General features: G+C 70.5%; 42 protein-coding genes and 5 pseudogenes (2 of these 47 running past the window's edge). 12 read left to right on the top strand and 35 right to left on the bottom strand.

The window, feature by feature from the left end; genetic code table 11:
- On the top strand, positions 1 to 324 hold the final stretch of the coding sequence (locus GSY65_RS30645; RefSeq protein WP_159774689.1) for an MDR family MFS transporter. 1,173 nt of this gene lie to the left of the window's left edge; only the last 324 of its 1,497 coding nucleotides appear in the window; its start codon lies beyond the left edge, outside the window; the stop codon is at positions 322 to 324.
- 158 nt (positions 325 to 482) lie between these two features.
- Here GSY65_RS30645 and GSY65_RS30640 read toward each other — a convergent pair whose 3' ends face one another.
- The 8 genes from GSY65_RS30640 to GSY65_RS30605 form a co-directional block, all read right to left on the bottom strand.
- Positions 483 to 1,487 carry a sugar phosphate isomerase/epimerase family protein gene (locus GSY65_RS30640; protein WP_159774687.1) on the bottom strand — a complete coding sequence of 335 codons (1,005 nt, stop codon included), beginning with the start codon at positions 1,485 to 1,487 and terminating at the stop codon, positions 483 to 485.
- A gap of 101 nt (positions 1,488 to 1,588) precedes the next feature.
- Positions 1,589 to 2,674, bottom strand: a complete 1,086-nt coding sequence (locus tag GSY65_RS30635; RefSeq protein WP_159776558.1) for a Gfo/Idh/MocA family protein — start codon at positions 2,672 to 2,674, stop codon at positions 1,589 to 1,591.
- Between the two features lie 41 nt (positions 2,675 to 2,715).
- Complete coding sequence (locus GSY65_RS30630) at positions 2,716 to 3,471, bottom strand: sugar phosphate isomerase/epimerase family protein (protein WP_159774685.1); 756 nt, start codon at positions 3,469 to 3,471, stop codon at positions 2,716 to 2,718.
- Positions 3,472 to 3,528: 57 nt separating this feature from the next.
- Positions 3,529 to 4,422, bottom strand: coding sequence for a carbohydrate ABC transporter permease (locus GSY65_RS30625; protein ID WP_159774683.1), 894 nt, complete (start codon positions 4,420 to 4,422; stop codon positions 3,529 to 3,531).
- Positions 4,419 to 5,381, bottom strand: coding sequence for a carbohydrate ABC transporter permease (locus GSY65_RS30620; RefSeq protein ID WP_159774681.1), 963 nt, complete (start codon positions 5,379 to 5,381; stop codon positions 4,419 to 4,421). Before GSY65_RS30620 ends, GSY65_RS30625 begins: the two co-directional genes overlap by 4 nt.
- A gap of 14 nt (positions 5,382 to 5,395) precedes the next feature.
- A complete protein-coding gene (locus tag GSY65_RS30615; protein WP_159774679.1) occupies positions 5,396 to 6,697 on the bottom strand; it encodes an ABC transporter substrate-binding protein in 1,302 nt (433 codons plus the stop codon).
- A gap of 47 nt (positions 6,698 to 6,744) precedes the next feature.
- Positions 6,745 to 7,524 carry a hypothetical protein gene (locus tag GSY65_RS30610; RefSeq protein WP_159774677.1) on the bottom strand — a complete coding sequence of 260 codons (780 nt, stop codon included), beginning with the start codon at positions 7,522 to 7,524 and terminating at the stop codon, positions 6,745 to 6,747.
- Positions 7,521 to 8,573 (bottom strand): Gfo/Idh/MocA family protein, encoded by a 1,053-nt coding sequence (locus tag GSY65_RS30605; protein WP_201452722.1) that lies wholly within the window; start codon positions 8,571 to 8,573, stop codon positions 7,521 to 7,523. The genes GSY65_RS30610 and GSY65_RS30605 overlap by 4 nt, the downstream gene beginning before the upstream one ends.
- A 595-nt stretch (positions 8,574 to 9,168) precedes the next feature.
- Here GSY65_RS30605 and GSY65_RS30600 point away from each other — a divergent pair.
- Positions 9,169 to 9,831, top strand: coding sequence for a TetR/AcrR family transcriptional regulator (locus GSY65_RS30600; protein ID WP_159774673.1), 663 nt, complete (start codon positions 9,169 to 9,171; stop codon positions 9,829 to 9,831).
- Here GSY65_RS30600 and GSY65_RS34785 read toward each other — a convergent pair.
- Positions 9,815 to 10,911, bottom strand: a pseudogene (locus tag GSY65_RS34785) (IS110 family transposase). The gene GSY65_RS30600 and the pseudogene GSY65_RS34785 overlap by 17 nt on opposite strands.
- Before the next feature lie 423 nt (positions 10,912 to 11,334).
- Here GSY65_RS34785 and GSY65_RS30590 point away from each other — a divergent pair.
- The 3 genes and pseudogenes from GSY65_RS30590 to GSY65_RS30580 all read left to right on the top strand — a co-directional run bounded on the left by GSY65_RS30590 (position 11,335) and on the right by GSY65_RS30580 (position 14,291).
- Positions 11,335 to 12,098 (top strand): annotated as a pseudogene (locus GSY65_RS30590) (IS5 family transposase).
- A gap of 878 nt (positions 12,099 to 12,976) precedes the next feature.
- Positions 12,977 to 13,723 carry an RHS repeat-associated core domain-containing protein gene (locus GSY65_RS30585; RefSeq protein WP_236580128.1) on the top strand — a complete coding sequence of 249 codons (747 nt, stop codon included), beginning with the start codon at positions 12,977 to 12,979 and terminating at the stop codon, positions 13,721 to 13,723.
- Between the two features lie 316 nt (positions 13,724 to 14,039).
- Entirely contained in the window at positions 14,040 to 14,291 is a 252-nt protein-coding gene (locus GSY65_RS30580) for a hypothetical protein (RefSeq protein WP_159774671.1), read from the top strand.
- A gap of 873 nt (positions 14,292 to 15,164) precedes the next feature.
- On the opposite strand, the gene GSY65_RS30575 is transcribed toward GSY65_RS30580, so the two are convergent.
- Positions 15,165 to 16,262 carry an IS110 family transposase gene (locus GSY65_RS30575; RefSeq protein WP_236580127.1) on the bottom strand — a complete coding sequence of 366 codons (1,098 nt, stop codon included), beginning with the start codon at positions 16,260 to 16,262 and terminating at the stop codon, positions 15,165 to 15,167.
- Between the two features lie 658 nt (positions 16,263 to 16,920).
- On the opposite strand from GSY65_RS30575, the gene GSY65_RS30570 reads away from it, so the two are divergent.
- On the top strand, positions 16,921 to 17,562 hold the full coding sequence (locus tag GSY65_RS30570) for a carbonic anhydrase (RefSeq protein ID WP_159774669.1): 642 nt from the start codon (positions 16,921 to 16,923) through the stop codon (positions 17,560 to 17,562).
- 108 nt (positions 17,563 to 17,670) lie between these two features.
- Here GSY65_RS30570 and GSY65_RS30565 read toward each other — a convergent pair whose 3' ends face one another.
- The 4 genes and pseudogenes from GSY65_RS30565 to GSY65_RS30550 all read right to left on the bottom strand — a co-directional run bounded on the left by GSY65_RS30565 (position 17,671) and on the right by GSY65_RS30550 (position 22,820).
- A complete protein-coding gene (locus GSY65_RS30565) occupies positions 17,671 to 18,645 on the bottom strand; it encodes an L-threonylcarbamoyladenylate synthase (RefSeq protein WP_159774667.1) in 975 nt (324 codons plus the stop codon).
- A 309-nt stretch (positions 18,646 to 18,954) separates the two neighbouring features.
- Positions 18,955 to 19,128 (bottom strand): annotated as a pseudogene (locus GSY65_RS30560) (ATP-binding protein); the annotation flags it as partial.
- 303 nt (positions 19,129 to 19,431) lie between these two features.
- A complete protein-coding gene (gene pcaB, locus GSY65_RS30555) occupies positions 19,432 to 20,847 on the bottom strand; it encodes a 3-carboxy-cis,cis-muconate cycloisomerase (protein ID WP_236580126.1) in 1,416 nt (471 codons plus the stop codon).
- Positions 20,844 to 22,820 (bottom strand): FAD/NAD(P)-binding protein, encoded by a 1,977-nt coding sequence (locus tag GSY65_RS30550; RefSeq protein ID WP_159774665.1) that lies wholly within the window; start codon positions 22,818 to 22,820, stop codon positions 20,844 to 20,846. The genes pcaB and GSY65_RS30550 overlap by 4 nt, the downstream gene beginning before the upstream one ends.
- 278 nt (positions 22,821 to 23,098) lie before the next feature.
- Here GSY65_RS30550 and GSY65_RS34780 point away from each other — a divergent pair.
- Positions 23,099 to 23,217, top strand: a pseudogene (locus GSY65_RS34780) (IS5/IS1182 family transposase); the annotation flags it as partial.
- Between the two features lie 312 nt (positions 23,218 to 23,529).
- On the top strand, positions 23,530 to 24,924 hold the full coding sequence (locus GSY65_RS30545) for a serine hydrolase domain-containing protein (protein WP_159774663.1): 1,395 nt from the start codon (positions 23,530 to 23,532) through the stop codon (positions 24,922 to 24,924).
- A gap of 593 nt (positions 24,925 to 25,517) precedes the next feature.
- Here GSY65_RS30545 and GSY65_RS30540 read toward each other — a convergent pair.
- The 13 genes from GSY65_RS30540 to GSY65_RS30485 form a co-directional block, all read right to left on the bottom strand.
- Positions 25,518 to 26,186, bottom strand: coding sequence for a DUF2238 domain-containing protein (locus GSY65_RS30540; RefSeq protein WP_443043309.1), 669 nt, complete (start codon positions 26,184 to 26,186; stop codon positions 25,518 to 25,520).
- 216 nt (positions 26,187 to 26,402) lie between these two features.
- Positions 26,403 to 28,094 carry an NADase-type glycan-binding domain-containing protein gene (locus tag GSY65_RS30535; protein ID WP_159774659.1) on the bottom strand — a complete coding sequence of 564 codons (1,692 nt, stop codon included), beginning with the start codon at positions 28,092 to 28,094 and terminating at the stop codon, positions 26,403 to 26,405.
- Complete coding sequence (locus tag GSY65_RS30530; protein WP_159774657.1) at positions 28,091 to 28,654, bottom strand: phage tail protein; 564 nt, start codon at positions 28,652 to 28,654, stop codon at positions 28,091 to 28,093. Before GSY65_RS30530 ends, GSY65_RS30535 begins: the two co-directional genes overlap by 4 nt.
- Positions 28,651 to 30,609, bottom strand: coding sequence for a putative baseplate assembly protein (locus tag GSY65_RS30525; RefSeq protein WP_159774655.1), 1,959 nt, complete (start codon positions 30,607 to 30,609; stop codon positions 28,651 to 28,653). The genes GSY65_RS30530 and GSY65_RS30525 overlap by 4 nt, the downstream gene beginning before the upstream one ends.
- Positions 30,609 to 31,049, bottom strand: coding sequence for a GPW/gp25 family protein (locus GSY65_RS30520; protein WP_159774653.1), 441 nt, complete (start codon positions 31,047 to 31,049; stop codon positions 30,609 to 30,611). Before GSY65_RS30520 ends, GSY65_RS30525 begins: the two co-directional genes overlap by 1 nt.
- Positions 31,050 to 31,157: 108 nt before the next feature.
- Positions 31,158 to 33,062, bottom strand: a complete 1,905-nt coding sequence (locus tag GSY65_RS30515) for a VgrG-related protein (protein ID WP_159774651.1) — start codon at positions 33,060 to 33,062, stop codon at positions 31,158 to 31,160.
- Positions 33,062 to 33,793, bottom strand: a complete 732-nt coding sequence (locus GSY65_RS30510; protein ID WP_159774649.1) for a CIS tube protein — start codon at positions 33,791 to 33,793, stop codon at positions 33,062 to 33,064. Before GSY65_RS30510 ends, GSY65_RS30515 begins: the two co-directional genes overlap by 1 nt.
- A gap of 12 nt (positions 33,794 to 33,805) precedes the next feature.
- Positions 33,806 to 34,231, bottom strand: a complete 426-nt coding sequence (locus GSY65_RS30505) for a phage tail protein (RefSeq protein ID WP_067228593.1) — start codon at positions 34,229 to 34,231, stop codon at positions 33,806 to 33,808.
- Between the two features lie 61 nt (positions 34,232 to 34,292).
- On the bottom strand, positions 34,293 to 34,472 hold the full coding sequence (locus GSY65_RS34155; protein ID WP_040905746.1) for a hypothetical protein: 180 nt from the start codon (positions 34,470 to 34,472) through the stop codon (positions 34,293 to 34,295).
- Between the two features lie 3,508 nt (positions 34,473 to 37,980).
- Positions 37,981 to 38,139 (bottom strand): DUF6760 family protein, encoded by a 159-nt coding sequence (locus GSY65_RS33425; RefSeq protein ID WP_201452721.1) that lies wholly within the window; start codon positions 38,137 to 38,139, stop codon positions 37,981 to 37,983.
- A complete protein-coding gene (locus GSY65_RS30495; protein WP_159774645.1) occupies positions 38,136 to 38,663 on the bottom strand; it encodes a hypothetical protein in 528 nt (175 codons plus the stop codon). Before GSY65_RS30495 ends, GSY65_RS33425 begins: the two co-directional genes overlap by 4 nt.
- Entirely contained in the window at positions 38,663 to 39,106 is a 444-nt protein-coding gene (locus GSY65_RS30490; protein WP_067228587.1) for a phage tail protein, read from the bottom strand. Before GSY65_RS30490 ends, GSY65_RS30495 begins: the two co-directional genes overlap by 1 nt.
- Before the next feature lie 70 nt (positions 39,107 to 39,176).
- Complete coding sequence (locus tag GSY65_RS30485) at positions 39,177 to 40,757, bottom strand: phage tail sheath family protein (protein ID WP_159774643.1); 1,581 nt, start codon at positions 40,755 to 40,757, stop codon at positions 39,177 to 39,179.
- A gap of 256 nt (positions 40,758 to 41,013) precedes the next feature.
- On the opposite strand from GSY65_RS30485, the gene GSY65_RS30480 reads away from it, so the two are divergent.
- On the top strand, positions 41,014 to 42,501 hold the full coding sequence (locus tag GSY65_RS30480) for an RICIN domain-containing protein (RefSeq protein WP_159774640.1): 1,488 nt from the start codon (positions 41,014 to 41,016) through the stop codon (positions 42,499 to 42,501).
- 12 nt (positions 42,502 to 42,513) lie between these two features.
- On the opposite strand, the gene GSY65_RS30475 is transcribed toward GSY65_RS30480, so the two are convergent.
- The 3 genes from GSY65_RS30475 to GSY65_RS30465 form a co-directional block, all read right to left on the bottom strand.
- Positions 42,514 to 44,559 carry an ATP-binding protein gene (locus GSY65_RS30475; protein WP_159774638.1) on the bottom strand — a complete coding sequence of 682 codons (2,046 nt, stop codon included), beginning with the start codon at positions 44,557 to 44,559 and terminating at the stop codon, positions 42,514 to 42,516.
- Positions 44,556 to 45,281, bottom strand: coding sequence for a DUF4255 domain-containing protein (locus GSY65_RS30470; RefSeq protein WP_159774636.1), 726 nt, complete (start codon positions 45,279 to 45,281; stop codon positions 44,556 to 44,558). The genes GSY65_RS30475 and GSY65_RS30470 overlap by 4 nt, the downstream gene beginning before the upstream one ends.
- A gap of 169 nt (positions 45,282 to 45,450) precedes the next feature.
- Complete coding sequence (locus tag GSY65_RS30465) at positions 45,451 to 46,134, bottom strand: helix-turn-helix transcriptional regulator (RefSeq protein ID WP_201452858.1); 684 nt, start codon at positions 46,132 to 46,134, stop codon at positions 45,451 to 45,453.
- A 154-nt stretch (positions 46,135 to 46,288) separates the two neighbouring features.
- On the opposite strand from GSY65_RS30465, the gene GSY65_RS30460 reads away from it, so the two are divergent.
- Entirely contained in the window at positions 46,289 to 49,108 is a 2,820-nt protein-coding gene (locus tag GSY65_RS30460) for a helix-turn-helix transcriptional regulator (RefSeq protein ID WP_159774634.1), read from the top strand.
- A 31-nt stretch (positions 49,109 to 49,139) separates the two neighbouring features.
- On the opposite strand, the gene GSY65_RS30455 is transcribed toward GSY65_RS30460, so the two are convergent.
- Entirely contained in the window at positions 49,140 to 50,021 is an 882-nt protein-coding gene (locus GSY65_RS30455; RefSeq protein WP_236580125.1) for an SDR family NAD(P)-dependent oxidoreductase, read from the bottom strand.
- Positions 50,022 to 50,142: 121 nt separating this feature from the next.
- The gene (locus GSY65_RS30450; protein WP_159774632.1) at positions 50,143 to 50,715 is read right to left on the bottom strand and encodes a TetR/AcrR family transcriptional regulator; all 573 of its coding nucleotides are present in this window, start codon (positions 50,713 to 50,715) and stop codon (positions 50,143 to 50,145) included.
- 153 nt (positions 50,716 to 50,868) lie between these two features.
- On the opposite strand from GSY65_RS30450, the gene GSY65_RS34150 reads away from it, so the two are divergent.
- Positions 50,869 to 52,221: an eCIS core domain-containing protein gene (locus GSY65_RS34150; RefSeq protein ID WP_236580124.1), complete on the top strand. Its 1,353-nt coding sequence runs from the start codon at positions 50,869 to 50,871 to the stop codon at positions 52,219 to 52,221.
- 466 nt (positions 52,222 to 52,687) lie between these two features.
- Here the strand turns inward: GSY65_RS34150 and GSY65_RS30440 are convergent, their stop codons facing one another.
- Positions 52,688 to 53,836, bottom strand: a complete 1,149-nt coding sequence (locus GSY65_RS30440; RefSeq protein ID WP_159774630.1) for an eCIS core domain-containing protein — start codon at positions 53,834 to 53,836, stop codon at positions 52,688 to 52,690.
- 202 nt (positions 53,837 to 54,038) lie between these two features.
- Entirely contained in the window at positions 54,039 to 55,808 is a 1,770-nt protein-coding gene (locus GSY65_RS30435) for a hypothetical protein (protein ID WP_159774629.1), read from the bottom strand.
- Positions 55,809 to 56,229: 421 nt separating this feature from the next.
- Here GSY65_RS30435 and GSY65_RS30430 point away from each other — a divergent pair, with 421 nt between their 5' ends.
- Positions 56,230 to 57,366, top strand: coding sequence for a M23 family metallopeptidase (locus tag GSY65_RS30430; RefSeq protein WP_159774627.1), 1,137 nt, complete (start codon positions 56,230 to 56,232; stop codon positions 57,364 to 57,366).
- Positions 57,367 to 57,383: 17 nt separating this feature from the next.
- On the opposite strand, the pseudogene GSY65_RS30425 reads toward GSY65_RS30430, so the two are convergent.
- A pseudogene (locus GSY65_RS30425) lies at positions 57,384 to 57,671 on the bottom strand (sensor histidine kinase); its annotated part runs 82 nt beyond the window's last position; the annotation flags it as partial.

Raw genomic sequence — 57,671 nt, 5'->3', positions numbered from 1 at the left:
AGCACCATCGCCCAGAACGCCGTCGAACTACGCGACATCGGCTCCGCCTCCGCCGCCACCAACCTCTTCCGCAACCTCGGTGGCTCCATCGGCATCGCCATCTTCGCCTCCCTGTTCACCGGCACCGTCACCGCCCGCCCCACCCAGACAGCCCGCGGCCTCATCTACATCCACGACGTCGCCCACGCCATCCACCTGATTTTCCTCACCGGCGCCTGTATCGGAACTGCCGCACTGATCGCCTCCGTACTGATCGAGGAAGTACCCCTCCGCGGCAAGTCCGGGGCTACTGCGCCAGCCAAGCCCGATGCCCAGATCGCGTGACTCGCCCACCCGGCCCTGCCGACGCGTCAGGAACGAGTCGGCGAGGCCGCGGTCGAAGATGACCTCGGCGGCCTAGTCGGGAGTCGGAGCAATGCACCTGTCGGGGGGGGGTGGCTCCTTCCACCAGCCGCCGGCATCTGTTTCAGCCGCGCAGGAGGTCAGCCCTGCTTGCCGAAGGCGGCGTCGAAGGCGGCGCCGGCGGGGGCGAAGTCGTACCTCTTGAGCACGGTGAGGGCTTCGGGCGCGCCGTGGAGACGGTCCATGCCGGCGTCCTCCCATTCGATGCTGATCGGTCCCTGGTAGCCGATGGCGGTCAGGGCGCGGAAGGCGTCTTCCCAAGGGACGTCGCCGCGGCCGGCGGAGACGAAGTCCCAGCCGCGGCGGGGATCTCCCCAGGGCAGGTGGGAGGAGAGGATTCCCGCGCGGCCGTTGCCCATGCGGATGCGGGTGTCCTTGCAGTCGACGTGGTAGATCCGGTCGGCGAAGTCGGTGATGAAGGCGACGGGGTCGATGCCCTGCCACAGCATGTGGGAGGGGTCCCAGTTCAGGCCGAATGCCTCCCGGTGTCCTACGGCTTCCAGTGCGCGCTGGGTGGACCAGTAGTCGTAGGCGATCTCGGACGGGTGGACCTCGTGGGCGAACCGGATGCCGCATTCGTCGAAGACGTCCAGGATCGGGTTCCACCGCTCGGCGAAGTCCTGGTAGCCGGCCTCGATGGTTTCTGCCGGTACGGGCGGGAACATCGCCAGATAGTGCCAGATGCTCGAGCCGGTGAAACCGACCACGGTTTTCGCTCCGAGCGCGCGGGCGAGGCGGGCGGTGTTCTTCATCTCCTCCGCGGCGCGGGTCCGGACGCCCTCGGGGTCGCCGTCACCCCATACCCGGGAGCCGACGATGGTCCGGTGGCGGAAGTCGATCGGGTCGTCGCACACCGCCTGGCCCTTGAGGTGGTTGGAGATCGCCCAGAGTTCGAGGCCGTGGCGTTCGAGGATGTCCAGGCGTTCGGCGATGTAGGTGTCGTCGTCCCATCGCCAGGCGTCCAGGTGCTCGCCGGAGACGGCGATCTCGAGACCGTCGTAGCCCCAGTCGGAGGCGTACCGGGCCACCTCCTCGAGTGTCAGGTCGGTCCATTGGCCGGTGAAGAGGGTGAAGGGGCGGGGCATGGGTGCTCTCCGGGGGTTCGTCGGCTCGCGTGGTCGGTCTTCGCCGAAAGCGGGACTGCGGGGGGAGGCAGCGGCTGGAACGGGGGTGTGTTTCGCGTGCTCTACAGGTGCACGGTGGCGGGTGTGGCGGCGGATTCCTCGATCGCGGCGAGGATGCGCTGGACCTGCAGCCCGTCTTCGAACGAGGGTGAGGGCGGGATGCCGTCGCGGATGGCCGTGAGGAAGTCACGGGCCTGGTGGGTGAAGGTGTGCTCCCAGCCGATCGTGTGGCCGGCAGGCCACCATGCGTCCATGTAGGGGTGCCCGGGCTCGGTGACGAGGATCCGCCGGAGGCCCTGTTCTTCGGCCGGACCCGCTGTCGCGTCGAGGAACTGGAGTTCGTTGAGCCGTTCGAGGTCGAATGCCAGGGACCCCTTGGAGCCGTAGATCTCGATCCGCAGCGAGTTCTTGCGTCCGAGGGCCACCCGTGAGGCGTGGACGGAGGCGACGGCTCCGCCGGCCAGGCTCAGCGTGGCCCAGGCGGCGTCGTCGACCGTGACGTCCTCGACCCCGTCGGGACCGGGGCGCCGGCGGGTGAAGGTGTGCAGGCGTGCTGAGACATCGGTGACGGTGTCGCGGAGGAGGAACTGGACCTGGTCGATCGCGTGGGAGGCGATGTCCCCCAGGGCTCCGGATCCGGCTGTCTCCTTGCGAAGCCGCCAGGTCATGGGCGCGGCTTCGTCGGCGAGCCAGTCCTGCAGGTACGACGCGTGGACCTCGCGGACGGTGCCGAGGCGGCCGGTGGCGATGAGCTGGCGGGCGTGGGCAAGGGCCGGCACGCGTCGGTAGTTGAACCCGACCATCGACTGGATCCCGTTGTCCCGGGCGGCCCGGGCGGTCGCGGCCATGGCCTGGGACTCGGCGATGGTGTTCGCCAGGGGTTTCTCCACGAGCACGTGTTTGCCGGCCTTGAGGGCCGCGATCGCGATCTCGGCGTGCAGCGCGCCCGGGGCGCAGATGTCCACGATGTCGATGTCGTCGCGGCCGATGACCTGTTGCCAGTCGGTTGCGGATTCCGCCCACCCGTAGTGCTCCGCGGCCTTCGAGACCTGCTCGGCGTCCCGGCCGACGAGCACTCTCTGTTCGGCGGCCGGTACGTCGAAGAACGCGCGGACGTTCCGCCATGCCTGTGAGTGGGCCTTGCCCATGAACGCGTACCCGATGGCTGCGACACCGAGCGTGCGGCGGCTCACTTCGCGGCTCCCTGCGCCGCCGGGGTGCCGGCCTGGAGGTAGCGCAGCGAGGCGGTGACGCCGTCGAAGATGTCGCCCGCGTAGTCGTCGAACTCGACGACGCGGACCTCCAGGGACTTCGCCGCGGCGATCACATTCCAGATGTCCATGTCGCCCTGGCCTGCGGGGAGCTGGGCTCGGACGTCGGTGTTAACGGGGCCGTCCTTGATGTGGAGCGCGACGACCCGTCCGCCGAGCCGTTCCAGCAGTGCGGCGGGGTCTTCGCCGCCGACCGCGGCCCAGTAGGTGTCGATCTCGAGGACGAGCTCGGGGTCGAGCAGGGCGGCGAAGAACTCGAGCGCCGTGCTGCCCTCGATCTTCGAGGAGAGTTCCCAGTCGTGGTTGTGGTAGCCGACGCGGATGCCGTGCTCGGCGGCCTTCTTGGCGGCTTGGTTGAGCCTGGTGGCCGTGTGTCGGATGGTCTCGGCATCCTGCCAGTGTTCGGCCGGGACGTAGGGCTCTATCACGGTACCGATGCCGAGGCGCTGAGCGGCTGCGAAGATCTCGTCCTGGTTCCCGGACAGCAGGGGGGCGTGGCCGGTCGGGGCGGTGATGCCGTTCTCGGCGAGCGCGTCGGCCAGCGCGTCGGCAAGGCGTGCGAAGTCGTAGGGCTCGACCTGGGTGTAGCCGATCTCGGCCAGGCGCCGGATGGTCCCGGGAAGGTCGTCGGCGATGGCGTTGCGGACGGTGTAGAGCTGGACTGAACAGGCCATGGGGAAGTGTTCCTTCGGCAGTGGTGGTGCGCAGAGAGGGTTCGCGCGGGCTCGGGATCAGCGGCCGGCGAGGGAGCCGCCGATGCCGCCGACGCTGAAGTACCTGTTGAGGGTGGCGAACACGGCGACGGGCGGGAGCATCATGACCACGGCGAGGGCCATGACGGAGCCCCAGTCGGTGGTGTTCTGCTGGAAGAAGGACTCGACGCCGATGGGCAGGGTGAAGTTGACGTCGGTGCGCAGGAACACGATGGCGACGAGGTAGTCGTTCCACGCGAGGAGGAATGCAAAGATCGCGGTGGAGAGCACCCCTGGCAGGCTGTTGCGCAGAACGATCCTCAGGAAGGAGCCGAACACCGAGCAGCCGTCGATCCAGGAAGCCTCCTCCAGACTGACGGGGATCGAATCGTAGTAGGCGGCCATCATCCAGGTTGCGACGGCCATGGTCGAGGCGACGTAGACGATGATGACGCCGAGCAGGTGGTCCGCCAGGCCGAGGTCGGCGAACAGGATGAACAGGGGCACCACTGAGGTGATGACCGGCAGGGACTGCATGACGAACAGCAGGAGGGAATAGCCCGAGACGGCCTTTGAGCGTCCGCGGGACAGGACGTACCCGGCCGGGGCGGCGACCGCGACGGAGACGACGACGGTGACCAGCGTGACGAGGAGGCTGTTGCCGAGCCAGGTGGATGCCAGGGTCTGGGTGAAGACGTTGGTGAAGTTCTCGAGTGTGAAACCGGTGGTCGTGCTCGTGGCGCCGGGGGTGAAGGCGAGTACGGCCACGACGGCGATGGGGACGAGGACGACGGCGGTGATCACGAGCATCAGGGCGAAGCGCCACCAGCGCCCGCGTACTTCGGCCTCAAAGACGGTGCGGCGCCTGGGGGAGCCGCCTGCGGCGGCCCCGTCGGCCGCTTCAGCGGCTTGGGTGTGCAGGACGGTGCTCATTCGACGCTCGACTTTCGGATCTGGCGGTACAGGACGGCGGAGACGACCACGAGGGTGACGGTCATGAGGAACGCGACAGCCACGCCGGGGCCGGTCTGGAAGTTCTGGAACACGGTGCGATAGGCGAACACGACGAGTGAGTTGGTCGCGTCGGCCGGGCCACCACCGGTGAGCAGGTAGATGGTTGGGAAGTCGTTGACGCAGAAGATCGTCATGAGGATCCACGAGATGTACGTGGAGCGTGCGATGAGCGGAAGCGTGATCCTGGTGAACTGCTGCCGGCGGCCGGCTCCGTCCATGCTCGCCGCCTCGTAGACGCTGGGGTCGACGGAGGCCAGCGCGGAGGCGGACATCATCATCATGAACGGGAAGCTGACCCAGACCTTGAAGACGCAGACCGTGACGGCAGCGAGGGTGGGGTCGGCGAGGAAGAGCGGTGTGCCCAGGCCGAGGGAGTGCAACAGGGCGGGGACGGGGCTCTGCGGGGTGGCGACGAGCCAGTTCCACGCGGTCGAGGAGACCACGATCGGCACGACCCACGGCAGGAGCAGCAGGATCTTGAACACGCCGCGGGCGGGGATGCGGGTGCGCAGGAGGAGTGCGAGGCCGAGGCCGACGAGCCACGAGCCGAACACGCCCACGATCGTGAACACCACGGTGAACTCCGCAGCCTTCCAGAACGCCGCAGAGGTCAGGACGTGTGTGAAGTTGTCCAGGCCGACGAAGCGGCCGGCGTCGATGAGCGAGCCGCTGTGGGTGGCCTGGATCGCAGCGTAGACCAGCGGGTAGCCGTTGATCAGAACCAGCAGGAGTACCGAGGGCAGCAGGAGCCAGAAGAACGTTCTGGTCGCCTGTGCCCTGAGCGGGCTGGTGGGATGACGCTTCGCGGGGGCGCGGCCAGGACCGCCGGGGGTCACACCGCGGCGGGCCTTGGCCAGCCCGTTCGTCGTGGTGGTCATGGAAGGGGCTCCCGTCAGGAGGTGATGACGGACTGCAGGCCGGACTGGAACGTGCGCAGTGCGCTCTTCGCGTCCGTCTTGCCACCCAGGACCGTCTGGGTGAACTGGTTGATCGCCTGGCCGCCGTCGAGGACTGCGAGGTTGGCCCTGAGGGCCGTGCCGCGGGCGGCGGACGTCTTGGCGATCGGCTGGTACTCCTTGAGGATCCTGACGTTGTTCGCGTCCTTGGTGAACTCGGGCAGTGCGGTGATGGACTTGAACACAGGCAGTGAGTTCATGAGGTTCTGCTGCCACAGCTGCTTGATGCGGCCCAGGTAGTAGACGAGGAACGCCTCGGACGAGGGCTGGGACGGGGTGTTCCTGTACATCATGATGTTGTTCAGGAAGACGAGGGCCGCCTTGTCGCCGTGCGGTCCCGTCAGCGGGCTCGCGGCCATGATGTCCCCCGAGGTGTCGCCCACGCGCTGCGGCAGGCCCAGCACGTACAGCCCGAAGCCCGCCTGCTTGTCCTTCCACTGGGCGTCCATGTTGTTCGTCGTGTAGCTCACGGCCCCCGGATCGATGACGCCGTTCGAGACCAGTTCGCGGACGAAGTCGACGGCCTCGACGTTACGGTCGTTCAGCAGGTCCAAGTGCCCGTCGGGGGTCCAGACCCCGCCGCCGTTGTTGAGCATCATGGCGATGAGGAAGTGGTTGCCGATGTTGTTGCCTGCGCCGGAGCCGGTGCAGAACCCGATCGCGCCCGCCTTCTTGAGGGCCTTGCCTGCCTGGAGCAGTGAGGGCCAGTCGGTCGGGACAGCGGCGCCGACCTTGTCCAGCAGGGACTTGCGGTACCAGAACACGCGCATGTCCATCTGCCACGGCACGGCGACGTAGCCGTTGTCCGACTTGAACGGTTCGAGGACGCCCGGGAGGAAGTCGTCGTACTGGCCGTTCTTCTTCAAGGCGTCGATGACGTTGTCCGCGTGCGCGATCGCTCCCTGCTGCTCGAACTGGAACGCCTGGAAGCCGGCGCCGGTGGAGACGGCCGGGCCTGTCTTGGAGGCGATGGCCGAGGAGAAGGTCTGGTAGAAGTTGTTCCACTGGATGATCTGGTAGTTCGCTCTGCGGTCGCCCGAGGCGGGGGCGTACGACTGCGTGATCTTCTTCGCTGCGGTGTTGTACGCGGGCGTGGCCCACGGCATGTCCCAGAACTCGATGCTGTTCCTGCTGGAGGACGAGGAGCCACCGCAGGCGGAGAGGGTGGGCGCGGCCGCGGCGGCAGCGGCGAGTCCGAGGAAGCCGCGGCGGGTGAACGCGGTCTGGGATGGGTTCATGGCTGGTCCTTCGTCATGGAGAGTGGCGGCGGTGGAACGGCGTGACCTCAGCCCCGCAGGGCGACGGCCAGTGCTGTGATGCGGTGGAGTTCGGCGACGTCGCGGCAGACGGTGGCCCCCGTGGCGATTGCCACGGCCCGCCGCCAGCTTGCGCGGCGGGATGTTTCCCACAGAGTGGGAAGGAGGCGTTCACCGTCAGGTGTGAGGATCCGGACTTCGGCCGGTGCGGCCGTGTCCGGTGCCGGAACGGCGGCGGTGAGACTGCCGTCCGCCGTCAGCAGCCGCAGCCGCATCGAGGCGGGCGCTGCGTTGCTCACGACGACGGAGAGGCTCAACGGGGCACCCGTGTCGAGGTGGCCTGCAGCATGCCATCCGTCGCAGTCCCGGTGGAGCGTCCGACGGATGCCGAAGGCGCCGGCCACGCGGGATGTCGCGGTGAGCAGGTCGAGCATCGCGGCGTCGACATCGGTGCCCGCAGGCACACGCAGCTGCGCGTCGGCGAAAACGGCCCGCTCCCGCAGCGGACCTGCGGCGTCGCCGGCTGCCAGTACGCCGGGATTGGCGGCGAAGGCCCAGCCCAGCACGGTGCGGGCGGCGGCTTCCCCCCCGAGCCGGGCGGCACTGTCGTCCGCGGAGGGCGACTCCACGACGACGGTCACAGCCCCCCTGGCCATCGCCTCCTCGGCGCGAACGGCCCACCCGGGCGCGCCGGTGACGGCGGCGAGCTGCGCAGGCGAGGAAGCAGGGGCGAGTGAGAGGGGAAGCGAGGCGGTGACCTCGGCCAGTCCCGGGACCTGCGTCGGGTCGACGGTGAGTGCGACGGTCATGCTGCAGCCTCCAGGATGTGAGTCCGGGCGCCCTCGGCGATGGCGAGGGCGAAGCTCAGGTCGTCGATGAGTGCCGGCGCGCCGGGCGCCGGATCAGTGCCCCGGAGGATTCCGGCGATACGCCGCCACTCGCCCTCGTAGCCGTTGTGGCCGAACGGACCCGCGATGGTGGTACGGCCGCGTGCCGTGAGTTCGGCGACAGCGGAGCCGGCCTGAACGTACGACGGTGTGAACGTCACCTTGAGCGACGAATCCGGGCCGATGGCCTCGAACGTCCAGTCGGGCTTCCATGCGGCGCTCGCGCCGGAGGACATCTGGGCGGTGAGCTCGACGGTACGGCCGCCGGCCCGGAGAAGGAAGACGTAGCCCACGGGTTCGACGACCTCCGCGCGCAGGACCGCGAGGTCGTCGAAGAAGGGTACGAAGCGCCGCGCGAGGGGCAGGTCGTGGATCGCCAGGCCGAGGATGCCGCCCGCGAGCGTGGCCGCGATGACCGCGGGGTCGGTGGTGTCGGGCTCATTGACGCTGGGGCGGGCGATGACCTCGGTCGCGAAGTCCTCGAAGCGGGCGTTCGGCGGCAGCACGACCGAGGAGCGCAGGGTGTGGGCCGTCTTGGGCAGGTCACCCCACAGCTGCTCGGCTGCGAGCCACCCTGGATCGAACGCGTGCATGGCCCCGACGATGATCGGCACCCCTGTCTCCGCGGACACCGCGGAGATCTGGGCGGCCTCCTCGACCGAGACGGCGAACGGCTTTTCGCACAGCACGGCCTTCTTTCCCGCCCGGCAGGCGGCGATGACCTGCTCCGCGTGAAACCGGTGCGGGCTGCAGACCGCGACAACCTCCACGCCCGGGTCCGCGAGGAGGGCGTCCACCGAGGCGGTGTGCCGGGCACCGACTCGGGCGGCGACCGCAGAGGCGACATCGGCGTCGACGTCCATGACATGGGCGACGGTGAACAACTCGGTGAGTCGGGAGAGCGTCGGCAGATGGATCGCCTGAGTCACCGGGCCCGCGCCCAGGAACCCCACGCCGAGACGGGAGCTCACGGCTTGGACCGTGTCGGTCGGAGTCGATGAGGGCACCTGAAGAACTCCTGTGTGATCTTGAACCGGCGGCGCTGACAGCGCGAGGCAGACGGTTAACGTGGCGGGCATCACATGGAAACCACTCGCTTACTTTTCGGAACAGTAAGCGAGTGGTAGCTTTTGGACAAGGGGTTGAACGACAGGATCTGACACCGTTCCCTTTCGCCCGGTTCGGCGAGCGATGTTCGGATCTGGCACGGCGACAGAGTGCTGCAGGGGAGGAGACACGCGGGATGCCGACACGTGTCCCTCCGCGTGGAGGGCGGCAGATCGCCTTGTTACGGACAGGTCGCGGGACGCGGCGTGCGGTGAGGCCAGGCCCGCGGCCGCTGTCGCCCGCCTGCCGACGCCGAGACGGAGTCATCCTCGCCGGGCCGCGAGCCACATTGCCGGGTCGGCGGACACATCGGCAGCGGGGCGGCTGCGAAGGGGAGCTGTGCGGATACCTGCTCAGCAAGCCGACCCGGGATGTCGGACCTGAAGCGGCGAACCGCGCCCAAGACCAACTGTGCCGGGACTGCGCCATCGGAGCACAACGAGGAAGGGCCAACTGGCTATGGCAGAACAGGCTTCGCAGTCATCACGAGGCCCGTACCGCAAGGGCATCGAACGCAGACGGCAGATCGTGGAGGCGGCTGCAAAAATCTTCGCCCAGTACGGCTACGCGGCAGGGTCCCTGCGCCACATCGCAGCGGAGGTCGGCGTGACCAACGCGGCGCTGATCAAGCACTTCGGGGACAAGGAGGGGCTGCTCACCGCTGTCCTCGACTACTGGGACCGCGAAGCGGTGGTGCTCAGCGGAACGGGCCTGGAGTACTTTCGCTCCATCTGCTCGCTGATGGAATACCACACGACTCACCGTGGCTTCATCGAACTCTTCCTGACCCTGGCCACGGAGGCGTCGAACCCTGAGCATCCCGCACGGGAATTCTTTGTCGCCAGGTACAACAAGGTGGTAGCCGAGTTCGCCATGCACCTGCGCGAGGCTCAGGAGGCCGGTCAAGTCGCCCTTCGCGAGGAACGGATCGAACCAGAGGCCCGAGCACTCGTCGCACTCCTTGACGGCATCGAGATCCAGTGGCTGCTCAACCCCGAGTTGGACCTCGTCGGGTTTGTGCGCGCCCTCCTTGAGGCGACCATCGAGCGGTGGCAAACGGGCCACGGCTTCGTGGCGTCCCTCGGCGCCAAGCTCACGGACGCCCCTATAACGCGGGGGTGACGGGAACCGGTCTGACCAGGTTGAAGACCTCTCGGGCGGCATACCGCTTGAGGCATCGGATGATCTCACGCCGGGTCTTGCCTTCCTGGGTGCGGCGTTCGAAGTACGCCTGGGTGCGCGGGTCGTGGCGCAGCCGGGTGAAGACGATGCGGTGCAGGGCCGCGTTGGCCTGGCGGTCGCCGCCGTAGTTGAGCCGACGCGTGCGCCGCCGGCCGGAGGAGTACTCGATGGGGCTGACTCCGCAAAGGGCGGCAAAGGACGCCTCGGTGTTCAGCCGCTCGGGATTGTCCCCCATGGTGATCAGGAGAGTGGCGGCACTGTCCGGGCCGATGCCCACCGGTACGAGCAGCTGTGGGGCGTGACGCTCGACGAGCCGGGTCAGGCGTTGGTTCAGCTCATTGATCTGTCCGCTGAGCTGTTCGATGCGTTCGGCGAGCATGCGCAACGTCATGTGGGTGGCCTGGGCCACCGCGTCCTCGTCTCCCCCACCATCGGGCGGGCTGAGGGTCTCGCAGGTTCGGAACAGCTCGGCATTGCCCAAGCTCGACAACCGCTCCCGCAGGGCGGGGTCGGCGATGACCAGGACGGCCTTGAGCTGGTTGATCGCCTGGGTACGGCCTTGACCGCGGAGTCCTTGGCGAGTTTGTAGATCCGGACGCTGTGCACCGGACCGTCGCCGGACTTGGCCCGGGCCCGGGCGCGACCGCTGAGCACGGCTCGCGCGGCGGCCTGCGCGTCGAGCGGGTCCGACTTCCCGAGCAGTCGGCGGGCCGACCGGTCGGGCCGGTTCACTTCGAACACCTGGATCTGCTGGGTCACCAGGTGGCGGGACAGGCCCGCGCCGAAGGTGCCGGTGCCCTCCACGCCGGCACGGCGCACCGTACCCCGCTTGCGGGCCCACACGAGTAGCTGCCGATAGCCGGCCGCCGTGGCCGGAAACGACTCGTTACCCAGGACCTTCCCGAGCGGGGAGATCACGGCGGCGACATGCACCTCGCCGTGCGTGTCCACGCCCAGTACGACCTCGCGCCGACCGGGAGGATCCGTGCTCGAGGAGGTACTGCTCTGTCGGGTCGACATAGTGGTCCGCCTCCCGCGTGGTGACGTGCTGGTGGATGGCACCGGCCCGCTCGGGCGGTCTGAACCGTGATGGCGCCTGATCGTTGGCAAGGCCCCTGACTTGTTGCATCGAGCCCAGATGCTCGGTCTGCAGCCGTAGCGTCCAGGGTGTCGGTCGGCACGGGCCCGCAGTGCCCCTTGCCGCCCTCGGGCTGGCTCACCAATAGCGTGCCGTCGCCGGCCGACACCCGCGCGGTGTGGCTCGACAGAGGCATGAAGGTGACACGGTGACTTCAAGTCAGGGTGCCCACCGCACTCCCCTTCCTGACTCATCGAGTGCGAAAGCAGCAGCCTGTGATCCTGATCGGTGTCGATCCCCATAAGAGGTCCTAACAGAAGTTGTTGATCATGTGACTGTTGTCGTGCCGGCTCGTTGGACTGGTCGTGGGGAATCGTCAGTCGCGGCCGTGGATCGTGTCGGATGAACTGTGGGCGCTGATCGAGCCGTTGCTGCCCGGACCGGGGCCGAAGCTGGTCGAGGGCCGGCCGCGGGTACCGGACCGCCAGGCCCTGTGCGGCATCCTGTTCGTGCTGCACACCGGCATCCAGTGGGAGTACCTGCCCCAGGAGCTGGGCTTCGGCTCGGGCATGACCTGCTGGCGTCGCCTGGCCGCCTGGAACGAGGCCGGCGTGTGGGACGAACTGCATCTGGTGCTGCTCAGGCAACTGCGGTCGGCGAAGAAGCTGGACTGGTCCCGGGCGGTGATCGACTCCTCCCACATCCGGGCGGCCCGCAGGGGCCCAAAAGCGGACCCAGCCCGGTCGACCGCGCACGGCCGGGCAGCAAGCACCACGTCATCACCGACGCCCAAGGCATCCCGCTCGCAGTGTCGCTGACCGGCGGCAACCGCAACGACGTCACACAGTTGGTGCCCCTGCTCGACAAGATCCCCGCCGTCGCCGGAACCGTCGGCCGTCCCCGGCGGCGGCCGGACGCCCTGCTGGCCGACCGCGGCTACGACCACGACAAGTACCGGCGCCTGCTCTGGCAGCGCGGCATCCGCCCGGTCATCGCCGAACGAGGTGAGGAACACGGCTCTGGCCTGGGCGTCTTCCGGTACGTCGTCGAGAGAACGATCGCCTGGCTGCACGGCTTCCGTCGCCTGCGTATCCGATGGGAACGACGCGACGACATCCACGAAGCCTAATTCGTTTTCAGCGGCCCACACAGAGCGGTTGTCGCTCCAGCGGGCTGTTCGAGTACGGGACTGCGACGCCTCCGGCGAACCGGGTTCAATGAGATCTCCGCATAGAGCGGCGTGCAGTCCCCGTGCTCGTGGTGGTGGTCGCGTGGGCGTCGGACGGATTCCTACACGAAGCCTGGCTTGAGAAGCCTTGAGCGAAGAGCGAAGCGCTCGTGCCTGCGTGACCGCCGCCACCCCAGGCCGTGTTTGCTCGTTGACGTTGGTGGTGCGAGCCCGCTGCATGGTGACCTCTCGAAACGCCCGAGCGTTGCGAGCTCCCGTCGAGACCGAGGCCCGTGTGACGCGCTGGTGCCACGAACGGCTGGTGAGGTGGCGGACCGGCCTTGTCGCCGAGTCCTGGAATTAGGTCGCTGCGTGGCCCGCATGCGCTCGTGACCAGCGCAAACACCCACACCATGGGGAGGATGCCTTGATCTACTGCGGAATCGACTGGGCCGAGAGGACGCGGCGCCACCACCACCGACGGCACCACTCCCAGCTGCCCGACCAGCGGAGGCACCACCACCACCCACACCTACGACACCGCCGACCGCCTCGTCGACAACGGCTACACCTACGACGCGTTCGGCCGCACCACCAGCGAGCCCGGCAGCACCACCACCGCCTACTACGTCAACGACCTCGCCTATCGGCAGACCAGCGGAAGCCAGCGCACCACGTGGCAACTCGACCCCGCCGGACGCTTCCGCGCCTACACCGGCGAATCCAACTCCTCCGGCACCTGGACCCAAACCGCCTCCAAGACCAGCCACTACGACGGAGCCTCAGACCGCCCCTCATGGACTGTCGAGGACACCTCCACCGGCGCCTACACCAGGAACGTGCCTGACCTCGGCGGGGCACTGGGGGCGACCTACAACTCCAGCAACGGCGACGTCACCCTGCAGCTCACAAACCTGCACGGAGACGTCACCATGACTCTGCCCACCAACGACCCGAACACGGCCGTTTCCGTCACGGCCACAGACGAGTACGGCAATCCCATAGCCGGCACCAGCAGTACCCGCTACCGCTGGCTCGGCGGCAAAGAACGCTCCGCCGAAACACCCACCGGCGACATCCTGATGGGCGCCCGCCTCTACAACCCCGCCAACGGACGCTTCCTCAGCACTGACCCACTTCCCGGCGGAAGCGCGAATTCCTACGACTACACCGCCCAGGACCCGGTCAATAAATTCGACCTCGACGGTCGCATGATCGTCTGCGGTGACAACCGCACGGGCAGCCAGTGCAGCAACGCAACAACCCCCTGGTACTACGAGGGGCGCTACAGCCACATCACCGGCTGGCAGCCCTCTTTCTACAGTTCGATGCCCGGCCATATCCGAGCCATCTTCCAGACGCTGGAAGCCTCCTTCATGGGAGGCGTCTACATTGAGGAAGCGTATTGGCGGTACGACTACCACTACAGTCGCTACTACCGCTACTACCACGGCCAGGTTCAGCACAAGACAACGAACTGGAGGCTGTATGCCGAGCAGCCGCGACTCAAGGTCTGGATCAATTTCTTCGGCGACTACACCATCGCCGGCTACTGGGACAACGGCGAGTGGGGTCCCACCGATTAACTAGCAGCACTCGATCCCCGTCTCAATGAGCGGAGGGGAGCAAGTGTGATTCACCCGCTCCCCTCCGCGCAATCGGGACTGAGACTCCTGGCAAGATGCGCCGATATGTGCATTGACGCCACTCGCCGCTATGCCTCTACGATCTCTTCCCGTGCGGCGCGTGGAGTTGCAGGGATACAATGACGCAGGACGCGCCTTCGCAAGAATGAATGCGATGTGGCGAGATTCCAAGTTGATGCACGGCCAACTCACAAGCTGAATTGATTCGATCCGCCGGCATCGAGGGTCGATATCTGATTGAAGATAGGAATTTCCGTTGACTTACCTGCAGATCACGTTGGCGCTGGTGGAAATTTTTTCCGCTGGTGCAGCCGTGTGGCAGCTCAAAGGGGCGCGTGATCCTCTCTGGATTCCGGTTATGCTAGTCATAGTCGGGGCAGGCGTGTTGGTTCCCTCGATCTATCCAATCGGCCACGCCACTATCGTTTCCCTTGGGCTGCAAATTATTGCGGCAGCGATACTTCTCTGGGTTGCCAGAATCGGTCTTCGACGCGACCTTGATCGGTGAGTGGCCAGCCATAGAGAGCCGGCAGCATAGTAGAGGACGAACAGAGCCGTGTTCATTAAAGGCACTACTGGCAGGAATTCCCAGCCAGAACAGCGAATTACAGCACGAACCGTTTAGCCTCAAGCACACCCGTGCCACCCGGAGTACCACGAGCGTCAAGGACGCCGCCCAGGCGTTCGGCATATCGAGGTCGAAGGGCTACTACCGTCGCCGACGTCCATGTCTACCCCCGCGCACTCTCGTCGACCGAAGTCAGCGCCCTGCACTGGCCCACCGCCGAAGTAGGGCCCGCGCCGACTCCGACACGAGCAGCGCGGGCCCGCCCACGTCCGCGGCAACCGCCAGCCACACCCAGCCGGCGAACGGACCGACACCGTCGAACACCCCCCCAAGACCAGCCTGCGGAGACCACCCAGGAGATCACGCCCGCCAGCACTACCTCCGAGCACAGGCGCGTTGCAGACATCGAAGCGGCACACCACAGGCGCATCCCCCCGGAAAGCCGCCACAGAAGAAGCCCACATCAAGTACGTCGAGGCTCAGCGCGCGATCTCCACCACCGCGCCAGCCACGCAGCCGAGCCGGACCAAAACACCACCAGCCGACGGGGGCTTCGTCGCGCTGCCAGCTGTCACGGGCGAGTCACAAACCCCGTGGACACCCTCTCGACACGGGATCCCGAAATGGGATATATATGCCCACTCAGGACTGGATGGACGGCGGTGGACGGCTTCTACGACATGTGCCATGTGGTACCCAGTGAGGGACCGAGGATCAGGACCGGAGCGTCTTCGGGCCCGTCGAAGCGGTATTGCAGGGTGTTCGGTGGTGTCTCGCTCACGCCCCAGACCCTCTCACGTCTCACGGACGCCCCTATAACGGGGGAACGGCGGGTACCGTTCTGACCAGGTTGAAGACCTCTCGGGCGGCATATCGCCTGAGGCATCGGATGTTCTCACGGCGGGTCTTGCCCTCCTGGGTGCGGCGTTCGTAGTACGCCTGGGTGCGCGGGTCGTGGCGCAGGCGGGTGGACACGATGCGGTGCAGGGCAGCGTTCGCCTGGCGGTCGCCGCCGTTGTTGAGCCGGCGCGTGCTCCACCGGCCGGAGGAGTACTCGATGGGGCTGACTCCGCAAAGGGCAGCAAAGGACGCCTCGGTGTTCAGCCGCTCGGGATTGTCTCCCATGGTGATCAGCAGGGTGACGGCGCTGTCCGGACCGATGCCCACCGGTACGAGCAACTGTGGGGAGTGGTGTTCGACGAGCTGGGTCAGGCGTTGGTTCAGCTCATCGATCTGCCCGGTGAGCTGTTCGATGCGCTCGGCGAGCATGCTCAGGGTCATGTGGGTGGCCTGGGCCACCGCGCTCTCGCCGTCCTCGCCATCGTCTGGGCCGAGGCGTCTGCAGGTGCGGAACAGCTCGCGGTTGCCCAGTCTGGACAGTCGTTCCCGCAGTGCGGGATCGGCGATGACCAGGACGGCTTTGAGCTGGTTTACCGCCTGGGTACGGGCTTTGACTGCGGAGTCCTTGGCGAGTTTCAGTATCCGGGCGCTGTGCACCGGACCGTCGCCGGACTTGGCCCGGGCCCGGACGCGACCACTGAGCACGGCCCGCGCTGCGGCCTGGGCATCGAGCGGGTCCGACTTCCCCAGCAGCCGGCGGGCCGAGCGGTCGGGGCGGTTCACCTCGTACACCTCGACCAGCTGCGCCAGCAGGTAGCGAGACAAGGCCGCGCCGAAGGTGCCGGTGCCCTCCACACCGGCCCGGCGCACCGTCCCCCGCCTGCGTGCCCGTACGAGGAGCCGCCGGTAGCCGGCCGCCGTGGCCGGAAAGGTCTCGGTGCCCAGCATCTTCCCGAGCGTGGAGATCACGGCGGCGACGTGCACCTCACCATGCGTGTCCACGCCCAGCACGACCTCGCTCCGCACGGGAGGATCCGTACTGGAGGGGATGCTGCGTTGTCTGGTCGTCATGGTGGTTCGCCTCCCGCGTGGTGACGTGCTGGGTGAATGGCACCGGCCCGCTCGGGCGGTCTGAACCGTGATGGAGCCTGAAACTCGGCAAGGCACCTATGGGGACACGCCCTGTGGCTCGGTGGCAGGCAGCATCCCGCAACGGCAGTCGACAGGTCCGTGACCGGACACTTCGGTCATAGATCTCATGAGTCAGACCCCCGTGCGGGACGGCACTGCGTAACCGTCCCATTGATCTCGGCACAACGGCATGACTCGATCACTGTCGGACGGCTTCTTCCGAACCGGTGCTCAACCTGGCCTGGGCAGGCTGACGATGGTTTGGCTAGTCGCCCGTTAGTGACCGGCATTGACGGCCAGTCATTGCCGCTGCCTTACCGGCTGTCCTTCGTCGGCCACGGCACGAACGCAGGGCAGCCCTGAACGGTCCATGGTCGCAGCGAACTCGTCCGGTGAAGCCAGCCGGCAGTCGAATTCGGCGTTGCGGCAGCTGGCCGCAGGAGGCGTGGCGACTGGGTGGCGCGCTGAGGACACGGGCCGAGGCCGCTCTGGCGTCGCGGCTGGGGATGATGCCCAAGGCGTCGGGATCGGCCGCCCCGGCGATGACCGAGGCGATCAGGCGGTGCGACGGCTGGTGCCGTCTCGTAGGCTGCGGGCCATGAGCGATATCTCCACTGCGACGCCCTCGGAAGCGTTCGAACTGCTGCTGGCCGGTAACCAGCGCTTCGTCACCAACGCCCCCGAGCACCCGAACCAGGACGCCACCCGCCGCGCCGAGATCGCCCCGGGCCAGCAGCCCTTCGCCGTGCTGTTCGGGTGTTCCGACTCCCGGCTGGCCGCCGAGATCATCTTCGACCGCGGCCTGGGCGACCTGTTCGTGGTGCGCACCGCCGGCCACGTGGTGGGGGCGGAAGTGCTGGGCAGCATCGAGTACGGCGTTGACGTGCTGGGCTGCCCGCTGGTCGTGGTGCTCGGCCACGACTCGTGCGGGGCGGTCGGCGCGGCGTGCGCTGCGCTGGAGGACGGCATGGCCCCGGCCGGCTACATCCGGGATGTGGTCGAGCGGGTGACCCCCAGCGTGCTGGCGGCGCGAGCCGCCGGACGGGTGGAGCCACAGGAGGTCCTCGCCGAGCACGTAAGGCACACTGTCGACCTGCTGCTGGACCGCTCTCGCGTCCTCGCCGAGAAGGTGGCCGCCGGCCAGGCCGCCGTGGTGGGCCTGTGCTACCGGCTGGCCGACGGCAGCGCGCAGCTCGTTGCGGCCCGCGGCCTCGACACGCACGTCGCCACCGCGTCCTGACCACCCCGGCCGCGGCTGCCCCGAGAATGTGCCGCGGCCGGAAGGGACTCCACGGGCGCCATCAGGGTTGGTCGCGCCGACGGGAACACCGAGCGGCGTGGGTGCTGGTCACACCGTGGGCCGGGGCCCGGCGGCGCGGCGCAGCCGGTTGGCGATCGCCAGTCCCAGCCCCTCCTCCGTCGGCAAAGACACGATGATGAGGTCGCACCCTCGCTGGTCGAGTTCACGCAGGAATCCGTACAGCCCGCGTGCGTAGGCAGCCGTCGAGGCGGGAAGGGCCACCACGGCGTGCACCTTCACGGAGGCGTCGGTGAGGGAGGGCGGAAGGAAGACGCCGACCTGGTGGCCCAGCTCCTGGGCGAGCTCCGCTTCAGCGACGACCTTCTCCGGTTCGACGAGGACGACCCGCGCCCGGGGCGCGTAGTGCGACGGATGCTGGCCCGGCACGCGGACCTGGCTCGTCGAAGGGACCGTGATCGGGCACTTCAGCACCGCTTCGAGGTCCTCGCGGGTCACCCCGCCGGGCCGCAGGATGCTCGGGATGTCGCCCGTGGCGTCCACGATGGTCGACTCGACACCCACCTCGCAGGAGCCACCGTCCAGCACGAAGTCGACGGCATCACCGAGCTCCGCCCGGACGTGGTCCGCGGTGGTGGGGCTGACCGAGCCGAAGCGGTTGGCGGACGGAGCGGTGACACCGCCACCGAAGGCCGACAGCAGCGCCTGTGCCACGGGGTGGTCGGGGACGCGCACGGCCACCGTCTCCAATCCGCCGGTCGCTTCGAGCGGCACCCGTCGGCCGCGCCGCAGGACCAGCGTCAGCGGTCCCGGCCAGAAGTGCTCGGCCAGCAGGCGCGCGGTGGCGGGCACCTCCTGGACCCAGTCGTCCAGGTGCTCCGCGCCGCCGATGTGGACGATCAGCGGATGGGACGGCGGGCGCCCTTTGACCCGGAAGATACGGGCAACGGCGACGGGATCTTCGGCGTTGGCGCCCAGACCGTAGACGGTTTCGGTCGGGAGGGCCACCAGGCCGCCGGTGCGCAGTACCTCGACTGCCTTCTCGATATCGGGGGTTCTTGCCATCACTCGAGCAATTCTCCCACCGCGCCCTCCGCGACGTGCCTATCACCGATCGCCGATCCGGACCGGCCGTCCTGGCGGCCATTCACCAGCTGCAGGGGCACCGACGAAGCCGCCTGATCTGCGACGTCCCTTGGCCGGTTACCGGGCCGGTGACGGCCATGGGACGTCTGCCATGGCCCCGGCGCGACAGCAGGAAGCAAGCCGGGGACCTCGGAGCGCCGGTACACACGCTCCGCCCAACGTTGCCCGGACCGATCGGTCACCCGAGTGTCAACCGGCCGCGTCACCCTCTCCTCCTGGTCAGCGTCGTCAGCCCGGGCGGCCGGCCGTGTCTCGGAGGGCATCGTCGGCCGGCATCACCGCCGCCATCACCCGTTTTCCGACCGGCTCGCGGTGCACCTCGAAGTGCGAGCAGACGGCCATGACCAGCTCCAGCCCGTGCTGACTCACCCGGCCCGGATCCGGCGCATGCACCACCGGGAGGTGCGCCAGGAGGTGTCCACGGCCTGACACCGCGGCGGACTGTCCGCCCACCGACCCGGGTAACTCTTATTGCGAGCCCCGCCGCGCACCTCACGCCCGTGCGCACCGTCCGCTCCCAACTGAGCGAAACCGTGGTCGCGTTGACCGTGAGGCATGGTGCCCTCGACTACGGCGCCCCGAAGCGGCGGCCGAACTCGCCGGCCAGGCCCACCACTGCGTCGGCAACGGCCAGGGCTCCCGGGGCAGTTCTGATCTCAGGTGGCCGGCAGGCACCCGCACGAGGTCCGGAGGAAGAACAGCTTCTCAGCGCCGCAGGGCCTGCTCCACCAGTACGGCCGCAGCGCCCGTGTAGTCGGTCGGGTCGCACAGCGTGACCAGCCGGTCCACAAGCGAGCGGGGCACTTCCGCCATGCGGGCGAGCACCGTGGCCAAGGGTTGCCCCGTGGTCTGCGCTTCCTGCGTGGCGCGCGTCAGCAGCGCTTTGGCAGGGGCCTTGCCCAAGGTCGGCGCCAGATGGGCGACCAGCCGCTCGGACACCACCTGACTGTCCGTCATGTCAAGGTTGGAGCGCATGCGGTCCGGCCGCACCTTCAGCCCTTCCACGAGTTCCGCAGCGGTCTGCGCGGCGCCACCGGTCAGCCGTAGACAGTCCCGGAGCAGCGGCCACTCCGCGTGCCACACCCCGGCGGATCGTTCGTCCTCGGTGACCAGGCACTGTGCCAGTGCCGCCGAGAGGGCGGGCACTTGCAGCGCGGCACTGCGAACGAGCGTCGCGAGCACGGGGTTGCGCTTGTGAGGCATGGCCGACGAAGCACCGCGGCCGGACGCAGCCGGTTCGGTGACCTCGCCCACCTCGGTACGGGCCAATGCCTGGACGTCCACGGCGATCTTGCCGAGCGCCCCGGTGGCGAAGGCCAGTGCAGCGGCCAGGTCGGCCACGGGTGTGCGCAGCGCGTGCCAGGGCAGTGCCGGCCGGGCCAGTCCCGTTTCGCCGGCATAGGCGTCCACCAGCCGTGTCACGTAGCCGTCCGGGTCGGCCAGGGTGCCCCCCTCGGCGAGTGCCGCGTACTCCAGGTATCCAGCCAGCGTGCCCGCCGCTCCGCCCAGGGAGGCAGGGAGGTTCCGCTGGACGCGGGCGACGCGCTCCTCTGCGTCCAGCACCAACTGCCGCCAGCCTGCGGCTCGCAGCCCGAATGTGGTCGGTACGGCGTGCAGCGCCAGGGTACGTGCGACGGCGGGAGTCCGCCGGTGTGCTGTCGCCAGCGCCGTCAGCGCATCGGCCGTACGCCGCAGATCGGCGAGGATCAGGTCGAGTGTCCTCCTCGCGACGAGCATTGTGCCGGTGTCGAGCACATCCTGGCTGGTCGAGCCCCGGTGCACGTACTCGGCTGCCTCGGGGTCCTCAGCCGCGACGACCCCGGTGAACGCCTGCACCAGGCCGACCACCGGGTTGGCCGTCTCCCGCGCCGCCAGCGCCAGTGCTCTGACATCGAGCCGGTCGGCACGAGCCACTCGCGTGATCACCTCGGCCGCCGAAGCGGGGAGCGTGCCCACCTTCGCCTGTGCGCGGGCGAGCGCCGCTTCCGCGTCGAGCATGGCCTGTACCCAGGCCAGGTCACTGGTGGCGGCCTCCACCCGCGTGCCTGCTCGCACCGGTGTGAGCAGGCCGGCGTCCGTCAGGTGCGTCGCGGTGGCCGGAGTCGTATGCGTGAGTGTCACACGATCACCCCGGACAGCTCCCCTTCGGCGTCCACCCGACGCACTTCCGCCGGTACATGCGCCGTCTGCGGCAGGGCGAGAACGGCACGGGCGATCGCGTCGGAGTCGCCGAGCGTCACCGAGTCCACCCCGGGCCGGATGCCCGCTGCCGTCACCCAGTGCACCGCTTCCGTCGGCACCCCGTACGCGAATCGGCGGGGGTGAGGGCGGCCTCGTCCGTCCAGCAGCCGGTAGGGCCGCTCGGTGACCGCGAGTCCTCCGGTCACGTAACCGGTGCCGTCAACGGTCGCGATCCGGTACGGCGCCGCCTGGTCCGTATCCAGCAGGTGCTTGAGCAGAGGGTCCTCCGTGCGGCGCAGGTCGGGCTCGGGCAACCGTGCCTCTATCAGGACGCGGGCGCGTACCGCTTCACCGGGCACCACCGTCGAGTGCGCCACGTACACCTGGGCGGTGGTGTCGATCCGCACCTGAGTGCCCGGACCCGTCACGGTCAGCACACCCGCTTCGATCAGCGCGATCATCTCCTCGATGCGGGACGCCGGCGGCCCGATCGACAGGAAGGCGTTCAACGGCGTGTACCAGCCCTCGAGGTCGTCCCGGTGGGAGTTTCCCTCAAGACCTCCGTGGTCGACGGCGAGACGGATTTCGTTGCGCAGGTCACGCAGCACGTCCAAGGCGGCTTTCAGAGGACCGCTGACGTTGCCGAGCCGGGCTGCGGCGACATCGCGCCGCAAGTAGTCCAGCAGCCAAGCGGTGAATTCCTGGCGGTCGGTGAACTCGCGCTCCCCGTAGGGTCGCGCGAGTCGCTCCCAACTCCAGTGCTGATCGGCCGGGATACCGTACTTGTCTAGCAGTTCCCGCCGATCCCCTTCGGTTTCCGTGGTGAGAAACGCCTGCGTGAATTCCTCCCGCAGCGCGGCGTCTCCGCGGGAGGCCAGCAACGCGCTGTAATAGACGCTCTGCACCTCCACGGAGATCAATGGCCACAGATCCTTTGTGAAGTTGACGGGTTGTCCGACCGAACCGCGTCGCCGCAGACCGGCGATGTACTCGGCGGTCAGCTTGCGCGGGAAGTAGCGACCGGTGGCACCCTTCTCGTTCTCCCCGCGCGCGTGGTAGGGCACGCCGCGACGGGAGAACGCGAACAGACGCGGCTCCTGGCCCGAGGGCCGGTACACCAACCGGTCGCCTTCTCGTACCATCCGGCCGCCACGGCCCACCGTGAACAACGCCATGTGATCGAAGAAGTTCAGCCCCAGCCCTCGCAGCAGTACGTTCTCGCCCGCTTTGATGCCACTGAGGTCCAGGTCCGCAGGGTTGGCGGGGGTGATGTAGGTCAGGTGGTGAATGCGGGACAGGCTCGCCGTGCGTGCTTCACGCGAGGACAGGCGCGACGGGACGTGCCCCTGGGCCAGCACGACCGCGTCCAGTGTGTCCAGCCGAGTGCCGTCCTGGAGCCGCACACCCTGCGGCCCACCGGGCACACCGTGGATGTCGGCGGCGGCCACCGCGCGGGAACGGTGGACCCGTACCGTGACATGGTGCGGGGCCGAGGCCACGATCCGCTCGAAGCAGCCTCTAAGGTAGTGGCCGTAGAAGGCACGTGTCGGATAGGAGTCGGGCCCCAGCTTCCGCGCCTCCTCCATGACCTCCGTGCCGAAGTCGTCCGGGGCGCCCAGCAAGGCAAGAGCCTTGGCCCACTCGTACAGGGTGGGGCCCGGCTCGATGGGCCCGTCGATGTGCGCGCTGTCGTCGGTGAAGACCGTGATCTGCGAAGCCACCGTGTTCATCAGCAGGTGCTGCGACTGCTCAGGGCGCCATACGGCACCCGCACCCGGGGCGGCCGGATCCACCACATGCACGGTCACAGCCGAATGAGTCGGTGCGTTGCGCTCATTGGCCAGCAGACGTTCGAGCACCGACAGCCCGCGCGGGCCCGCGCCGACAATGCACACCTCGAAATTGCTGTGCATGCAGGAAATCCCTTCCAGGTGGGGAGGAAACCAGTGATGAATCAGCAGCCTTCGGCCGGGCCGCCGACGGTTGCCGAGGGGATGTCGCACAGCCTGATCACGAGTGGTCGGCGAGGTGGTCGGCGGGAGACGCGACGGAGATACGTGCCCGTGTGCACGCTTGTGCGGACCGGGATTTCGATGACCCGACGGTCGCTTTTCGTTGCCTCGGCGGATAGGCGATATCCCATGGCCAAGAGCATGGCGATGCCGTACTGGCGGCGGCAAGGCGCCTGTTTCCAGTCCGTCAGGTCCGTGAGGGAAGGACTCTGTTCGTGTTGCTCACCGGGATTGTGCCTGGGAATACGAGCCGCAGGAGCTCGGCTTCGGTTTGGGCATCACGTGCTGGCGCCGCCTGGGGGACCCATGCTGGGGTGTGGTCCCGGCTCCATGAAGCACCCCAGGTCAAGCTTCGGAGCGCGGACGTCCTGGACTTCTCCCGGGCGGCGGCCTGGGAGTTCGGCTGGTGGGTGATTCAGCAGCTGGACTGGCGGGTCGGCAGCTGTGGCGCCGGACAGGCCGGTGCCAAGGTGGGCGACACATCGGGCCGACCGGCTGCCCGGAACAGCCCCGCATCTTCCCAGATCTTCTAGCGGTCAACGCCGAGGACAGGCAAGGATCATGGCTGGAGGCAGGGGAACCCCTCCCCTGCCTTGATGAGGGGGTTGTCATGAGCGATGAGCAGGACACGCTGTCGGAGTTCGTTGAGGCGACGGCGACGAAGTTCGGGGTGCCTGGTGTTGCCGTCGGGGTGTGGGTGGACGGCCGGGAGGTCTACGGGTTCCACGGCGTGACGAGCGTCGAGAACCCGCTGCCCGTCGATCAGGACACGCTGTTCGTGTTGGGCTCGGTCACGAAGCCCTTTACGGCGACCGCGCTGATGCGCCTGGTCGCGGAGGGGCGGGTCGAGCTGGACAAGCCGGTGCGCCGGTATGTTCCCGAGCTCGTGCTCCCGGATGAGCGGGCCGCGGCGGAGATCACCGTGTTGCAGCTGCTCAACCACACTGCGGGCCTTGACTGGAGGATGAGCGTCGACACCGGCGAGGGAGACGATGCCCTGGCCGCGTATGTGGCAAAGATGTCCGAGTCGGAGCTGATCGCGCCGCCTGGTGCCCGGGCCTCCTACAGTCAGGTGGGGTACAACCTGGCTGGGCGGATCATAGAAATGGTCACGGGTCTGACCTATGAGCAGGCCATCGCCTCGCTTCTGTTCGAGCCGTTGGGTCTTTCGCACACTTCCTTCGCCACCAATGACGTCATCACACGGCGGTTCGCGGTGGGGCACAACGTCGGTGAGGACGCGACGCCGGCCGTCGCGCGGCAGTGGAAGGACAGCCGCGGCAACAACCCCGGCGGGGGCTGCGCGTCCTCGGTGACGGACATGCTTCGTTGGGCCCGGTTCCATCTCGGTGACGGCCGCGCACAGGACGGTGCCCAGGTGTTGCCCGCCGAGGTCCTGCAGCAGATGCAAGTGCAGACTGTCGAATTGCGGGGCAGCACGCTCGGCGACGCCTTCGGCATCTGCTGGTTCCTGCGCGACGTGGACGGCGTTCGCACCGTCGGCCACGGTGGATCGGCCAACGGCCAGTTCGCTGAGCTGCTGATCGTGCCCGAACGCGACTTCGCAGTCGTCTCGCTGTCCAACGCGGGCCCGGACGGCGGCCTCGCCTTCAACCAGGCCGCCGTCCGGTGGGCGCTCGAGCACTACCTCGGGGTTGTCGACCGGGACCCGGAGCCGCTTCCCTACGACGAGGAGCAGGCCGGGGAAGTCGTCGGGAGCTACGCGAACGACATGATGGCGCTCACCATCGCCACGGATGGGGCCGGGTTGACGATCGCCTGCGGGATCAAACCGGAGATCCGTGCGGCGGCGGACACCGAACTGCCCCCGGATCTCCCGCCGGCCGATCTCGGCCTGCTGCCCGGCGACGCGGATGAATACATCGTCACCGGCGGCGGCCTGAAGGGGCAACGCGGTTTCTTCACCCGCGACGAGAACGGTGTGATCACCGGGGTCGACCTCGCCGGCCGGTTGTTCAATCGGGTTCCCATGGCCTCCAAGTAATGGGCCGACCCGCGAGTGATCTTCGTCACGGGTGGGGCCATGGGGCTGGCCGCGTGAGTCGTGTGGATTGTGATCACCCATCAGGCCCGCGCGGCCATGTCCCATCCTGCCTTCTGCGGCGTCTCGGACCAACATCTGGGCGAGTTGGCCACTGAGCTCGCTCCACGCTGGGAGGCCCGGTGTGAGTCCGGGCGCCATGACCGGCGTGGCGGTGCCCGCGAGCGTGAAGCCGGGGCTGGGCCGAAGTACGAGTTCGTTTTCGTCGATCGGCTGCTGGTGACGCTGGTGCGCCTGCGGACCGGGCTCACCCACGAGGCCCTGGGGCGTGATCTACGAGGTGGGCTCGTCCACCATCGGCCGTGCGATCGGTGAGATCCGTCCGCTGCTCGCGAGCCACGGGTTCGCCGTCCCGGACCGGCCCGAGGTGCGGCTGCGGACCTTGGAGGACGTGTTCGCCTATGCCGAGGCCGAGCAGGTCACGTTGCGGATCGACGGGATGGAAACCCAGGTCCGACGCCCTGACGCGAGCACACCCCGCGGCCGGCACCTCGAGGCTCCTCGCTCCGCACACCACGCCGTACCGAGGGACCGGTTCAGTCCCTCGCCGCGAACGGCAGGCGCGTGAGGCTGCGGTCGTGCAGGCGGCTGAGGAACAGCAGTGAGCAGGTGGCGCCGATCAGGGCGCAGAACATGTCCCACTGGGTGTCCCAGACATCGCCCTGAGTGGCCAGGAGCGCGTCGGCGGCCTGCCCGCCGGTCACGGCGGCCGCCCACTCCAGCATCTCGAAGACGGCACTGAAGGCGAGGCAGGCGCAGCCGACCAGCGGGGCGAGCCAGCGGCTGCCACGCAACGGCGAGGTACGGACTAGGAGTTCCCGCACCAGGATCGCCGGGACGAAGCCCTGCATGAGGTGGCCGAAGCGGTCGTAGGGGTTGCGTTCCAGGCCGAACCAGTCGCGCACCCGGTCACCGGCCGGGACCTCCGCGTAGGTGTAGTGCCCACCCACGATCAGGACCAGCGCGTGCGCGGCGAGCAGACCGCACAGCAGGCCGCTCAGCGGGAACCGCCGCCGCAGCAGGATCGCCAGGGGCAGGCCCACCATCACCCACACCGTCTCCAGCAGCCAGGTGGTCGGGTCCTTGGCACCCCACGCCGACGCCATGAGCGCCGCGGCGACGACGGCCGCGAGAACGGCGGGCAGCCAGCGGCCTGTACCGCCGGGGGGCCGCGGTACGTCCGACGGCGACGGGTCGACGGACATGTTGATGGCGGACATCGTGTGCTCCTGGTGTCTGTGTGGTGCCGCCATCCTCGGGGTCGTTGCGAACCCCGGCATGAGCGCACCTACTCATCTGCCGTGTGGGAAAGCCTGCTCGGGACCTCAGCGGAGGCTCGGGCCGGAAACTCAGGAAGCGGGCGGCGGTGCGGCCGGGTCCAGGTGGTGGCCGTCGTCGTTCCCCTTGCCGGGACGACCGGGCTACTGGGATCTGCCGCTGTTGGACGGGCCGAAGAACTCGATCTCGGCGATGGCGACCTGTTTGTCGGCGGAGGCCGCGTAGGCCGAGCGCACGATGAGGCGTACGGCGGTGACCTCGCCGGCCCGGAAGGCGCGGCGCTGGCCCCCGGCCGCCTGGTCGAGGGTGAGGAAGCGGGATTCCTTCCTGCCGTCCGCGGTGGTGATCACGGCTTCGACGCGCCGGGGGAGGGCCGACTCGGAGAGTTCGTCGGCGCGCACGGAGACGCCGGGGGTGATGATGACGTCGAGCAGGCGGGTGGGCTGGTCGAAGCGGGCCTCGACCCATTCGCCCTCACCGGACTGGTTGACCCCCGGGCCCCACCAGGTGTTGCTGAGCTTGTCGAAGGCGAGTTCCGGATCGTGCCGCGGATAGGAACGCGAGGCTTCGACGCTGTCCGGTCCGACCGGGCCGCGCTTGGAGAAGTGGTCGCGGACCGCGCTGACGGCGTTGTCGGCGTTGACGACGGCGGTGATCAGCAGAGTGAGCAGCACCGCCCAGAGCGCCCAGGTCATGAGGTGGCCCAGACTGCGCCTCAGACGCGGCCGGTCACCGGCCCACGGTGCCTCCCGCTGACGGAAGTCCAGCACGCGGCGCCACCATGGGCGGCGTCCGGGGACCGCGGGGCCGCCGGACCGCGGCATGGCACACAGGACGCAGTAGTGCCGGTCCGGCCGGTTGGGCGTGCCGCACCAAGTGCAGGGCATGCCGCCGTCGGCACCGGGTTCCCGGCCGGGGTCGCGGACCTGCGGGCGGTCTGCGACCGGGCGGCCCGGCAGCACGGGCGGGACGGACACCGTCGGGGTGCCCCGGGGTTCACCGTCGGCGACCGGCACGATCAGAGACCTGGCCCGCGCGACCGCGTCGTCTCCGGCGCCGGGGGTTGCGGAGGACGCCGGGGGACGCGGTGCGGTGGAAGCGGCTTCCGCCCCGCCGGTGTGGGTGGGGCCGTCGGTCACCCCGGTCGTGTGCGGTTCCGGGGTGAGCGGCTCGCTGCGGCGCGACGCGCTCGTTCCGGGCTCCTCGGTGCTCGACGCGCTGGTGTCCGCTCGGCCGGGGCCCGGGCGGTCCGGGTCCGGTCCGGGCTGTCCAGAGGTACGCGTGCCGGACGGGGTGCCGCCCGTTTCCGGGGTTCGCGTCGCGGTCGACGGGGTCTGACCGAACGAGGCCGCGACATCGGCGTACGCGTTGTCCTCGGCATCGGCATACCGCCCGGTGGCCCGCCCCGATCCCGGCGACGGCTCGGTGCTCCCGGTCGCGGACGCCCCGAGATCGACCGACCGGCTTCCGTCCCGGTCGTCCGGGTCCGCGGCCAGGCCCACCGCACCCGCGGGCACCCGGTCGCCTTCGGCCCGGGAGGCCGATCGCCCGGCTGCCGGGCCGGCTTCCGCGGTCTGCGCGACGCCCGTTCCACGAGCGGTGCCGGTCCGGGGGGCGAACTGCCCGGACGTCGGCTCCTCGGTGCGCGGGGCGTCCGACTCGCGGGCGTGGGCGTCCTGGGCCGTCTCACCGCGCGCCGCCAGGTGGCGGGACCAGCGCAGCACGGCGCCGCAGGAGTCGCAGAAGAACTGGCCGGGCGCCGCCCGGGTGCCGCAGTCGGCGCAGCGCGCTGCCCCGTCCCGGCCGGAACCGGTGGCGGGGGGCTGGGTGGTCATCTCTCGGGAATCCTTTCCGCGGCGGTCACCTGGACCGTGTAGGGCATGTGGGCGGGGCGGGCCGCGGCGACCAGGCTGTCGAGCCGGTGTGCGTCCGCGGGGGTCGGGTCGGGCAGCCGCAGGGTGACGTGCAGCCGTGGCCGGGGCTCGCCGGGGACGGGGCCGAGTGGCCCGGCGCTCCAGTCGGCGGCTCCGCTCTCGCTGATCTCCGGCTCCACACCGAAGGCCAGCCGGACCGTCTCGGCCAGTCCGCGCCGCGTGCCGCGTACCCGGTGCAGATGCGCGGCGGCCGCCACGGCGGCCCGCAGCCACTCCTCGGGCTCCGTGCCGTTGGTCTCGGCGCCGACCCAGCCGCCGAGCCAGCGGGTGAAGTCCGCCGGGGCGAGCGCCGGGGTGAAGTAGGAGTCCAGGCAGTCCAGGACGTTCAGGATCGGAGCGAGCACCTCGTCGAGACCCGCGACGAAACGCTGTGCCAGGTAGTCGTCGGCGAACACGGCGGGCAGCATCCCGCCGAGCGGTGCGGAGGACCTCAGCCCGTCGACGGAACCCCTCGCACTCATGCGCCGTCCCCCATCACACGCACCCGATGGTCGAAGGAGAACACCAGCGCCGCCGGTTCCAGGTCGATCCGGTCCGTCGCCTCGCCCCGCTTCCCGGTCAGCGGGTCGGCCGGGTGCAGCAGCACCTCGTCGACCAGTTCCACACCGGCCACCCGCTGAAGCACCGCGAAGATCTCGCCCGCCTGGACCCGCCGGCCGAACGGCCAGCCCGTGCCGTCGGCGCCCCCGGTCAGCGGGTCGAGGTGGCGGTAGAGGGCGTCCTGCGCCTGCCGCCGCACCCGGTCGGCGTCCACGCCCCGGAAGGCGTGCACCGTCGCGACGACGGTCACGCCCTGGTAGAACGGCGGCCCCACCGCCAGCCGGGTCCCGATGAGCCTGCGCTCGTCGAGGAAGCGGGTGATGCGTCGCAACAGGCCGTCCCCGGGGACCAGTTGCTCGAATCGCAGCCTGCCGCCGGGGTCCGGCACCGCCTGCGGGACCACCAGCACCCGTACCGCGTACGCTCCGTGCTCGCTCTCCTCGCCCTCCAGGCAGGAGATACGGGCCGTCTCCGGGGCGGCACGCCGCGCGAGTTCCTCGTAGTCGCGCAGGGTCACCGCGCGCTCCTGGGCCCGCAGTGTGATCGGCGCCCGGATCTTGGCCTCCTCCACCGTCTCGCCCTCGACCCCGCCCCGCGCCGCCTCCCGGTTGACGACCGAGGAGACGTACGGCACGGAGGTGCGCAGCACCCGTACCGCGCCGCGGGCCACGTTCCCGGCCCGGCCGCCGCCGACCCGGTAGCGGCGCACCCGTACGACCGCGCCCTGCGCAGGCACCGCCCCGTACTGGCGCAGGGTGCCGTCGGGTTCCCGGACCGCCGGGCCGAAGGCGACCTCCCCGGTCGTGGCGTCCAGGGTGATGTGCCGGTCGTGCGGTCCTGAGGCGGCGAAGTGGGGCACGACGTCCCAGTCCCGCCAGCCGTCGTCCTCGGCCGTCTGCAGCAGCACCGGCGGATCGTCGCCCACGACGGGCCCGTGGGCCAGCCGGAGCCGCTGGCCGGGCAGGCCGGTGGCCTCGCCGAGAAACTCGTCGTACACGGTCTCGGCGTGCACCACGCCGGTGGTGCCGCCCAGGGTGAACGCCTCGGCGGCACGCACGGTCGGCGAGGTGGTGTAGAAGGGCTGGCCGGGCAGCGGTTCGGTGACCCGGCAGCGCAGCCAGCCGGCCTCCTGCCCGCCGGTACGGGACAGGACATGCCCGCCGGGAACGTGCAGCACGGTCTCGCCCGGCCGGTTGAGGCCGCCGGTGCCGTCCCGGTCCACCTCACAGGCAGCCCAGCCGTCCTCGGTCCACGCCTCCCACACCAGCGGCGGCTGCCGCGGGTCGACGCCGACACCGTCGACCCGGCTGTCCAGACCCAGCGCCACCGCACAGTGCGGCACGGCGGCGTCCAGTCCGAGCAGCAGGCAGTCACCGGGGCGCGGGGCCTCGGCGAAACACCTCACGTCCTTCGCCTCGGCGAGATCGGCGGTCAGGTCGGTGACGGGCTCGCCCTGCCGCTGCACCATGAGATGGCGCAACGCGCTGGGTACGACGACCAGTTCACGCTCGGTCGCGAAGACGACCGCCTCCTCGCTCTCCGTGCGCGCGGTGGCGACCTCGGTGCCGGCGGGCAGCACCACCGGCTCCTCCTGCGGGGCGGAGAGCCAGAAGGTGACCTCGGTCCGGGCTGCCGACGGGGGGAACAGCCGGATGCCGACCAGGTCGAGGAAGGCCACGTGGTTCTTCTCCGGCACCCGGTTCAGCCGGTAGACGATCTGGTCCGCCATGTGGGCGACCGTCTCGACGAGGGTGATGCCCGGGTCGGAGACGTTGTGGTCGGTCCACTCGGGGGCGCGCCGCTGGATGTAGCGCTTGGCGTCGTCGACGAACTGCTGGAAGCGCCGGTCGTCGAGGTTCGGGGAGGGCAGGGCCATCAGCGGGGACCTTCCGGGGAGATGTCCGAGCCGCCGTCGCCGGGCTCGTCGTGGGAGGGGATGACGTAGAAGGGGAAGACCAGGCTGCGCGGGTTGTTGGTGCCGCGGATCGCATAGCGGACGTCGATGAAGAGCACCCCCTGGCCGGTGCTCGCGGTGACCTCCACGTCGGTCACCTCGATCCGGGGCTCCCACCGGTCGAGGCTGACGTACACCTCGTGCTGGATACGGCCGGCGGTGGCCTCGTTGACCGGCGCGAACACCAGGTCGTGGATGGCGCAGCCGAACTCGGGCCGCATCGGCCGCTCCCCCGGCGCGGTGGACAGCACCAGCCGGATGGCCTCCTCGATCTCCCGTTCCCCGCTGACCAGGGCGATGCCCCCGGTCGGCCCGATGCGCAGGGGGAACGCCCAGCCGGCCCCGACGAACTGCTCGGCCATCAGCAGACCACCCGCCCTCTCCCGCTCCTGACGAACTTCACGAACCTCATGGACTTCACGAACCCGACGACTCTCGTGTACTGCGCGGACCGCACCGGACTCCCGCCGTCACGGGATCGGATACGGCTTGTTGTTGACCAGCACGGCGCCCTGCAGCATGAGCGTGGCGGCCCGGATGCCCACGTTGGCGGCGGCGTTGACCTGGACGGTCCCTCCCGCGGTGACCGTTGCCGCGCCCGCCGCCTTGAGGCTGAGCGCGCCCAGCGCGTCCACGTTGACGGCACCGGCGAGCGACTTGAGGTTGACCAGACCCCGGCCCTGGAGGGTGAGGGGCCCGCCGCTCTTGATGGTCAGGGCCCGCCGCGCGCTCAGGGTGAGGTCCGTGCCCGCCTCCACCGACACCGACCGGCCGCCCTTGATGGTGACGGAGCCCTTGCTGTCCACCGTGATCTCGGTCTTCGTCCGGTCGAGGTTGATGGTGAGCCGGCCGTCGCCGCTCGCGACGCGCACGCCCTGCCGGCGGGCGCCGGTGGTCTGGCTGAGCAGGTCCACCCGGTTCCCGTCCCGGTCGGACAGCGTGTGCCGGATGGCCTTCTGCCGCAGTCCGTCGTGCAGGGGCACGTCCGGGACAGGCGTCGGCATGTCCCGGCCGTTGTAGAGGCCGCCGATGACGAAAGGATGGTCCAGGGCGCCTCGGTCGAAGGCCACCAGCACCTCGTCGCCGACGTCCAGCGGGAAGATCCCGCCGCCCGACGTGCCGCCCCACTGCACGGTGCGGGTCCAGTCGCTGACGTAGGTGTCGTCCAGCCACGGGAACCGCAGCTTCACCCGGCCCTGCCTCAGCGGGTCCTGTACGTCGGTGACCAGGGCGTTGGCCACGCTCGGCAGCCTTGGCGCGGCGGTGCCGCCGGCGCCGGAGGCGAGCCCGTACAGGGAACGCCATTGCCGGCCGCTGACGGTCACCCAGGTCTGGTAGTGGCTGTCGTCGCCGAAGACGTGCCGTACGGAGGTGACCGTGTACTTGCCCTCGAAGGGGCCACCCACGTCCCTGAGCGTGACCGGCACACCGGGGCGCAGTTTCGGGTTGCCGCGCACGGTGACCTCCAGCTCGGCGAAGGAGGAGGCGATGTCGCCGGCGAGCGCGTCGGCGGCGTGGCCGACCTCGGACTGGCGGTCGTACGGCGTCTCGGTCTCCACCAGTTTCCCGGCCGGGAACGCTGAGGCGGCGGCGCCCGGAGTGGTGCCGATGAGGACGGCCGGTGTGCTCGTCGTGGGTGCCATGGAGGTGAGCGTCTTCTTCGTGGTGACGTCCCAGCCCCGCGACTCGACCTTGCCGATCTGGTCCGCGGAGGTGACCGCGGCCCGGCAGCGCAGCACGTCCTGCCCGGCGTGCAGCACGAAGGGGCTCTTGTCGCCGTCGGTGCTGGTCGGCGGGGCTCCGGACGCCGGCGCCGCCTCCACGAACTGGAACCCGCCCCGGGAGTCCAGCGACATCACCATGCCGTTCTCGTCGGCGAGCCGGGAGAGGAAGTCCCAGTCGGTGACGTTCGACTGGCTGATGAACTCGTAGACCGTCCTGGTCGACTGCACCCTGCCGATCGCGATGCCGCTGCGCGCGGCCAGTCTGCGGGCGATGTCGGCGGCGGTCTGGTTGCGGTACGCGGCGACCCGGCGCTGCCGCATCAGACGGTGGCCCAGGTCGTATCCGCGGATCACGGTGAACGTGCCGGTGCCGTCGTAGTCGGTCTCCATGCCGGTCACCTCGCCGGTGAGCAGCGGGGATGCCGCGCCCTGGCTGTCCGAGACCGGCGCCACCACCACCTCGGTGCCGAACCGCACGTTCAGCTCGCCGAGCAGCAGGCCGTGCGGGTCCCGGAAGGTGAGCCGGAACGCGCCGGGGACGCCGGCGCCGAGGTCCACCCACGCCCCGACGAGATCGTCGGCGATGTGGTCCGGGAGCCTGCCGCCGCCGATCGAGACATGGACGACGTTGGAGAAGGACGCCTGCGCCATCAGTGACCGCCCACCTCTTCGGCCGCCGGAAGCACCACTTCCGTGCCGGTCCGCAGCCGGGACGGGTCGTCGATGCCGTTGGCCTCGGCGATCGCCCGCCAGACGTTCGCGTCGCCGTACTCCCGCCACGCCAGCGACTGCAGGGTGTCGCCCGCGACGACGCGGTGCACCCGCCGCGCGGTGAGCGCTCCCGAGGTGGGGTTCTGTCCCCTGGTCCGGCTGGGGATCTCGTGCAGCCGCACCTGACAGACGGCCCGGATCGGCACTCCTGTCGTACCGAACAGCGAGTAGGCGGCGTCGACGGAGGAGACGTAGGCGGTGAAGCGGGCCGTCGAGAAGGATCCCCACTGGAAGACGACCCAGGGGGTGGAGGGCTGCTTGGCGGCGATGCTCTTCGCGGTCACCTCGCAGCACGAGAACAGCGCCTCCACCTTCTTCAGCACGGTGCTGCCGCCCGGGTCGTCAGAGGAGTCCAGGAAGATCTCCACCGTCATCTGCCGTGGCTCGGGCCCCATGAACTCCGGTACGGAACCGTCGCGTACCGCGGCGGTCGGGGTGCTCTTCCACTGCGCCTGCCGACTGAGCGCCAGCTGGGACGGGTTGAACCCGAAGGTGAAGTTCCTGATCAGCACGCCCGGGGTGGTGCTGCGGCCGACCGGCGGCTCGTGAATGGCCAGCGAGGCCCGCACCAGGCTCTTCCCCGCGCCGCCTCTTCCTGCCTTGCCTGCCATGTGCACTCGCCCCTAGTCCGTGAACCCGTGATGCGTGATTTCCAGAACCTCCGTCGCCACGGCGGGACTCGCCGGATCGAGGGAGGGCCCCTGCCAGCTGACCGGCAGCACGTCGATCAGCCCCCAGCGCGCCACCTCCGAGCCGTCCGCGCGCAGTGCCGCGATCTGGCCGGTGGGCCGGGTGATGCCCGTGCTCACGGAGGAGATCCAGGCCGCGACCTTCGCCGTGTCCGGGGTCAGGGGCCGGGTCAGGCGGATCGTGGAGAACGTCACCCGGGACGGGAGCTGCCAGACGAACCCGTTGTTCCCGCCCTCCTGGCGCTGCTCGATCTCCACGGTGGAGGCCAGCCCTTCGCACCCGTTGAAGTAGCCGAGGCTTTCGCCGTCGATGGTGAGCGTGAAGAAGACGGTGGATCCCGGGTCGAGATCGCGGGGCATCGGGTGGGCCTTTCTGGGGCGGAACCGGTCGGTCGAGCCGTGGGGCGGGGACGGGGGCGGGTCAGTCGCGCGGATCTCGGAGCCTTCCGACACGCTCGCGGTCGAGCCGGAGTTCGGTACGCAGGTGCCGTGTGATCCGGCCGACGAGCCGGTGCGTCAGGTCGTCGAGCTGGAAGTCGGTCAGGGAACGGGGGTCGAAGGCGGGGCCGGGCGCCGGGGTCCGACCGGTCGGACCGGCCATGGACGGCGGGGAGTCGGTGTGCCTCGAAGGCGACGGGGGCGTTCTGCGCGAGGTGGGTGCGGCGGATGTCCTGTGCGGCCCCGGTTCGGGGGCGCGCTGAACGACCGGAGGGCTCGGCGCAGGTGCGGGAGCCGGCGCTGGACCGGTGACCGGCGGCACGTGCGGGGTGGACGGGAAGCGCTGCACCGGCATGACGGGGGTGGTGGGCTCTCGCGGTACGGGCGTGACGACGGGCATCGGGACACGCTGTGCGGAGACGGGGACGCCGCCGATGGGCGGTCGTACGGGTGCGCGTGAACCTGCCGACCGGACCGGAACCGCGTCGCCGCGCGTTTCCGGCTCGTGGTGAGCGAGCCGTTGAACGGCGAAACGCCGGGCGTACGGCTCAGGATCGCCGTACGGGGTCAGGGCCGGGTGGTTTGTGGGTGTGGGGCCGGTCCCGGTCTGTCGGCGTTCCCCGCCGCTGGGGAGACGGGCGGGGTGGTGGTCGGTGCGGGGGGTCACCGCAGACGTGGCAGCGGTCATGCGCTGGACGGGGAGGGCGGGGGCGGAGGAAACCATGCCCGGCGGGACGGTGGGGGAAGGGGAATCGGTGATCGGGGTGAGGGCGCGCTGGACTGCTGGATTCGCGGCGGGGAGAGCAGGGAGCACGGGACCTTTACGTGAAGGGACGGCAGGCGTGGGAGAGCCGATGACGGGGACGGGGGTGCGCTGGACTGTTGGATGCGCGGCAGTGCGTGGCGGAGGGGCGGCTCCCCCGCCCTGTTCGTGAGGCGGGCGGGCAAGGGCAGCGGCGTCGGCGCCTGGCGCGAGGGCGCGCTGCAGCGTCGGACCGGGAACGGCGCGGCGCAGTGGTACGGCTGCCCCGGCCTGTCGGTGGTGTGGGGCAACGGGGACCGGTGTGGGCGGGACGGTGGAGGTCAGCGCTCGCTCGGGAGTGAGCGCACGCAAGGGTGGAGGCACGGGCTGGGGGTGGCCCGTACCTCCACCGGTCTTCCTCGTCCGGTGGTCTGGATCGTGTTCGGACACGACGGGTGCGCCTGGAGTGGCACCACGTTGAACGGCGTGTCCGGGCCTGTGCGGCCGTGTTGGTGGCGCGGGTGCGGGGAGGGGTGTTCCGGTGCGGTGGGTTTCGTGCGGGGTGCCCGATGGCGGGCGCTCCGATCCGCTCACCGCGCGTTGGACGGTGCGGGGTACACGCGGCGTCTGCTGGTGGGGTTCTCCGGCGTGGCCCCCGTCCGGCTCGGTGGTGAGGGCGGCGGCGCTGATCGGCACGCTTGTCTGCCCGCCCGGTGTCGGGCGCGTCGGTGCCCTGGCCCCGTCCGGGGCCGGTCCGGCAAACCGCATGACGTCGGCAGTGCTCCGCTGAATCGGGGTCGTGCCGACGGCTGGAGCCGTGTGCGCCTGCTGGCCTTGGCCCGTTGTCGGCGTGGGCTCTGGTGTCGGGGCGGTGGGCAGCGGGAGACCGGGTGTTGCCTGTGTCCCGCCGCCGACGGCGGTCCGCTGGACCGAGGGTTGCCCAGTGGGTGCCGAGGAGCTCCGGGACGTGGCAGCGTTGCCGGGCCGCCCGGACAACGGCTCGGAGGCCGCCGACAGGACCGGGACCGAGGCCGAGTCGGCGGCTATCGGCGCGCCGAGTCCCGCGCGCCGCACGTCGTCGACAGCACGGCGCTGGACCGGAGCGGCCTGACCGGCTGATGGCGTGTCGCGGGACACGGCCACACCCTCGGCCTCCACCCGGGCCGGGCCGCCGGACGTCGGCGTGCCGAGTTCCGCGCGCCGCACGTCGTCGACAGCACGGCGCTGGACCGGAGCGGCCTGACCGGCTGATGGCGTGTCGCGGGACACGGCCACACCCTCGGCCGCCACCCGGGCCGGGCCGCCGGACGTCGGCGTGCCGAGTTCCGCGCCCCGTACGGCATGGGTCGGTGCCGTGGGCGGTTCTGTCCGGGTGCTCGTACTGACGGGCACACTGCGCCGGCTGACGGGCACACTGCGCTGGATCGGGGCCGCCGTACCGGATGGCGGAGTAACCGGGGGAGTCGCCTGGTCGGCGGGCCGGGCATTCGGCCGCTCCCCTGGCACGGGTGCGGGCGCGGGCGCCGCCGGAGCCGGGCCACCGGACGTCGGTGTGCCGAGTCCCGCGCGCCGCACGCGGCCGATGGGACCGGGCCCTGCGGGGGCCTGCCGACCGGCTGATGATGTGTGGGGGGACGCGGTCGCGGATGCCGAGGCGGAGCCGACGGACGCCGAAGACGGGGGCCTGGCCCCGGCAGCCCCGTGGACAGCGTTTCGCTGGACCGGGGTCGTCGTACCCGCTGTTGGTTCGTTCCCGGGCGTGGTCGCGCGGGCCACACGGGTATCGGGAGCCGGATCGAGGTCCGAGGCCGCCGAATCGGCCGGGGTACTCTCTGTCCGACCTGTCGCGCTCCGCTGAACCGGCCCCGCCGCACCGGCCGACGGCGCCCTTCCCGGCGCGGGGGCGGCGGACACACCGGCGACGGGAACCGGGCCCGAGCCGCTGGACGACTCCTGTGCCGAGCCCACGGCGGGCGTACGCCCCGCCACCGCACTCCGCTGGACAGAAGCCGGCTCACCGTCAGCAACCGGCACCCGAAGCGAGCCCGCGGCAGCCGCCCGCCCGGACCCCGCCACAGGCGTACGCCCCGCCACCGCACGCCGCTGGACGGTGGCCGGCCCTCCGGGCGACGGCACGTCAGGATCCGGGGTCCGGAGCGGGTCACCGGCGGACTCCTGGCCCAGGGTGGAGGCACTCCGCCGGCCGGTGGCCGACGATGCGCTCGGGGAGCGGGACGCACCCGCCGCCGGAGCCGTGGCCGGGGCGGGACCGTCCGAGGGGTCCGGGCCCGGGACCACGACACCTCTGCCTCCGGAAGAGGGCGCCGGAGCACCCTGCTCTCCGGCAGCGGACGCCGTCCCGGCCGGCGCCGCCCGGCGGGCCACCTCCAGCGCCCGGCGCTGCACGGGGGGCGTGTGCCGGGCGCTGGCCAGTGTGGTCGGTGGGATGGGTGAGGGTCTTGCCGGGGTCACGCCGACGCCGGTCGGGCGGGGCACCGGGACCGGAAGGGCCGCCCGCGGGACCGGCGCGGCGACGGTGGAACGACCGGGCGTCTCGCCGTAGGCCACCACGGGCAGGGCGAGAGCGGGCAGTTCGAGCCCGGCGCCGGGTACCGCCGACGCGGTGAGCGCGTCCTTGACCAGGCCCCCCGGCGCGTCGTCGAGCACGGCGTGGGACATTCCGCCGCTGAACGACGGGTTGCGCCAGGTGGTCAGCCGACCGCCGAACCCCGCGTCCGCGACCGTCCCGGCCGTGCCGGTGATCGCCCGCTGGATGGCGGGCAGCGAGGGCCATCCGGCGGGCCGGGGCGTCTCGCGAGCGGGCCGGACCGCTCCGGTGTCCGGTTCCGCCGTGGCCGTCGACCGCTCCCGGCCCTTTGCCGGTTCCCCTGTCAGGGAGTTCCTCAGCCGATCGAGAAGTCCCACGCCGTCACCCCTCCGCCGAGGCACGGGCGACGAACCCGGCGATCTGCTCGGTGTACCGGCGGCGGTCACGGTGTTCGAGGTCCAGGATCTCCTCCAGGTTCCAGTGAAAGTGGTAGGCGATGTACGCGATCTCCTCGTGCAGCCGGTCGGTCGCGTACGTCACGATTCCCCCAGGCGGCTCCCGCCGAGTTCGACCTCGAACGGCTGCTCGCAGTGCGGGCAGGTGACCCCAGCCCGGGTGTGGCCCTCGGCGTTGACCTGCCGGTAGAAGTCCTGGAGGAACGCGAGGTCGGAGGCGAACATGTTCTCCACCACCCCGTCGTGCACCACCGCCAGCGTGCCCAGCCGGGTGATCACCCGGCCGAGCAGTACCACCGACAGGTAGGCCGGGTTCTCCTGCACCCGCAGGTCCCGCAGCGGGATCAGCTCGTCCCGCGCGGTCGCGAGCCGCATGGTTCCCTCCCGGTGCACGACTCCGGCCTCGTCGACGAATCCGCGGGGCAGCTCGAAGGCGAACTCCGTGAGCAGCCGCTGTGCTGCCGGGGCGGTGGCCGGAGCGCCGGTCTGCCGCCCCGGCAGCGTCGCCGCCACGGCCTCCTCCGGTACGGCTCCGGCGGCCGGGACCGTATCCGTTGCCGGGTCCGGCCCGGCGATCGTCGCCCCCGCCCCGCGTGCCGAACGACGCATCACTCGATGACCAGTTCTTCGAAGGTGATGGTCACGGTCTCGGTGAGCGCGGCGGCCTCACCGGCCTTCACCGTGCTGGTGTCGACCTTGCTGCACCAGGCGTTGCGCATGTTGTAGCGCTTGACGGGGTTGTCCTGGTAGTCCATCACCAGGATGGTGGCGTTCTTGCGGGCGCTGCCCATGTTGCCGGCGACCGACTCGCTGATCCACTGGTTGAAGGCGGCCGACTGCGTCATACCGCGGACCACGGTGCACGTGCCCGCCTTCTTCACACCCGGCAGCTTCTTCGTCACCGCCCTGCCCTGCGACGAGACCTGCTGGTACTCGATGACGTCCTGTTCGAGGCTGAGGCCGCTGACCTCCGCGAGGTACTCCACCATCACGCCGTCGATCTGGAGGCCGAAATTGTGTGAGGTGAGGGCGTCACCCGGCTGCAGACTCATCCGTGCTCTGTCCTTCCGAGGGGTACTTGCTGCTTGCTACTTGCGGTGCGGGGGGACGGGTGGTCGTCCGTTACTCCTCCAGCTCCCCGCTGCCGCTGGAGAACTGGGCCAGCCGGAAGATCACGAACTCGGCCGGCTTGACCGGTGCGATGCCGATCTCGCAGACGACCCGGCCGAGATCGACCGACTCCGGCGGGTTGGTCTCCTCGTCGCACTTGACGTAGTAGGCCTCTTCGGCCCGGGAGCCGAAGAGGGCGCCGTTGCGCCACTCGTTGACGAGGAAGGCGGAGATGTTGCGCCGGATCCGGGCCCACAGGTGCTGGTCGTTGGGCTCGAACACCACCCACTGGGTGCCGATCAGGATCGACTCCTCCAGGTAGTTGAAGTAGCGGCGCACGTTCAGGTACCGCCAGGCCGGGTCGGAGGAGAGCGTGCGGGCACCCCAGACCCGGATACCCCGTCCCGGGAAGGCGCGGACGCAGTTGACGCCGACGGGGTTGAGCAGGTCCTGTTCGCCGCGGGTGATCTGCATCTCCAGGTCCACCGCGCCGCGCACGATCTCGTTCGCGGGCGCCTTGTGCACACCGCGCTCGGAGTCGTTGCGGGCCCAGATCCCGGCGATGTGGCCGCTCGGAGGCATCGTCCGGGACTGGCCGGTGGCCGGGTCGAACACCTTGATCCAGGGGTAGTACAGGGCCGCGTACTTGGAGTCGTAGCCAGCCGTTTCCTGGCGCCAGACGCGGACCTGATGGGCATTCAGGCCAGGCGGCGGGTCGATGACGGCGACGCGATCGCCCATCAGCTCGCAGTGCGCGATCAGTCCGAGCTGCACGGCCTTGACCGCTTCCAGGTCGATCGCGCCACGCTGGTAGGCGGCCATCAGGTCGGGAACCGCGACCATCGAGACCTCGTCCACCGCCTCCAGACCACCGAAGCCGGTGCGGTCGGCGGAGTCGCCGAGGTACTCGGCGGGGCCGGGATGCGCGGTGTCCGTCCCGGACGGGGCGAGCGGCGCGGGGGCCGGGGCCGGCAGGGCCACCGTCTGGTTCTCGGGCCGGGCCAACTGTGCGGCGGGCGCCGCCTCCTGCACGGTGATGAGCCTGGACTGCTCCTTCACCTGCGTGACGACGTAGTTGCGGCCGCCCTTCTTGGCGGTCACGTCGAAGGTCTCGGCGACCTTGCCGCCGTCCTTGACGATCAGCCTGAACCGCTCGGCGGGGCCGTCGCCCTCCGGGTCGGCCACCTCGACGCTCAGCGAACCGGGAGCGGCGGCCGTCACCGTGAAGGTGCCCAGTCGCTGCGGCTCGCCCGGCGGCAGCACCGCGGGGGTCGTGGAGCCCTTCAACGCCGCAGCGGGGGCGGCCGGGTCGCCGGACGTGCCTCCGTGGACGCCGCCGACCCGGACGACGTAAGCGGCCGAACCGCCGTTGTTGAAGAAGCCGTAGACACTGTGCGCCAGGTAGTACCCCTCGGTGAAGTCGCCGAAGGACGCGACGTACTGGGTCCAGTTGGTCACCAGCGTCGGCTTGTTGAGCGGGCCGGTCGGCGCGAGACCCACGAAGGCCGCCACCGAGGTGCCCACCCCCTCGATGGGGCGGGAGCCGCTGGCCACCTCCTCGACGTAGACGCCCGGCGACAGGTAGGACGGCATGCTCGGCTCTCCTCGGGGTTCACGACAGGTCGTCACCAAGCGTCGGTCGCGGGCCGGTCACCGGCAACGTCCTCGGGTGCCTGTTGGAGGGCAGCGGCGTTGCCCGCGCCGCTGCCCGCGCGGCTGCCCGCCGGGATCGACGCTCCGCGGACCCGCCCGGCCCGGCCAGGGCCCCGGCTCGCCGTGCCCGTTAGGGCAGCGAAGGCTGCCCCACGGCCTCTGACCGGCGCTCGGTGCGTCCGCGTAGCGTCGCTGCGTGAGCCTATGGACTTCCCTGGAACCCGCCTCCGCAACCGTGGACCCGGGCAGCACCACCACCGTGCGGCTGCGGCTGCGCAACACCGGTGACGTCGTCGACGAGTACCGCTTCGAGGCGGTCGGCGACACCGCACCGTGGACGACCGTGGAACCGGCGACGCTCCGGCTCTATCCAGGGACCACGGGGACGGTGGAGCTGACGTTCGCGCCGCCGCGCACACCCGACGCGACAGCGGGCCCCAACCCGTACGCCGTACGCATCACGCCGACCGAGCATCCCGAGGCGGTCACCGTCCCCGAGGGCAACCTCACCATCACCCCGTTCAGCGAGGTCCACGCGGAGCTGGTGCCGCCCACCGTCAAGGGCCGCCTCCGCGGACGGCCCAGGCTCGCCGTCGACAATCTCGGCAACACCTCCCTGACGGCGTCCGTCAGCGGTGGCGACAACGGTGACGAACTGTCGTACGACATCGTTCCGGGCAACGTGCAGATCGAGCCGGGCCGTGCCGCGTTCGTGCGGGCGACGCTCAAGCCGCGCCAGATCATCTGGTTCGGCTCGAAGCAGCGGCGTCCCTACACGCTGACCGTGCAACGGTCGGGGACGACGCCGCTGGAGGTCGACGGCACCTATGTCCAGCGGGGGTTCCTGCCCGGCTGGCTCGCCACCTCCCTGGGCGTCGCCCTGGCCCTGGTCATCACCTTCGTGATGCTCTGGATCGCGTACAAACCGCAGGTCCGCACCGCGGCCGTGGAGCAGCTCCAGAAAGCCGGCGTCAGCACCCTGCCACCGCCCGACGCCGAGAAGACCGACGTGGCCGGCGAGCCTTCGCCGCCCGGCTCGGAGCCGACCGCCGAACCGCCGCTGGAGGAGGCTCCCGACGACGCCCCGCAGGGCGGCAAAGGCGGAGGCGGCGGCAAGGAAGGCGGGGGAAGCGGCGGAGGCGAAGCCACCTCCCCGACCGCCGAGGAGGAGACCGGCCAGCGGACCGTGAAGAACGTCCTGCTCAGACTCAGGTCGGTCAAGCGGTGCGCGGACGTCCCGGGCGTCGCCGAGCCCGAGCGGGGCGATCTGGTCACGGTGAACACCTGCGACCCGGGCTCCGGGAAGAACGAACGCTGGAACGTCGAGGTGGTGCAACCGAAGGGCGGCCCCGGGGACACCGCCCTCTTCCAGATACGCCAGGTCAGGGGCCGGCTCTGCATGGACCTCAACGGGACGGGGGCCAAGCCCGCGGCCAGCGCGGTGTTCACGTACGGCTGCAACGGAACCACCGAGGACAACCAGCTGTGGTGGCTCGACCAACAGGACGAGGACACCTACTGGATCCGCAACTTCGCCAGCCACGGTTCCTGCCTGGACATGGGGGGCACCAGCGTCGCGGGGAACCCCGACAGGCTCGTCATCAGGGACTGCGTCGAGGGCGAGGCCCAGAGGTGGCAGATCGTCAACCCGACCGTCCCGAACTGGACGATCGTCCACCCCTGAGGACCGCGTCCGCTACCAGCCGCCCTCCCCCGGCACCAGGCGGCCCGCCTTGCGGTACTCGCGGCGGGCCCCCTCCAGCAGGTCGGCCGTGGTGACCGGTTCTCCGCGGCCGACGGCTGCGTAGGCCGCGGTGACGACGGCGCTGCGGATCGACCCGCCGGCCAGCTCGAAGTCGCGGGCGCACCCGCCCGGGTCGGCGTCCGCCGCACACGGCACCCCGGCCAGGCTGTGCCGCCACAGCGCCAGTCGCTGCCGCGCGTCGGGGAACGGGAAGTCGACTACCAGGTCCAGTCTCCGGGTGAACGCCTCGTCGATGTTGGCCCGCAGATTGGTGGTCAGCAGCGCGATACCGTCGAACGACTCCAGGCGCTGCAGCAGATAGGCGCTCTCCATGTTGGCGTAGCGGTCGTGCGAGTCCTTGACCTCGGAGCGTCGGCCGAAGACGGCGTCGGCCTCGTCGAACAGCAGGACGGCGTCGGTGCGGTCGGCCTCGGTGAAGATCCGCTCCAGGTTCTTCTCGGTCTCGCCCACGTACTTGTCGACGGTCGAGGAGAGCTGGACGACGTAGAGGTCGAGGCCCAGTTCGGCGGCGACGACCTCGGCCGACAGCGTCTTTCCGGTGCCGGACTCGCCGGCGAAGAGCCCCAGCACGCCGCGGCCCCGCCCGCCGCCCGCGCTGAGCCGCCAGTCGCCGAGGACCCGGTCGCGGTGGCGGGCGCGCAGGGCCAGTTCACGCAGCTGGGCCAGCGGCTGGTCCGGCAGGACGAGGTCCGCCCAGCCGACGTCGGGCCTGATCCGGCGGGCGTGCCGCTCCAGACCGGACGCGGACTGCTGGCGGGCGGCGAGGCGCAGGTGGGCTGCGGTCATGGGGGTGCCCTCGAACGCGGCGACTTCCCGCGCGGCTCGCGCGACCCGGGCGATCCCGTCGGCGCCGAGACGGTACGGCGCCACGGCCGCCGCCAGGTCGAACGCCGGTGGCTCGCCGAGCGCGGCCGACCACTCGGCCCCGGCCCCCGCCGAGCGGCGCGGCACCTCCAGGACCAGTGGGTCGCGGTCGCACCACTGGGGATCGTAGGGCCGCTCGCCGACGAACAGCACCGGGATGTCGGGGGTGGTCAACTCCCGTATCAGTGGGGCCGGATCGTCGGGGAGTTCTGACACGACGAGGGCGCAGCGGCGCAGCCGGGCCTCGCGGAGCAGTGCCGGGCGCGGCACATCACCGGAGTGGATGACGTGGAGGGCGTCGAGTCCCGCCGCGCGCAGGGCCGCCGCGGCGAGGGCCGGTCCGTCACCCGGGCGGCGTTCGCGCAGGTAGGCGACCATTGGGCCGGCGCTCAGGCGTGCGGCGAGTTTGTGGGTGAACTCCTCGTCGTAGGGGCCCGAGGGCTCGTCGAGCGGGCGCAGGTACGCGGCGAGGGCGGCGTCCGGGGTGTCGTCGCCCAGCAGATGAGCCACGAGGCGGTCGGGGACGCGCAACGTCCGGCTGAGGAAGGGCCGTTCCGGTTCCTCGACCTCGACCAGTCCGAGCGCGCGCAGCGGGGCCGACGGATGGAACCTGGCCCGGGCCCACGCCAGGTGCACGGGTGCCCCGCACACGTCGAGAGCGAGTCCGGTGGTGGCTCGGCGGCGGCTCACGTCGTCGTTCAGGTATCCGTACAGCGCCTCGAAGACGCGGTCGACATCGGGCGCCAGGGCGATCAGGAGCAGGGCGGTGTCCAGTTCGGTGAGCGCGTGCCGCTCCACGAGGAGCGCCAGCCGGTCGGCGGCCGCCGTCGTGGCCGCGGGGGTCGGCGCGTCCGCAGGCTCCGCCGCGCCCCGGCTGTCGGCCGGCTCCGCGTCGGCGCGACCCAGCAGGTGCCTTACCGCGTCCTCGGTGAGGTACATGCCGCGCAGTGGGTCGCCCGCGGTGGGGTCGGTGGCGCTGCGCCGCTCCACCAGCACGGCGGCCCGGTCGCGGATCAGGTCCAGCCGGGCGAGCAGCGCGCGGGAGACGTCCGGTACGGGGTCGCCGGAGTACGGCGGCGCGTCTTCGGAGGGCGCGGAGGTGTACGGGGTCATTTCTGTGCCCGCTCCGGATCCGGGTGGCCGGCCGCCGCCGCGTTCGACCCGTGTTCGCCCGGCAGGCCACGTGCGGCCGCCCTGGCCGCCACGGCCTGCGCCACCTGGCGCGGCCGGTGCCGCCGCTCCGGCGAGTCCTCAGCGCCGCCGTCGACCGCGCGTACCCGCACGGCGGCACCCTCCGTGACCGGTGGCCCGACGTCGTACTCGGGATAGGCCGGGAACGGCGCGGTCACCACCAGGTCCAGGGACGGCTTGAGTTCACCGCCGAGCGCGGACCAGATCTCCGCCAACGACCGCGCCTCGGTCTGGAGACCGGCGACCGTGAGGGGCATCGACAAGCCCAACTTACCCAGCGCGCCTGGAAGTTCGTCGGCGGGCATGAGCTCACGGGGAAGCAGGGTCGCCAACACTGCCGAGAGCAGTCGGTGTTCGTCCTTCGGCTGCTTCGTCCAGGCCGTGACGAGGTACGACAGCCGGAACCAGCGCGGCGGCTGGCGCCGCTTCAGCACGATTCCCCGGCCGTCCTCGACCGGGGCCGAGCCGCGGTGCCGCCGCCGCACGTCCTCACGGATGTCGTACAAGTAGGCGTTGACCGCGGTGGTGTTGCGTCGGGCGGTCCAGTCGCGGGTCGGGGCCTCGAAGGAGACGTCGATGCCGGAACCGGCCAACGCGCCCCCTTTAAGCAGCCGTTCGATGACCTCGTCCACCTCGTGGATCACCGTCGTCTCCCGTTCCTGGCTCAGGTACCGCCATGCCGCTCCGTCGAGTCCGCCGAACGGGCGTGTGCGTCCGATTCTTCGCGTCCGCGCCCCAGTCGCCCAGGCACGGGAGGGACGATGCCGGGGTGGAGCGGCGTGTCCGGGCGGCCGTGCGTCGTTGCCCTCGCGGTCAGATGAAACCCTCCCGCAGGGCATAGGCGACGGCATGCGCCCGGTTGCGCAGGTGGAGGCGGGTGGTCAGCCCGTGCACCACGTTCTTGACGGTACGTTCGGAGTACGCGAGCTTGGCGGCGATCTCCGTGGTGTCCAGTCCCTCGGCGACCAGCCGCAGGACGTCCGCCTCGCGTGCCGTCAGCCCCGTCACGCGGGCGCCGGTGTTTCCCGCGACGCAGCGCTGGAGCGTTCGCACCTGGCTCATCAGCCGGCCGAGCAGATCGGCGGGCAGGTCGCCGTCGCCCTGCGACGCCGCGATGACGGCCTGCAACAGCCGCTGTGCAGTCGCCTCGTGACGCCAGACGACGGCTCCGACACCGCACTCGATGACCGCGAGGAGTTCACTCTCCCGAAGCGCGCTCACCACAAGGACGGTGCGGGCGCCCTCTCCGCGCACGAGTCGGCGCAGCCGCGCGAAGGTCGTCTCGTCCGGTGCCTCCTCGACCAGCACGGCCACGGCCCCGGCTCCGGGCCGGGCCTCGTCACGAAGGTCGATCACCGGATGCTGCCGCAGCTGACTGACCGTCCCCGCCGCGGAGATGGGGTCCCGCGCGTGGACCACGACGCCGATCCGGTACCCGGGACCGTCCGGTTCCCTGCCCGTGGTCCCGGCCGAACCGGTGTCCGAGGTGCCCGACATGCCGCTCACTTCGCTCCATGCTCCTCTGTGATCTGCCTTACAGATTTCATGACGGGTGAAACATTTCTGTACCTGCCGCGCACGGACAATCGTGGAGAACCACGAGGCGCTCGATGTGTCCACCACGGCACGTCCACGACCGCAGGAGGCAGTCATGCCGGTACCGGAGCCCCTTCTCGAGCGTGAGGCGGGCCTCGCGACAGTGGCCGCGGAGGCAAGGCGTGCCTGCTCCGGCTCAGGGCGCCTGGTGCTGCTGAAGGGCGCCACCGGCACCGGCCGCAGCGCTCTCCTCGAAGCGGCGGCCCGGCACGCCGCCGCCCGGGGCATGCAGGTGCTGCGGGTGCGCTGCTCGACCGAGCCGCTCGCCCCGCTGACCGCGGTGTGCCAACTGCTCAGCGATAGCCCGGAGCTGGCGTACCCCGTCCTGGATCCCGCGGACGCCGGCAGTACCGATCCGGCCGCGCACCGGGAACGGGCCGCGCGCCTGTGGCGTGCCCTGCTCACCTGGACGGAAGCGGCACCGCTGTTCATGGCCATCGACGACGTCCACCTGGCCGACAGCACCTCGCGCGGCTGGCTCGTCGAAGCGGCCCGGCTGGTGGAGCGCCTGCCGGTGCTGCTGGTGGCGACCGAGCGCAGCCAGTACGACGTCGGGCCGCCCGACCCCGGCCTGGACCGCGCGCTCCCGCCCGGCGTCGTCCGCACCCACACCCTGGCCCCGCTCCGCGCGAGCGCGTCGGCGCGGCTGGTCCGTTCGGCCGTCGACGGCGCGGCTCCCGATGCCTGGGTGGACGACGTGGTGCGGGCCGGCGCGGGCAGCCCGCTGTTCCTGCGGGCGCTGCTGGACGACCTGCGCGGGCAGGGCCCGAGTGCAGCAGGTCTTCCGGAGTCGTGTGCCGCCCTGTATCCGGGCGCCTTCCCGGCGGCCGTCTCCTGGTGGCTGGAGTGCGCCGGCGCCGAATCCACGGAGGTCGCGCGGGCGCTCGCCGTCGTGAACGGTCCCGACGGCGGCCACGAGGACGGCGACGGAGGCCTGCTCGCCGGGATGACGGACTCGGATCCCTCCAGGGTCCGCGGCTGGCTCACCGCCATGACCCACCTGGGGCTGTTGCGTCCCGACCCGGAGGGGCGCCCCCGCTATGCCCACCCCCTGCTGCGTGACGCGGTGCTGAGCGGCTGGTCCGGCGACATGCGAGGCGCGTCCCACAGCAGGGCGGCAGAAGCGATGCTGCGCCACGGCGCGAGTACCGAGGCCGTGGCGGGGCAGTTGCTGTCGGCGCCCGCGCCCGTCGGCGCCTGGGCCGCCGATGTCCTGTTGGACGCCGCGGCGCGTGCGGTCGGTAAGGGCCGTACCGCCGACGCCGTCGCCCTCCTGCGCCGCGCGCTGGGCGAGGCACTGCCACCGGCCCGGCAGGCCACCGTCCTCACCCAGCTGGGGTCCCTCGAATACGCGGCCTTCCCGGCGGCCGGCATACCCCGGCTCACCGAGGCCACCCGGCTGTCCGACGAGCCCCGCGACCGGGCTCGCTCGGCGATCGCACTCGGCACAGCACTGGCCGGACGGGGAGAGGTGCGGGCGGCTCTGACCGCGCTGGCCTCCGTGGAGGAGAGTCTGGCGGCCGAGCCGGGGCTGGCAGCCGCGCTGCGGAGCGTGTCCATGCTGGTGTCCGACCGGGACCAGGCCCTACGGCGCGAGGTGTACGGCCGGTTCCGTGCAGAGGCCGCGCGCGCGCCCGAGTCGGCGGATCCGGCCGGGCGGGCGCTGGCGACGCAGTACGAGTCGACCGCCGGGCTGCTCTCGGCCAGGACCGCACTGGCCCGGGTCCGGGACATGCTGCGGGAGCCCGTCGATCCCCTGGCCCAAGCCGTTCTGATCGCGGCGGCCGCGGTCGTCGCCCTGTGGGCCGACGAACTGGACGAGGCGGAGCGCCTGGTCCGGCGCGGCCTGGCCGAGCAGCGTGCCTCGCTCCTGCATCCCGTGCACTCCACCCTCCTGGACATCCAGGCGGAGATCTTCGCCGCACGCGGCGACTACCCGGGCCTCCTGGCCGAACTCGACTCACGTCGGGCCGCCGGCCCCGGCGCCGCGGGAAGGCCCGGGCACACGGAGTCTCTCACCATCGTCGCCCTGGCCGAAACCGGCTGTCTGGAGCAGGCCGTCGCGCTCGCGGACCGCTGCGACCCGAGGGACGCACCCGACTCGTGGGAACGGCCCGCCCTGCACTTCGCGCGGGGGCGCCTGCGCGCGGCGTGCGACGACCCGGTCGGCGCGCTCGAGGACTTCCAGGAGTGCGGGCGGCGCCAGTCGGCCCGGGACGTGGTGAGCCCGATCGTCACCCCTTGGCGGACCGCCGCGGCCGAATGCCTGCTGACCCTGGGCAGAACCGACGACGCCGTCGCGCTGGCCCAGGAGGAGATGGGATTCGCCGAGGTCTGGAACACGCCGCGCAGGCTGGGCCGCTGCCTGCGCGTTCTGGGCACCGCCACCGGGGGCCGGTACGGCCTCGAACTGACCGACCGGGCGGTGCGGTTACTGCGGGACACCCCGGCCGCGACGGACCTGATCCAGGCACTGGTCGCCCAGGGCCGTCAACTGGCCGCAGCCGGGGAGCGGACCCGGGCCCGTGACCCGCTGCGCGAAGCGGCGGACCGAGCCGAACGCATCGGCGCGGTACGCCTTCGCGGCCTGGCCGAGAACGCCCTGCGCGAGTGCGGCGCCCGCCGCCGCACCGCACCGCCCGGCGGGCAGGCCGCACTGACCGACAGCGAACGCCGCATCGTCGAACTCGCCGCGGCAGGCCGCACGAACGCCGAGATCGGCGAGCTCCTGCACCTGGCTCGGCGCACCGTCGAAACCCATCTGACCAACGCCTACCGCAAACTCGGCATCCGACGACGCACGGAACTGTCCGGCGCGCTGGACCAGTTGCTGGTGGACACCGGCAGGGGAGTCGGGCTGCGGGCCGTTCGCTGACGGGAGCGGCGGGGATACCGGCCCCGCCGCCTCACCGGGGAGCCAGTTGCCGGCTGAGCCTGAGGACGTTCTCGACGGCCCGTGGGTCTCGGGCGCCGCGTGGCACGGGCACCGGCGCGGCCCCGGGCCCGATGAGCACCCCGGTCCGCCCGTCGAGGGACGCGTCAGTGGCTGCGAAGACGGACGACCGGGCGGCCAGGGAGGCGGGGCCGGCCGTGGAGCGTTCGAACTTCCGGCGTACCAGTGGCCACAGCAGACGCAGCGGCGGGGAGACGATCCTCGGTGAGGTCATGGTGCCGTTCGTCATGGAGGTCGCGGCGCCGCCCGGGTCCGCGGCGAAGACCGTCACCCCGGTGCCGCGAAGGCTCTCGGCCAGATACAGGGTGTAGACGAGATGGGCGAGCTTGGCCCGGCCGTACCAGTGGAACCCGTAGTAGCCGCCCGGCGGTTCCACGGAATCGAAGGTGCGGTTGGCAAGGCCGACCGCGCCGGAGGTGACGTTGACGATCCGGCTCGGTGCGCCCGCCCGCAACTGCTCCAGCAGCAGTTCGGTCAGCAGGTAGGGCGAGAGATGGTTGACGGCGAAGGACGCCTCGACACCGTCGACGCTCTGGCGGCGCCGGTCGAACATCGCGCCGACGTTGTTCACGAGCACCCGCAAGGGGCCCTCGGCGGCCAGTCGCCCGGCCAGGGCCCGCACCTCCTCCAGTGAGGCGAGGTCGGCCGCCACGAAGCATGGCGCCGCTGCGGTCGCGACCGACGCCACTTCCTCGACGGCGCGCGCACCGCGCTCGGCGTCGCGGCCGACCACGGTGACGGCGTACCCGCGCTCCGCGAGGCCTTTCGCCGTCTCCAGCCCGATGCCTCCGGTACCCGCCGTCACCACTGCCCGCGCGCTCATGGATCTGCTCATGGATCTGCTCCCTGCGTGGCCCCATGGAATCGGATAGCTATCCGTTTTTTCGTGGGCATGCTACAGCAACCGGATTAGTATCCGTTTGCGTGTGAGGACGCCGGGGACGACTGCCGCGGTGTCAGCGCGGCGGGCGGAGCCCTTCCAGCAGAACCCCGAGATACAGCTCGCGGCGTTCCCCTTCCCCGGAGCGCACCGCGTGCTCCACACCGCACAGCAGGCGGCGCACATCGTCCGCCTCGACACCGCCCCGGATCACACCGGCCAGCCGGGCCCGGTCGAGCAGAACGGCTACCGCCTCATCGAGCTCGGCCTTCATCTGCGAGGTCCGGGCGCGCGCGTCGCCCGCGGACGACAGCACGGTCGCGAAGTCGGGATCGTCCAGAGCGAGGTCGAGCGTGAACCGCAGCAGTCCGCGCAGCCCCTCCAGCGCGTCCTCGGCCGAGGACGCCGCCCGCGCCTGTTCCACCAGTTCCCGGAAGCGTTCCACCGAGAGCGCCTCGATCAGAGCGTGGCGGTCGGGGAAGTGCCGGTAGACCGTGCCGACGCCCACCCCGGCGAGCCGGGCGATGACGTTCAGCTGCAGCGAGTTGTCACCAGCGGCGACTCGCTCACGGGCGACCTGCAGAATCCGGGCCCGATTGCGCGCGGCATCGGGCCGCAGCCCCGTCCCCTGCCTCGATCTCGCCGCCACGTCCCCAGCATAGGCGGGCACCCGGCCATGAGAGTCGGCTGCCCCTCCTTCGGCACCGGGCTGCGCGAATTCCTGGCCCCTCGGCTCTGGGCACGCAGAGACATTCGGTCGATGTTGGTGGTCGGTCATGTCCGCGCGGGCCCGGGAGCATCAGTGGCAGTGCAGCATTCGCATCGCGAGGAGGCGCTGGACCGCGCCTCCTCGCGTTCCGCCGTCCCGCCCACCGCCGGTCGTCCGACGGCCGGAGCGGGCGGTTCGCCGCCCACGATTTCCGCGGTCCTGCACCACCTCCAGCGGTCGGCCGGCAATGCCGCTGTCGCGCGGACGATCCGCACGGACCGTGCGGCAGACACAGGGACGGCCCGGATGTCCGTCCAGCGGACGGTGCAGAGTGTGCTGCGCGCCCCTGGGCAGCCGCTCGACCCCGCCACCCGCACCGACATGGAAGCCCGTCTCGGGGCGGACTTCTCCGACGTACGGCTGCACACCGGGCCGGCCGCCCAGCGTTCAGCGGCCGACGTGGGGGCCCGCGCTTACACCTCCGGCAACCACATCGTCATCGGTTCCGGCGGTGCGGACCGGCACACCCTGGCCCATGAGCTGACGCACGTCGTCCAACAGCGTCAAGGACCGGTCGCGGGGACCGACAACGGCTCCGGACTCAGCGTCTCGGACCCCTCCGACCGCTTCGAGCGCGCTGCGGAGGAGAACGCCCGCCGTGTCATGTCCGGCCCCGCGCCCACCGAGGCGGCGCCCGTGCAGCGGATCAGGACCGCTCCGGCACACGCCGGCGAGGAGTTCACGGCGCAGCCCGTGCGGCGCGGAGCCGGTGCTGTCGTGCCCGCCGCCGCTCAGGTCGTCCAACGGGTGCCCGACTGGGCCGACGCGGCCGCGGCCGGTCAGCGCGTCGCGCCACCGCCTGGCTGGGAGTGGAACGAGGAAGGCGGGCTCAGCAGGATCCGGGTGCCGGTGGCCGGGGAGTCGGCAGGCGGACCCCGGACGGAGGCTGCGCAGCAGGAGCAGGAGCAGGAGGCCGGGGACGGCCTCATCACGTTGCGCGTTCTGGTGCGAAAGAATGCCAGTTTCCGTGACGCGAACTACTTTCAGCGGGTCGGTCACTCCTGGGTAGCGTTCTACAAGGACAACAAGTTCGAGTTCTCTGCGGGCTTTTACCCCAAGAATGGAGAGATCAATCAGGACGCGCCGCACCAGAGCGTTCCCGGGGAAGTAAGGACGGACTATGACGATCCGAGAGACGCGACCACCGAACTGTCGGTGCCCCTCACGCAGAAACAGTTCTCGAAAGCCCAGAAGTATATCCAGGAGAACCAGAACCGGGAATACAACCTGATGCGCTACAACTGCACCGACTTCGCAATCGGGGTACACAGGGCCGCCACCGGCCACAGCCCGCCCGGCCGAAACCTGTTGGTGCCGAACAACCCCAATGACCTGCACTCCGGCATCAAGAAGCACAACAGGAAGAACAAGCAGGGTGCCCGGTGACGGCGTAGCGGTGCATCAGCAGCCTCGGATTCCGCCGAACAGCCTCGGCCGTGGGGGCGGCCTCGTCACGGGTGCTGGATCCGAGTGCGCGGTCGATGTCCGTGACCCTGCTGTTCGTCGCCGCCGGGGGCGGCAGCCGAGCACCGGAGGACATCGCACCCGCGCGACGAAGGAGCGAATCGCGCAGAGGTCGCGTCCCGCGAGGTGGTGTAGGCGATCATGCGCTTCGCCCTCCGGTACCCGGCTCGCGCTGATCTCCCCGTTGGCCCGGCACGCGAAGTGGCCCGATCAGGCGCCGGGAGTGCCCCAGCCGGTCGAAGTACCCGGCGTGGCCTGCGAGTTCCGGTCCGTTGATCGGCTACACCACCCGGCGGGACGCCATCCGCGCAGAACCAGGTGGCCGTTCGGACAGTTCCGCGACCGGCAACGACTCCTCGTCGCCGTCCGGCGCCTCGAACGGCCACGGTCATTCGTCGCCCATGTCCTTGCGGAAGGCTTCCTGGAACTGGCGCATGTACGAGGTGGTGCCGCCGACCGTTCTCTGCAGGCCCGCACGGGTCTTTACGTCCACGCCGATCGCGATCTGTGTGCCCCTCGTCGGCTTCGCCTGGTGCTGCGCCCGCCAGTACGCCAGCTCCTGCTCGGCGATCTTCTCGTGTGCCTCCTTCGCGCGCGGGTCGTTGTTGGGGATCGCGTACAGCTCCGCCATTTCGGGCCGCATGAACACGGTGTGGATGTCCCGGGCCCCGTGTTCACCCGCCACCGTCCTGATGCCGTCGATGGCATCGGCGACACTCGAGCCCACCGTGTCCTTACCCTCGAGCCCTTGCTCCTTCAGCATGTCGCGGATGTACTGGGCAGCCTTCTGACGGGGGGTGCCAGGAGCGACCTCGTCCCTGCGGAGCCCGAAGATGCTCACTGCGGCGCTGACCTGCTTCTTGATCATTTCCATCCGCTGCACCTGCGGCGCCCCGTCGGCTCGCGCCGACGCGGCATCGGCCCGCTGCACCGCACGGCTCACCGGTACGCTCCCGGACAGGGCACGGACGGCGTTCGCCTCGGCCTCACGTTCGAAGCGGTCGGACGGATCGCTCACGCGCAGTCCGTCGCCGCGGTCCGTGCCGGCCACGGGGCCCGAGCGCTGCTGGATGACGTGGGTCAGCTCATGGGCCAGGGTGTGCTTGTCCGCGCCGCCGGCCCCGATGACCACGTGGTTGCCGGAGGTGTAGGCACGGGCACCCAGCTCCGCCGCGGACGCCTGGGCGGCGCCGCCGGTGTGGATACGGACGTCGGAGAAGTCGGCGTCGAGCCGTGCTTCCATGTCGCTGCGGGTGGCGTCGTCCAGGGGACGGCCGCCCTCGCGCAGGACATCGTGGACGGCGGCGCGCTGGATCTCGGGCTGTGCTGTCCAGTGGCCGCAACCGGCCCCGTGCCGGTGGCGATTCTGCCCTTGGGCGCCGTCGGACCGGCGGAGGAACTGGACGACCGCGGCGTTGCCCGCACTGCGCTGCAGCGCGTGGAGCGGCGGTCTGCCGTCCTGAGTCTCGGGGCGGCGGTGGGGGACGCCCCCGGGTGCGGCCTTGGCGGTGTTCTCGTCTTTGTCTGTTGCGTACATGTGCCTTCCTCGGTTGGTCTGCACGGTCTTCCCGGACTCCGGAGGGAGTCCATGCAGTCCGGGTCCACGAACTGCGGAACCTCTCGTCGACTTGGCAACCCGGCTGTGAACGTCACCCGCAGCCGCATCGGATGCCTCACCCGCCAAGGCTTCCGCACCCGAACCGAACGAGGTCGCGACAGGAGACGGCCGGAACGCCCTCTCAGGGGCGCGGGTTCTTGAACTCGACGTCCGCGCGGGTGAAGGGGACCGTCTTCTGCAGCATCGCCTGTGGCCGGACGAAGTCCTTGAGCAGCACGTTGATCAGCTCGTCGCCCGACATGGCGCGGAGCCGGGCGCCCACAGCCGGCTGCTGGCGCTGGATGCGGGCGATCTCGACGACACAGCGCTGGGCCAGCCCCGGGATGATGTCGCCGCCGACGAGCACGTTCGACCGGGCCCTCTCCTCGCGGACGGTCCGGCTCGCGGGACCGGGGTACTCGGTGTGCCCGGTCATCGCCGGCGTGTCGGCCGGCCGGTGGATGCGCACGTGGCGCGAGTACTTCTTGGAGGTGTCGAGAGCGCTCGCGCGTCGCTGCTGCAGTTCGCCAAGTTTCGTCTGGTCGATCTTCGCCACTTCGTCCCGCAGCGCCTTCTCCTGCCGCATGAGCTGCCGCATTTTCCTGATCAGGACGTCAGGTTTGCCTCCCAGCTCGGCCAGCCGACCCACCTGCTCGGAGGTCTTGGCCACCCGCTGGACACGCTCCTCGGCAGCTGCGTAGAGCGCCTTGGTCTCGTGCACCGCGTTCTTCAGTTGTCCCTCGGGGGACTTGGCCGGAACCGAAAGATATGCGTCCTGTTTCTGTGCGGCGTCCGGCTTGCGGGTGTAGGAGAGCATCTCCCCTTGATCGGTGGCGCGGATGGTGGGGAACTCCCGGTCGAGGAAGTCGTTCTGCATCACCCAGCCGTTGAACTGTTCCAGCATGCTGATGGGGAGGGTGATGCGGGCGGGATCGGGGCCGCCGAAGCGGCTGCCGCGGAAACCCGCACCAGCCTGCTCGATGTAGAAGAAGACGAAACCGTGATTGGTCAGGTCCGCGAAATCGAAGCCGCCGGTGTTGTGCTGGAACGGCGTCGGCTCCTTCTCCAGGATCGCGGCTGACTTCAGGGCGGGATGCGGCCGGGGGGCCTGCGCTGTGCCCATGATGCTCTCGACGCGGTCGGCCGGTGAGTAGTGCCGCAGCACACACCGCCGCAGGCAGGCCTCGATCTCCGCGCGCTTGCTGTCCACCCATGACGGGTCCTGGGAGCCGCCGAGGTGGTGCTGCACCCGCTCGGCGTTCACGTCGAGGTCGGTCTCCAGGGTATGTCTGGTCTCGGCGGACAGGGACGCGAAGTGGCCGAGATAGGAGCCGTTGAATCGCTGTCCCCGCATCTGCGGTTCGTGCCACATCCGTCCGAAGTGGTACATCAGGAAGTAGCCGTAGTTCTGTGTCTGTTCGGTGTAGCGCTTGAGGTGGCCTGCGATCTGGCCGCGCGCGGGGGGCAGCGCCGGGGAGGCGGTGTACCACCGCTCGACCGCGGGATCGGCGGCTCTCCAGGCGTCGAGCTGCTGAAAGAGCTGCTGGATGTGCGTGCACCACGTGAGCAGGTTTTCCGGAGTCCTGCTGTTCCAGTAGTCCCCGCTCACGATGGCCCTCTCGTGATGAAGGCGGAACCCGTCGTAGGTCCTCAGATCGCGTTCGAGTCTGGCGATCAGCGGGGCGATCTGGCCGGGCACCTGTGGTGGGGGTTGCTGCTGCGGTCGTTGTTGCTGTGCGCCGCCCGGTGCCCGCTGGACGGTCACCGCACGGCTGACGGCCGCGTTGCCCGCGCTCTGCTGCAGGGCGAGCACGGCCCGTGCCCTCGTCGGGACGGAGGACCTCTTGCACCCGCGCGCGGCTGCGGCGCCCGAGGCGTCCGCCTTGGCAGGGGCCCGGTGGTGTGTGGGCAACGTCCGGTCTCTCCTCGGTGCGACGGTCAAGGGCGCTGAGGGGTGTCGCGTGTGACGACCCCGGGCAGCCCGGGAGAACCCCACGGCAATCTGCCTTTCGCGCGGTGGACGACGGAAGGTCCGGGCGGACGTATCAGCGTGCCGTGTGGTGGGCCGAACGGTCCTCACGAAAGGGCAGCGGACCCGGCACACCCGCCTGTGCCGGGTGCGTGGCAGCGGGATCGGGCAGGGTACGGAGTCACGGGCCGGCGCCGACCGCCATCGGGCCCGGATCCCGGACCGTGTTGCACGGCGCCGACGCGTCGAGCCTGCTCTCCCTCGCGTGAGAGGCCGGGGAGTCCCGTGGCGGGTGCGCGTTGGGGCAATGGCCTTGACCGCAGGGTCCTGTGATGCGGCGGCGCTTGATCGCTAGGCTCGGAGCGTGACGGAAGGTACTTTCCTCGTCAAGGAACAGGACGCGGACGAACCAGCGGTCGGCGAAGGCGCGCCGAGTCGTGCCGATCGTGCCGATCGACGTCCGCGCCGACGTGGCCCCGACCCCTTCACGCTCGTCGTCATGCCGAGCCTGGTCGCGGTGGCCGGAGTGTCGACGTTCCTGGCTCTGCGGACCGATCACCTGTCCCCGGGTCCGTCCGGTGGGTCCGGCGTCACGGACACGGTGGGTGGCAAGGTCAACGGCTCCTACGTCCCCTGGCTGCGCGAGGCCACCCACGACTGCCCGGTGGTCACGTCCGCGGTTCTCGCCGCCCAGATCGACCGGCTCTCCGGGTGGAACGACGACACCCCGAGCGTGTCGCGGCAGGGCATCGCGCGCTTCACCGACGCCCAGTGGAAGAAATGGGGCCGCGACGACGACGGCAACGGACGTTCCTCGCCACACGATCCGGTGGACGCGATCATGGCACTGGGCCGACAGGACTGCTCGCTCGTGCGAGAGGTGACCGCCCTCAGGACACGCGGCACCGTCAACGGGGACCTCGTCGACCTGACTCTCGCCGCTCACACCCTGGGTACGGACGCGGTGGCCCGAGCGGGCGGGGTTCCGGCCGCCGCCCGTGATGTCCTCGACGAGGTCGAGGCGCGGCTTGCGCAGTACGAGTCGCTCGTGCGGCAGAACCCCGAAGCGACCGGGGGCCCGACCGCTTCGGCGCTCATGTCCGCTCCCCTTCACACCCCCACCGTCACCTCGGCCTTCGGGACGCGCGAACATCCGCTCACCGGAGTGACCAAGTTGCACACGGGAGCGGATTTCGGCGGGCCGCGAGGGGCGCTGGTGTCCGCCGCGCGCGCCGGCCGGGTGGAGTTCGCCGGAATGACTCCCGCGTATGGAAATCGTGTGGTGATCCACCACGGAACCATCGGGGGCAAACGGCTGGAGACGACCTACAGCCAGCTGTCCGCGGTCCTGGTGACCCCGGGGCAGTCGGTGTCGGTGGGCTCTCCGGTCGGCCGGGTCGGTTCCACGGGCCTGTCCACGGGGCCCCACCTGCACTTCGAGGTTCTCCTGGACGGGCAGTACGTGGACCCGATGCCCTGGCTGCGGGCACCGACCGGGTAGGATCCGGGCCGCTGTCAGGGCAGCCGTACCGTGAACACGGTGCCGTGGGCGGGGCGCTGGTGACGGTCAGCGTGCCTCCGTGCGCCCCGGTGAGCTGGCGTGCGATCGGCAGGCCGAGGCCGCTGCCGCCGATGCTGCGATTGCGGGACTCGTCCGCGCGCCAGAAGCGGTCGAAGACGTGCGGCAGGTGCCCCGGAGCAATCCCGGAACCGGTGTCCGCCACGTCGACGGTCACCGAGGGGCCCTCGCCCCGGGCGCTCAGCGTGATGGTGTCGTCGGCGTGGTGTGACGGACCGCGTTGGAGA

Origin of the sequence: Streptomyces sp. HM190 (assembly GCF_009857135.1) — a bacterium.
In the GTDB taxonomy this organism is placed as follows: Bacteria; Actinomycetota; Actinomycetes; order Streptomycetales; family Streptomycetaceae; genus Streptomyces; species Streptomyces heilongjiangensis.
Note: the sequence above shows the minus strand (reverse complement) of the source record. Positions and strands in the feature narration are given on the sequence as shown.

Bases quoted from the DNA above. Each gene is read 5' to 3' on its own strand.
- GSY65_RS30440 (WP_159774630.1), bottom strand. From the start codon at position 53,836: ATGTACGCAACAGACAAAGACGAGAACACCGCCAAGGCCGCACCCGGG.
- GSY65_RS30510 (WP_159774649.1), bottom strand. From the start codon at position 33,793: ATGGCAGGCAAGGCAGGAAGAGGCGGCGCGGGGAAGAGCCTGGTGCGG.
- GSY65_RS30505 (WP_067228593.1), bottom strand. From the start codon at position 34,231: ATGCCCCGCGATCTCGACCCGGGATCCACCGTCTTCTTCACGCTCACC.
- GSY65_RS30485 (WP_159774643.1), bottom strand. From the start codon at position 40,757: ATGCCGTCCTACCTGTCGCCGGGCGTCTACGTCGAGGAGGTGGCCAGC.
- GSY65_RS30540 (WP_443043309.1), bottom strand. From the start codon at position 26,186: ATGTCCGTCGACCCGTCGCCGTCGGACGTACCGCGGCCCCCCGGCGGT.
- GSY65_RS30600 (WP_159774673.1), top strand. From the start codon at position 9,169: ATGGCAGAACAGGCTTCGCAGTCATCACGAGGCCCGTACCGCAAGGGC.
- GSY65_RS30610 (WP_159774677.1), bottom strand. From the start codon at position 7,524: ATGACCGTCGCACTCACCGTCGACCCGACGCAGGTCCCGGGACTGGCC.
- GSY65_RS30620 (WP_159774681.1), bottom strand. From the start codon at position 5,381: ATGACCACCACGACGAACGGGCTGGCCAAGGCCCGCCGCGGTGTGACC.
- GSY65_RS30550 (WP_159774665.1), bottom strand. From the start codon at position 22,820: ATGCACAGCAATTTCGAGGTGTGCATTGTCGGCGCGGGCCCGCGCGGG.
- GSY65_RS30625 (WP_159774683.1), bottom strand. From the start codon at position 4,422: ATGAGCACCGTCCTGCACACCCAAGCCGCTGAAGCGGCCGACGGGGCC.
- GSY65_RS30635 (WP_159776558.1), bottom strand. From the start codon at position 2,674: ATGGGCAAGGCCCACTCACAGGCATGGCGGAACGTCCGCGCGTTCTTC.
- GSY65_RS30520 (WP_159774653.1), bottom strand. From the start codon at position 31,049: ATGGCCGAGCAGTTCGTCGGGGCCGGCTGGGCGTTCCCCCTGCGCATC.
- GSY65_RS30465 (WP_201452858.1), bottom strand. From the start codon at position 46,134: ATGTCGGGCACCTCGGACACCGGTTCGGCCGGGACCACGGGCAGGGAA.
- GSY65_RS30475 (WP_159774638.1), bottom strand. From the start codon at position 44,559: ATGACCCCGTACACCTCCGCGCCCTCCGAAGACGCGCCGCCGTACTCC.
- GSY65_RS30530 (WP_159774657.1), bottom strand. From the start codon at position 28,654: ATGAGTGCGAGGGGTTCCGTCGACGGGCTGAGGTCCTCCGCACCGCTC.
- GSY65_RS30615 (WP_159774679.1), bottom strand. From the start codon at position 6,697: ATGAACCCATCCCAGACCGCGTTCACCCGCCGCGGCTTCCTCGGACTC.
- GSY65_RS30460 (WP_159774634.1), top strand. From the start codon at position 46,289: ATGCCGGTACCGGAGCCCCTTCTCGAGCGTGAGGCGGGCCTCGCGACA.
- GSY65_RS30535 (WP_159774659.1), bottom strand. From the start codon at position 28,094: ATGACCACCCAGCCCCCCGCCACCGGTTCCGGCCGGGACGGGGCAGCG.
- GSY65_RS30575 (WP_236580127.1), bottom strand. From the start codon at position 16,262: ATGACGACCAGACAACGCAGCATCCCCTCCAGTACGGATCCTCCCGTG.
- GSY65_RS30640 (WP_159774687.1), bottom strand. From the start codon at position 1,487: ATGCCCCGCCCCTTCACCCTCTTCACCGGCCAATGGACCGACCTGACA.
- GSY65_RS30515 (WP_159774651.1), bottom strand. From the start codon at position 33,062: ATGGCGCAGGCGTCCTTCTCCAACGTCGTCCATGTCTCGATCGGCGGC.
- GSY65_RS30495 (WP_159774645.1), bottom strand. From the start codon at position 38,663: ATGCGTCGTTCGGCACGCGGGGCGGGGGCGACGATCGCCGGGCCGGAC.
- GSY65_RS30455 (WP_236580125.1), bottom strand. From the start codon at position 50,021: ATGAGCAGATCCATGAGCGCGCGGGCAGTGGTGACGGCGGGTACCGGA.
- GSY65_RS30565 (WP_159774667.1), bottom strand. From the start codon at position 18,645: ATGGCAAGAACCCCCGATATCGAGAAGGCAGTCGAGGTACTGCGCACC.
- GSY65_RS30630 (WP_159774685.1), bottom strand. From the start codon at position 3,471: ATGGCCTGTTCAGTCCAGCTCTACACCGTCCGCAACGCCATCGCCGAC.
- GSY65_RS30545 (WP_159774663.1), top strand. From the start codon at position 23,530: ATGAGCGATGAGCAGGACACGCTGTCGGAGTTCGTTGAGGCGACGGCG.
- GSY65_RS30490 (WP_067228587.1), bottom strand. From the start codon at position 39,106: ATGAGTCTGCAGCCGGGTGACGCCCTCACCTCACACAATTTCGGCCTC.
- GSY65_RS34155 (WP_040905746.1), bottom strand. From the start codon at position 34,472: ATGGCCGGTCCGACCGGTCGGACCCCGGCGCCCGGCCCCGCCTTCGAC.
- GSY65_RS30570 (WP_159774669.1), top strand. From the start codon at position 16,921: ATGAGCGATATCTCCACTGCGACGCCCTCGGAAGCGTTCGAACTGCTG.
- GSY65_RS30525 (WP_159774655.1), bottom strand. From the start codon at position 30,609: ATGGCCCTGCCCTCCCCGAACCTCGACGACCGGCGCTTCCAGCAGTTC.